The following is a 57,671-nucleotide window of genomic DNA, read 5'->3' as shown; positions in this document are numbered from 1 at the left end:
TCCATTGAGTTTAATATATTTCTTAATTCTATTAGTTCATCCCTATTAAAAGTAACCCCTTTACCCATCTTACTATGGTCTGAATCCCACTCTCTAATATCATATTTAGCCTCTTTATAATTCCAGCTAATTAGGTTTAATTCCTTCTTCCATCCCTTAGCTGATTCTGAAATAATCCCTAGGTTTTCTTTTATTTCAAATTTTATATCTGCCATAGATTCTCCTCCTGAAATTTTATATGTTATAATCGTCCTCATCTTCAGCAACCCTATCTGCTAATATTTCAAATAAGTCAACAATTCCGCACATAAGCTCTGCTTGTCTCATAACTATTTCTAGTGCGTGCTTTGCATGTTCTGGTGGATAGTCATATTTCTTCAATAATCTCTTTATTATTTTTCTCATGCCTGCCTGAGCACTCTTTCTTACGCTCCAATCTATAGTTATATTATTTCTTATAGATAGTGTTAACTCATGAGCAATTTTCTTTAGAGTTTCATCGTCCATAAATTCTTTTATTATATTGTCAGCTGTTAATGCATCGTAGAAAGCAATTTCGTCTTCATTAAGACCTAAATCTTTTTCTTTGTCTCTCATGTTTTTTATTTCTTGAGCCATTCTGATGAGCTCTTCTATAACTTCTGCATTAGTTATGGCTTGATTCCTATACTTATTTAATGCTTTCTTTAACTTTTCAGAGAATTTTTCTGACTTTACAAGGTTTTTCTTTTCCATGGCCTTTAAATTACCTTCAAGAAGTTTCTTAAGCATTTCAACAGCTAAGTTCTTATGTTTAATGGTTCTTACTTCTTCTAAGAACTCTTCTGAAAGTATGGATATCTCTGGTTTGCTTATTCCCATTACATCAAATACATCTATAACATCTTCTGATATAATTGATCTTTCAAGAATTTGATTTACTCTGGCTTCAATCTCTTTCTTAGATTTCTTATACACATTTTTTGTATCTAATTTTACAAGACTTGCTTTTACAGCTTTAAAATAGCTGACTTCTAAAGCTGAATCTTTTCCCTCCTCAGTAGCTGCGCATAAGGAATGAGCTTTAGCAAGTTCTGTTGCAAATAGTTTAAAGTCTTTCTGTTCTTTTTCTTCCATACCTAGTATAAAGTTCATTCCACTGGTAATTGCTCTTATTCTAGCCGCTTGTGATGTTCCCATATAAGCTGAATAATCGAGACCATGAACCATATCTTGAAGTATTTCAAGTTTTTCAAGCATAACAGCTATTGCTGCTGATGTATCTATACCTGTGTTCTGTTTATCACTATCGGTATACTCGTTTAGAGCTTTTTTCAAACTTTCAAGAATTCCAAGATAGTCAACTACTACTCCTCCAGATTTATCTTTGAAGACTCTATTAACTCTTGCAATAGCCTGCATTAGGTTGTGTCCTTGCATCGGCTTGTCTATATACATAGTATGCATAGAAGGAACATCAAAACCTGTGAGCCACATATCTCTAACTATTACTATCTTTAAATCATCTTTATTGTCTTTCATCCTTTTTGCTAGAGTATCTCTTCTTTGTTTACCACCAATATGTTTTTGTAGTTTATCATTTTTTTCACCAGCTGACCCTGTAATTACTACCTTTATTTTTCCTTTCTCGACATCATCACTATGCCAATCTGGTCTAATTCTAACTATTTCATCATACAAATCAACTGCTATTCTTCTGCTCATACATACAATCATAGCTTTTCCATCAATAGTTTTTGCTTTTTCTTCATAGTGGTTGACTACATCCTGTGCTAGCTTTTTTAATCTATTAGGTGATCCTACCACTGCTTCTAGTCTTGACCACTTTGATTTGTATTTTTCTTTATCGAACTCTTCTTGTCCCTCTGTTATTTCATCAAACTCTTCATCTATATTTTTAAGTTCTTCATCATCTGTCTCTAACTTGATAATTCTATTTTCATAGTATATCTTTACTGTAGCTTCATCCTCAACTGCTCTAGTCATATCATAAATATCTATATATTCTCCAAAAACTGCAGGAGTAGACTTATCTTCTGATTCTATTGGTGTTCCTGTAAAACCTATGAAAGAAGCATTAGGTAGTGCATCCCTTAGGTACTTAGCATAACCATATTTAACTTCACCAGTTTTTATATCAGTTTTTGCTTCTAATCCGTACTGACTTCTATGTGCTTCATCCGCAATTATAATTACATTTCTTCTGTCAGTTAAAACTGGCATTTCGCCATTTTCAGGCTTAAATTTCTGTATAGTTGTAAATATTATTCCTCCAGACTGTCTTTCATTTAATAAATCAAACAATCCATTTATTTCTTTCGAATTATCTTTAGCTTTAATATTAGACTTTTTCTGCTCATCTGTTAGCTTTCTTACATTTGCTCTCTTTGGATTTTCTCTCAAAATGCCAATAGAGTTAGCAAAAGTTCCAAACAACTGATCGTCTAGATCGTTTCTGTCTGTTAGTATTACTAAAGTTGGGTTACTAAGATTTTTTACAATTTGTCCAGCATAAAAAAGCATTGAAAAACTCTTTCCTGAACCTTGAGTATGCCAAATAACCCCAGCTTTCCTATCACCATCTTCACTACTTGCAAGCTTAGTCTTTTCAACTGCTTTCTTCACTGCAAAGTACTGATGGTAGCCAGCTAGTATTTTTATTAGAGTCTCATGATCACCAATTTTATTTCCTTCTGAATCATAAATATCTTTTTTAGATTTATGAAATAACAAAAAATTCTCTAAAATATCCAAAAATCTTTCCTTTTGGAGCATTCCTCTCAGCATTACTTCATATTGTGGTACATCTAAGGAAGTAATGTTAATTCCGTCAATGCTTCTCCAATTCATGAATCTCTCTTGATTTGATGTAATAGTGCCAGCCTTGGCATTTATCCCATCTGATAGAATACAGAAAGCATTGTAATTAAAAAGACTAGGAATATCATGCTTATAGGTCTGTATTTGATAATATGCATTTTCAATACCTACATTTTCATCAGTAGCTGATTTTAGCTCAATTACTACTAAAGGAATACCATTAACAAATATAATTAAATCTGGTCTTCTTTCCTCATTTTCGATTATCGTAAACTGATTAACTACTAAAAAATCATTCTTCTTAGGGTTTTTAAAGTCTATAATATACGCCTTTTCAGTTTTAGGCTCTCCATCTTTTCTAAAAGATACATCTATCCCTTCAACTAAAACATTATGAAAATATCTATTATTTTCTTCAAGTATTGGACTATTAAAGCTAATTATCTTTCTATAAGCTTCATCCAGTGCTTCTTGTGGTAGATGTCTATTTATAGTAAATAAAGCATCTTTAATTCTTTGTTCTAATATACAATCTCTATAATTTTTTCTTTCTTGATAATCTCCACCATAGCTAATATCTGGTCCAAAAGCATAGGTATAATCCATCTCTTGCAGTATCTCTATAGCTGCTTGCTCTAATAAATCCTCTGTAAAGTTTTCTAGTAAACTCAATTCCCTTCCCCCTCTTCATCAATCAACACAATAACGGCCACTTCATTGCATTACTAAATATTTTAGCATCATATATAAATATCACTTAATATCTAATACTATTTAAATCATTATATTTATAAAGATTTTTAGTTGAATTTTTAGCTATTTTTTAGTTCCTTTAAATTAGCTAAAAAGTTATCCATTTTATTATCTGTTTCTCTCATAGACCTTTTTAGGTTATCTTCATCATTTTCAAATTCAGTCATTTGTTCAACCAGAACATTTACTTCTGAATATATTATATCTGAGCAATTTGCTTCACTGTTTTGGAAAATATCTCTATTTTCCTTAATTATAGTTAATGCTTCTTTGATTTGAGTTATATCTTTTTTAAAATTCCTCCCAGTTACATTGATTCTATTACTTCTGAGAAAGTAACTTTTCATAATTTCCTTTATTTTAGCAGCTGCTTCTCTGACAATCCCTATTTGCTCTATACTTTCCCTGTTTAGAATTTCTTTTTTAACTTTTTCTATATAGTCAACGTCTTTCTTAGTTTTCTTTGAATTTGTCCATGAAATAAATGCTCCAATAACTGAAGTAATTGCTAACCCAAATTCTAAAATCTTTGTAATCAATTCTATGTTATCTTTCATAGCAATTGCCTTCTTTATTTCACAATTGAAATAATTTGATCTTTTGTTAGCTCGAAGCTTTTGCCTAACTTTTGCCACTTATCAAGCATTCTTCTATATTTAGGCATCATTTCACTATGACTATTGCACTCTGCATATGACTTTCCATACTTAAGTTCCTCAAATCTATCTAAGTCGTTAATAAAATATCTAGCATATATGACTCTTTTTCCTTCATACTCATCATTTAAATCAAACCCTCTGAACATTACAGCGTATTCATCTAGATCACTTTTATCTTCTAGCTCTTCATACGAAAATGTCAAAGCTCTGTACAGATTAAGTATTTCTATTACTTCTCTACACTCTTCAGAGTTTAATTCATTCTCAGATAATGATCCAAATAACTCCGAATAATGAAGTTCAAAACCTTCTTCAAGTGCTTTCCTATTATTTGCATAACTTTCTGCATCTTCTGGATAAAGTGCTTCCAGAATCCTATACTGATTTGCTAATATAATCCTCTCTACTCTTGTTAATTCCATCTCAATTCCCCCAATAAATAATTCATCTTCACTATTTATTTAAATAATATAAAATATATCTAATTTAATAACTATACTAATATACTATTCTAATGTTACTCTTATATCTCCTGACATTAATTTAGGAAGCAATTCACCCCTTAACTCACTTAGCTTTCTTGATTCTACTCTACCATCTATTATTTTATCTAAAATCGGTTTTAATATTATGTTAGCGTTTCTATATATTCCTTTTGAAGGCAACACTATTAGTGAGTTAGCCAAATCTTGTCTTTTAATATGGCCCATGGTTGTAGCCTTACTTTCAGCAATTCTAATAAACTTATCCAAATATAACTTAGTCCAAAAGTAATAAAACCATTTATCATATTCATTCGATGTGACCTTAAATAAATGTTGATTTAACCCACAGGTCCCACCACACCATATATCTACCAACAAACTACCAGACCATGAAAATATAACATCTCCATCCTCAATAATATATTGATTTGGAATTTCGTATGAACATAAGTCACTACTTGAATCAGTATTTCCTTGTCTTAACTCCTTTATCTTAAGAACAGGATATCCATCTTCATCCTCACTAGGTCTATATTTTTGCATAGCCAATCCATTTAAATAATTTGCTATCTTATCTAAAGATTCAACTTCCCATCCCCTAGGAATCATCCCCATCTCACTCTCAACCATTTCTCCACCACTAGATTTATAAGGCTCCCCATCTTCATTAGGAAAGTCAAAATCCACAAACCATTGTTTAAAAATAGTTTGAGCCATTTCTTCTAGCCTTTTATTGATTTGGTTGTTGGTTTCTATTTTTTCGTCTAAATCCGAAAAAATCTTTGCTATTGCTTTTTGTTCTTCTAGTGCTGGTAATTCTATTTCTAATCCGCCTATGTCACTTGGTTTTATAGACGGATATGTAGATGTGCTTGTTTCACCAACTGCTTGCAAATATTCTGTTACTGCTTCCTGTGTTAAAAATCTATATAAATACTCTGCATCTACTACATCTTCTTTTGCTGATAATACTACAAAACCAGTGGAAGCAATTAAATTTTCTTCAATTTTCTTAATTATCCCATAATGTTTTTGATTTGGTCTAACTGTAGATATTAGAATATCATCTTTTTCTACTTTCCTTTTTGCTCTACTTGGTATTGTATCTTCTCCAATAATTAATTTTTGTAAATTATCTATTACTCCTTCATTCAAATTGGAAGTATCCAAATAATTAATAAAACTTAGATTATCCTTAGCAGATAAATTATTTTTATTTATATTACATATATCAGAAACCTTAAAACTCATCCCCAGCTCCTCCTGTAATTTTATTCGTCACGTTTTCAGTTCTCAATTCCTCATTTTCAATTTCTAAAATCTCTCTATCCCTATTTATCTCCCTCTTCAATTCCTCTTCTGTAGGCATATAGAGCATATACTTTGAAGCAAATATCTGCTTGCTTTCTTCTAAAATTGAGTATTTTACTATCGTTTCATTCTTCTCAGAGCATAATATAATCCCTATGGTTGGATTATCATCTTCTCCTTTTATTTCTTTCTCGTAATACCTTACGTAGAAATCCATCTGTCCTATATCTTGATGAGTTAGTTTTCCTAGCTTTAGATCTATAAGAACAAAGCATTTAAGCAAATAATTATAAAAAACTAAGTCAACATAGAAGTGTTCTCCATCTGCTGTTATTCTTCTCTGTCTTCCTACAAAGGAGAAGCCTTTTCCAAGTTCTAATAGAAAATCTTGCAAGTTATCTATTAAGCCCTGCTCAAGATCTCTTTCTAAGAACTTCTTATTTTCTTTTAGATTTAAGAATTCCAATATATAAGGGTCTTTTACCATATCATTTATACTTTTGGAAGGTTCTAATCCTTTTATTTCATTTCTAACTTCATCTTTACTGTTTTCTTGAGTAGATAACAGTCTTTCATAATAGAATGAATTGATTTGTCTTTCTAGCTGTCTTGTGCTCCAGTTACTTTTTATACATTCATCTATATAAAAATTTCTTTTAGTTTCATTTCCTATTCTCATTAATAGTCTATAGTGAGTCCAGCTCAATTCGCTACGCAGTGCGTAGCTATTGTTAAACACCAAATAAAATTGTCTTATATTTTTAAGATTAGATACTGTAAATCCCTTACCAAAATCGTCAGTAAGCTTTTTTGAAAGTCTTTTTAAAATAAATTCACCATATTCAGCTCTGTCTTCACCCTTTTGCTCCTCAACTATTAGCCTTCCTATATTCCAATAAGCTTCTACCATATAAAAATTAATAGATGCATATGCTTTTTTACGTGCTTCATCTAAGGTTGCTTTTATATTTTCATAAAAACCATTATTAAGTTCTATTTCCTTATTAGAACTCATACCCAATGCCTCCTAGATTCTTTCTTATCTCATCCTCTAGTCTTCTTGATTTTGCAAATAACTCACCAAGCTCACTTGTTAGAGCTTCCATCTTTTCTTCAAAAGGAACTCCATCATCTTCAGCTTCCTCTATGCCTACATATCTACCAGGTGTTAGTACATATTCATGTTCTCTTACTTCTTCTAGCTTAGCTGCTTTACAGAATCCTTGTATATCTTCATATTTTCCATCTATATTTCTATAATTATGATAAGTTTCAGCTATTTTCTTAATGTCATCTGGACTTAATTCCCTATGCCTTCTATCAATCATTGTTCCTAGATTTCTAGCATCTATAAACAATATTTCATCTTCTCTGCTTCTAAACTTAGGATTATCTTTTTTATTTCTATTTAATATCCATAAGGATACCGGAATACCTGTTGAATAGAATAGCTTATCTGGTAATGCTACTATTGCATCTACAAGCTTTGCTTCTATTAAGTTCCTTCTTATTACTCCTTCATTGGAAGTATTTGAACTTAATGCTCCATTTGCCAGTACTATTCCTGCACAACCGTTTGGTGCAAGGTGATATACCATATGCTCTAGCCATGCATAGTTAGCATTTCCTTCTGGTGGAGTACCGTATTTCCATCTGACATCTTCTGTTAACTTATTTCCGCCCCAGTCACTTATATTAAAAGGAGGATTAGCCAATATGTAATCTGCCTTTAAAGTTTTATGAAGATCATCATGGAAAGTATCTGCATGATGTGGTCCTATATTACCATCTAGTCCTCTTATTGCAAGGTTCATTCTACATAGTTTCCAGGTTGTTGAGTTAAGTTCTTGGCCGTAAATAGATAAGTTCTCTATCTTTCCTTGATGTTCTTCTACGAACTTTTCACTTTGTATAAACATACCACCGGATCCGCAAGCAGGATCGTAAATTCTACCTTCATAGGGCTCAATCATTTCTACTAAAGTTTTAACTACAGAAGTTGGTGTATAGAATTCTCCACCACCTTTTCCTTCAGAACTAGCAAATTGTCCAAGGAAGTACTCATACACTCTACCTAATAAATCCTTTTCTCCATTTTTATGAAGTTTTATTGTTGAAATAAGATCTATAAGTTCACCAAGTCTTCTTTTATCAAGTTCAGGTCTTGCATATCTTTTATCAAGAACACCTTTTAAAGTTGGATTTTCCTTTTCAATTAATATCATTGCATCATCTATGAATTGACCAATCTTTGGATCCTTGGCATTATCTTTTATGAAATCCCATCTTGCCTCTTTAGGAACCCAGAAGATATTTTCTGATTCATATTCATCTCTATCTTCTTCAAATCCGTCCCCTTCTTCAACAAGTTCATTGTATTTAGTTTCAAATCTATCCGATATATATTTTACAAATATAAGCCCTAATACCACGTACTTATATTCTGCTGAGTCCATACTACCTCTTAGTTTGTCTGCTGCTTTCCATAACGTTTCCTCAAATCCTATGTTTGCTGTTGACATAAATAACTCCTCCTAAATATCTTTATTCTGCGATATTAAATAATTTATAGTAATAATCTAAATCATCATATAATTCCCTTTTCATAGCTCTAAACTCTAAATGGGTTTCTTTATCATAAACACAATATGCATGTTTTATGGTAAGCTTATTTTTATTATTAACCTTATATGCAGTTATCACTTCCTTGGTACTCTTCTTAAAACTACCTATAACAACTCTATAAGTATAGTCTAGATATTCCTTTTCATAATAGTAGATTTTAGTATTTGTCGATGACTTATACACAAAATCAGGCTCTTTTAAGATCTCGTCTATTTTGGAGATATCTATTTCTGGATGCCTAATTTTAATATGCTTTTTGTAATTGACATTATATAAAATTATCTTATCGTGTACTCTTCCTCTCATCTTGAATACTTTGGCTTTGCCATCATAATAGTATCTCATTTTCACATCACCCTTGTTTTACTTTAGTTAAAAATTATTATCATCAAACACTTCAAAAATTTCACTTTCAAACTCATCCTGCTCTTCTCCAGTGGATACTCTATCTGGCAATAACTCTAGATAATGAGCCAAAGCTTCAATAGTTTTATGAACAATAACCTCATGTTGAGCCTTTTCCATTAGTTCAACAATAAGCTTATAAGTGTCTATATAAGGATTATCATCTAGAATCTCCATAGCATTTTTAAATCTTGAAACTAGCCTTGCTTTTTCAATGGTCCTCTCCATTGTATTAAGTTCTTCTTTATCATAAATAGGAACCTTTCCAAAGTCATTTATTTCACCTATTAAGTACTTTTCTTCATGCTCTCTGATAACAGGATTTAGATCCTTTTTAAGCTTTTCTTTTTGTATTTCTAACTTTTCAATTTCACTTAGTTCTTTAACAAAATACTGCTGATCTATTCCAAATATATCTTCTAATATAGGAAGATATTTTTTAGAAATATTCTGCCTTCCTTTAATCCAAAGATTGATATTTTGCTTTTTTATCCCTAGCTTGTCTGCCAAATCTATATGCTGCATATTATATAAACCAAGTATATATTCTAGTCCAATCAAATGGTCACCTCCAACAAAAATATTGTCCAGGTAAATATATTATTATTATAATAGAAAATATTGTCTTAGTCAATATACATATTATAACATTTTTGTGCAATAAAAAGATTTATTCTAGCAGCTCAGTTTTATGTTAATAATAGGTAATTGAATTTTGTATTGCAGGATTGCAGGATTGCAGAAATATTCTATCTGCAACCCTATATAACCTAATCAAGATAATTATTTATTTCTTTTTGTATTTTTGATAAGTTTTGCTCCAAATACTTTACCTTGGCATTGATTACATTAAGATCAAGCTCTTCCCTCTCAAAGTTCTCTACATACCTTGATACACTTAAGTTAAAGCTGTTTTCTTCAATCTTTTCCATCATGACAACTTTAGAAAATCCTTCAACTGTGTCATACTGCTTATAATCATCACTAATTTTCTCTATATCCTCATTGATACTATTTCATTAAATTATAATACTTTTCATCTTTCTTTACGCATCTTTAAATACACTTTTATTTATATTTCAACTTAAAGCTTATACATTTGGGCGTAGCCGCTAAACATTGTTTTGTGCAGTGTGCAAGCTGGACCCAAAAAGAATGCTAGAGAGCAGCTTGTAAATAGGACTGGCATTTACCTAATAATCTGCTTAAAAGTGCCTGTCCTATGTCATTGCTACAAAACACCATCTTTAGCGAAATGATCAAAGCTTAAAACCTAGCTATAGTTTCTGGAGAAATACATTTATAAACTTACTAAGTCGTTTGTAATAAATAATTTTCAGATTTTTTCTAACTTTTGAGTTTATATTAATTAAAAATCGTCTATAATATAATTATATTTCAGAAATTTTCTCATTTAATTTAAATATTTAGTTTGATATAATGTAATTAGAACTTATAACAGGAGGTAACTATAATGCTTATAATGTTTAAAGCAAAAAACTACACATCATTTAAAGATGAAGTAATACTTGATCTTAGAGCAAGTTCATATAAACAACATCCATCTCATATTTTAGATGTTTCAAAGGATTTAAAACTGTTAAAAACAACAGCTATTTATGGTGCTAACGCATCAGGAAAATCCAATTTAATATCTGCAATGTTCTTTTTTGAGCAATATATCTTTAGTCAATTTCTTAATAAAAGAGAAAATGAAAATATAGATTTAGCACGTAACATTGACTCATCTTCACAAAAAATAGCAAATAAACTGGAACCATTCCTTTTATCTAATAAAATAAGTGATCTATCTGAATTTGATATTATTTTTTCTTATAATAATAAACTGTTTCAATATGGTTTTGAATGTACTTCAAAGCAAGTAATAAATGAATGGTATTATATTAATGATAAAAAGGTATTTGAACGTGACAATGATGCTGTTACTTTTGGTAAAGAATATGAAAAGTTCTTACAGTCATATACCAAAATTCCTAGTGATCGTTTATATATATCAGTTTTAGAATACTTCTTAGATGATATTAGCAAGGAGAAAATTCTTGAAGATTTCATTGATTTCTTTGTTAAAGAATTTAACGTTTATTCAGAAATATTATTTGAATTTAGTATAAAGAAAATTGCTGGATCTATTAGCTACCATAAAAAATTAATAGAAGATGTAAATTTCAGAAATAGAATAGAGAAATATTTAAAACAAATTGATGTTGGAATAGTTGGACTTAAAATTGATAAGAAAATAGTCATAGATGAATCTACTGGAAAGGAAAAAGAAAAAACTATTGTGAAAACCATTCATAATAGTTATGATGCTGAAGGAAATCCTTGTGGTGAACGATATTTTGATATATTTCAAGAATCCACTGGAACTTTGCGCTTCTTATCCTATATTCAAAGTATTCTAGACATGACTGAACAAGGTGGAATTTTTATTGTTGATGAGATGTCAGCTAGACTTCACCCTTTACTTACTAAATTAATTATAGATATTTTTCAATCCAGCTCTAATACAAAGGCCCAGCTTATTTTTACAACCCATGATATTTCTTTATTAAATAAAGATCAATTTAGAAGAGATGAAATACTATTTGTAGACAAAAACAATATGGGAGAATCTAAATTATATTCCTTATCAGATTTAAAGATAAGAGAAGATGCAACATTTAGTAAAGATTACCTTCAAGGTAAATATGGTGCAATTCCAATTTTTAATTATGATGATATTCTAGGCGGTGATTAAATGGGTAGAACTATACTTTCACCTAAAAATAAAATTGAAATCCAAAGAGAATATATAGGTAAAATACTTCTATTTTGCGAGGGTATGAGTGAAAAACACTATTTAGATTATTTTAAAGATATCATATCTAAAAATAAATTTACTGAAATAAAGATAGAAACTGAATCTGCTGATGGAAATGCTAGGACTGTTTTTAATTTTGCTGAGAAATTTTTATCAGAAGACGAGAATATTAGCAGATATATTCACCATAAAAAATATTTAGTTTTTGATTGCGATGATCCTTCCAATATACAAGATGTAATAATAGATATGAATAATTCTAGCCATAACTATTCCTTATTAGTTTCAAATTTCAGGTTTGAAACTTGGCTTTTAATGCATTTCGAGTATGTTTATGATCATATTTCAAAGCGTGATCTTTCAATGCATTTAACCGCTCACCTTAAAGATGAGTATAAAAAAGCAGATGCAGGAATTATCCGTGAAATAATCAATAATGGAAATATTGAAGAAGCTATAAAAAATGGGCATGAATTAGAAAACAAGTATATTTCAGAAAGAAAAACTATACTCTCCAACATTAAAGAAATGAATCCTTATACCAACATCCATACCCTTATTGAACAATTTATGCTCGAAATTTCCTCCAATTAACTCATTATATTCTATATATCAACACAATAGTATGAACGTTGAAATCTTAAAAATTTACAGACATTAGTAAGGAAGGATCTAATGTACATCCTTCCTTTAACTTAACTATTATAATCTTTATTGCATATTCTATTGCACATAAGGCGACTTAGGATAGCCTTCCCTATACTTCCCTCTAGTCTGAAGCCCTCCTATCCCCTTTATCCCTGTTATTGTGTTCTCAATAACATCAGTTATGGACACTACCTGATCTATTCTTGTGTAAGCTATCTTCTCACATACAAATACAGGATCCAGGCAGTGGATTAAAACGCGATTAGGACTTGAGGCGAAGTTTGCACCAGCATCCAATATATTCTCATAGCAAGATTGGCATGCTCCTGCAAATATCACTAACTCATCATAGCTTGAATTGTAATTTCTAAGGTTTTGAACTGATTCTATAAAGTACTTTGAGTTTCTATAATTTTTTAAATCAAGATAATCTGTTGCATTCTTTATTAGACCGTCATGACCAGTAAGCACTACTATGTCTGGCTTCAACTCTTTCACTATATCAACTATTTGGTTTGGTTGGTCTTTTTCAACTATCGCTTTTCCAGTAGCATTTAAATTAAGTTGCTTGTACACCTTCATACACGCATCTAAGTATTGTGGATCTCCATCTACATGTAGTATTCTCCCTGGTCTGCCAAAGGTCAATTCTTTTTCAGGTATTATCTTGGGAGACTTGGTTACTCTAGTTATATTCTGATGCCCAGCCACATCTCTAGAAACCATTACCCTCTTTATAGTTTCATTTACCCTTGCATTAAATATTTTATCCTTCTCCGCCATAAACTGCTCATCTACTTCTTCTAAGTCTTCTATCTTGGCATCAGCTATTATTCTTATATTAATACCTTTTAAAACATAATAAACAGCATCTTTATCTTCTCTTATATCTATGATCTTAAAGGTTATATCTTTACCATAGGACTTTCTAACTACTAAGTCGCCGACCTTCATAAACTTCTCCTTGAAAGTATGTTTCACATTATATACTATGTAACATTGATTTTTTTGCTATACCTCCCATACAATTTTAGCCCCTTTATCAAAGAAAATTATATTAACTCTATGCGTAGTTCATCTAACCATCAGAAGAGTTTCCCCCCATGTCTCTCTAACTATATATGCTTATTTTTACTATTGAAATTTAGGTGTGCCTTCAGGAGATGATCTATGAACAAGCAACTAGAGTTAAATAATTTTTGTAGATAAAGCAGCGTTAAGAAATTGTATTGTCCGAACGCAGTGAGTTATACAATTTTAGCTGCTTTATCGGAGAAAATTATATTAACTCTATGCGTAGTTCATCCAATCATCGGAAGAAAGCACACCTATGTCTTTCTAACTACATACGCTTATTTTTACTATTGAAATTTAGGTGTATCTCCAGGAAATGCTCTATTAGCGAGCTACTAGAATTAAATGATTTTTTCAGATGGAATGGCTTTAAAAATCACTAATACGTTCTTCATTAGGGATTTTTTGCGCATCTGCCTTTTCTGAACGTATGTGAAGAAATTCTGGCAGGCGACATAACTTTTTAGTCTTTACTCTTTGAAGACAATGTATTTTTATATATAAATTAAATAAAAAAAATTGTGAAGATTATAGCCAATAGTAACTAAAGAGTAAAGCTGTATTGTCCGAACGTAGTGAGTTATACAGCTTTAGCCATGTAATCTGGGAAAATCATATTAATTCTTTGCGAAGCTAATTTAATAATCGTAAGAAGGCACACCTACATCTCTCTAACTACATACGCTTTATTTTTACTATTGAAATTTATGTGTGCTTTCAGGAGATGATATATGAACAAGCAACTAGAGTTAAATAATTTTTGTAGATAAAGCAGCGTTAAGAAATTGTATTGTCCGAACGTAGTGAGTTATACAATTTTAGCTGCTTTATCGGAGAAAATTATATTAACTCTATGCGTAGTTCATTCAATCATCGGAAGAAAGCACACATAAATTTCAACGCACATAAAAATAAGCTACCTCTATGGCAGCTTAAATTTATTATTACTCTTTTTGGTCATAAAATTCCTTAAAATCATCAATGAACTTCAGATAAAGATCCTTCTCATTAATGATGCCCTCTAACTTATTGTTAAATGTGTTTTGTCCCCAATTGACTTCGTTATAGTAATATCTGTTAGCAAGTCTCCAATATCTTTGCGGAAATAGTAAAAAGGCGAATATAACCCTATATTCTTCTTCTTTTAAGTTACCAACTGAGCTATATGATTCTAATATAGCTTTAGCATATTCTATGTTCCAATCTACTCTTTTTAGCACTTTAATCATAAAATTAGCTATGTCGTATGCTCTAATCTCACGCTTGCAGTAATCAAAATCTATTACATAGACTTCCTTGTCATCTCCTAATATTATATTGTGATAGGTAAAGTCATGATGGCAGAAGGATTTATCATTTTCTACAATCTCACATAAATCGATATAGGAAGAGCTTTGTATTACATTAAAGGCTCTTTTTGATAGTCCCTTGTAAAAATCCATTGATTTTATATAGTTCAAGTCGAAGTCACTTTTTTGAGATCTTTTTCTTGTCATGTCTCTCATCTTATCTAAAGATTTCATTCGTTTTTCCATAAGGTGTGGCCATCTTCCGAGATCACTTTTAAGTTTGGAGTTTTCTGGAGGGTCATATCCTTTTGTTGCTTCGTGGAGCAATGCAAGGGTCTTTGCAGCTGTCTTAACTTCCTCTATTTCATGGAAGTCACACTCTCTTCCTGGTATCCACTGAGAGAGAGTATATAGGTCTTCATTAACTAAGGCAAAAGGCTCCCCTTCAATATTCAATTCATACCTATCAACCTTGTCAAAGCCATTTTTTATAAGATGCTCCTTAGCACCATATACAAACAATAGCTTTTGTGCGCCATAGTTTATTCTCTTTAAGCATTTATCCCCCTTATTTGATTTCAAATAGTATATTCCTTTATTCGGCCTTAGTGTCTCAATTTTTATATCAAACTGTCTTTCAATTTCAAATTCCCTCATCATAGTGCTCACCTCCTATATATTTATATGTGCGGCTATATCCTTTTATTAACACTTTTTATAATTGCTTAATATAATAAAATATAGAAATTTGAAAGGACTTATATATGAATATAGCTATAGACGGAAGAGCAGCTAATTGGTATAGGGGTACCGGCATTGGAACTTATACCTATCAACTTATAAATAATTTGAATCAGATAGATTTTTTAAATAATTATTTAGTCTTCTTGCCTGAAGAATTTCATTTTGAAAAAGAGTTCAGAAATAATTTTAAAACTAATATAGCTAAGCAAAGCAGCTTAAATAATTTTTGGGAAGAGATACGAGTACCAAATGTATTAAGTGAAAATGACATGGACCTATATCATATTCCTCAAAATGGTGTTGGACTTTCTGGAAATATTAGTTGCAAAAAAGTTATAACTCTTCATGATATCATTCCCTTAAGGATGCCAGAAACCTGTAGTGATCGATATCTAAAAATATTTAACGAGGATATGCCAGGTATCATAGAAAAGTGTGATGGTATAATAACCGTCTCTAATTTTTCTAAAGAAGATATATGTAAAGAATTTAATTTTCCTAGAGAGAAAATCTTCGTAACTTATCTTGCTGCAGAAGATATTTATAAGCCCCTAAATAAAGAGGAATGTAGATATTACCTTCAAGAAAGATATGGTATCGAAGGTGATTTTCTTTTATATGTGGGAGGTTTTAGTCCTAGAAAAAATATATTAGGGCTCATAGAGGCTTTTGAATTGCTTCACCATAAATACAATAAGAAGTTATCCTTAGTTGTAACAGGCAAAAAAGGGATATCTTACGAAACCTATAAAGAAAAGGCCATTAACCTTGGTGTTGAAGATAAGGTACTATTTACAGATTTTATTCCCTTAGAGGATATGCCCATATTTTATAATGCTGCAAAGGTATTTGTTTACCCATCATACTATGAAGGCTTTGGTCTTCCTCCTTTGGAAGCAATGGCTTGTGGCACTCCTGTTGTAGCCTCTACTGAAACTTCTATTCCAGAAGTCTGTGGTGATTCAGCCTTGTTAAGCAATCCAACAAGCACTGAAGACATTTGCTTAAAGATCCTTTCACTTCTAGAAAACCAAGACTTGTATAAGTCACTAATAAGAAAAGGGCTAGTTCATACCGCCAGTTTTAACTGGAAAAAAACCGCTTATGACACCTTGGACGCCTATAAATCAATATAATATATATATAAATTTATTCTTTACTGAAAAACTTTATAACTCTAAAGTGAAAATTTTACAAAAAGAGTGAAAAAGGACACTAATATTTAAGAAGTATTAGTGTCCTTTTTCGTATTTCTATATTTTAATTTTATCACCTAAGATTTTTAGAAATTCTTCTCTGTCCTCTTTAAATTCCAACTTATTGATGAATCTAGTTAAAAATACATCTTCGTCCCAATCTTTATTTTTATAATAATAATCTGTAGCTGCAGTGTAAAAATCTGAAGGGAATTTTAGTAATATATATAGTAACTTATATTCTTCTTCTTTTATAGAAAATACCTGGCTATAGGCTTTTATGATAGCCTCATATTTCTCTATATCGTAAGCAAAGTTCTTTATAGCTTTAGTTATAAGCTGTTCTATATCCTTTACTTTTAGATCTATACTACAGTAATCAAAATCTATAAAATAAGCTTCCTCATCCTTTATCAATATATTGTGATGAGCTAAGTCTCCGTGACATAAAACTATATTATCCTCTTCCTTACACAATTGATCATAGCTTATTTTTCCTATAAGCTCTATACACTGCTTTATCTCTGCTATATAGTAATCTATATCCTTCAAAAAATATTGATCAAACTCACTTTTATACTTGTAGCCTTCTACCTGAATTTTAAGTTTTTCCATATCTTTAAGTGCATAATTGAAATATCCAGGAAGATGTCCAAGAGTAACATCCTTTTCATCAGCAAAATAATGAGCAGGCTTATTTAAATTGATTTTGTCTTTAAACTCTTCTGCTATACCTATAGAACTTTTGTGTAGATAAGCCAAGTCTCTTGCCCCGATTGAAAGGTCCACCACATTAGAAAATGCACATTCTCTTCCTTCAATAAGGTCTAGCAGCGTATATATTCCATCCTGCCACTGTACATACTTGTTTCCATCCTTACAAGGCTCTATGGTCAAGGCTCTTTCAAAGCTTCTCTTTATATAGTCTAAACTCTTTGTTATAAAATCAAGTCTATCAACAGAGTAATCAATCTTCTTCAATATCTTTTTACCTTTGGAAGTCTCTAGTATATATACACTTCTTACTGGAACCAAGTCCTCTACTTGTATTGAGAACTTTTCAAAAAGCTCAATGTTAAGATCATACTGACAAAGATATTTTTTATCGCCATACTTTAACTTTAACATCCTTTTCACCCTTTATAAATTACTATCCAAGTTACACTAAGCTATAGCCGTCCTTTAACCTAGCTTCTAGTAACTTTTTTCTATATTCCTCTGAACTCCATTTCTTCTTACCTTCTCTTCTTCTTTCACATATCTTCATATAACCGTAAGGATAAGAAATCATAGCTTTTATATAGTTTTCACTATTATTGTCCAATCCTGATTGCTTCACAAAATAATCTATAGCCTCTCCATAATCTATGTTTATTCCTCTTCTTTTGATTTTATTAAGATATGTTATCAGATCCCATTCAACCATGTTAAAGCAAAGCTTAGATGTATCAAAAATATAGATATAATCTTCTTTCCACAAATTCATACTTTCACAGTTTGTAAGACAAAGCTCATTGTTTTTCATACTTCTCTTGATAAGCTTTATATAAGAAGCTTCCTCAACGAACTTAATACATCTTTCTGCTCTTTCAATCTCTTTAGGTCCACTATAGATGAGCTCCTTATCAAACTCATCTTTAATACCATCACCCTGTACAGAATAGATCATTTTCTTTAATCTTTTTACCTGTACCTTACATTCTTCCATCTCTTTGCCTATATTGCTTTGAAGTCTTAATAAATATATGCCTTCTCCATCTTTTATTTTCCTATGAAGCTCACAAATAATATCTATTTGTTCTAGAATATTGTATTCACTATATTGCTCCAGTAGACTTCCTTCTCTCTGTTTTGTTGAAATTAATACACCTCTTTTTTCTAGGTAATCCTTCAAGGAATCCATGTTTTTTCCTCCTGAATCTAGTACTTATCCCTAACTAAAGCGAAGCTCTAAACTGATTAACAAATTCCTGTCTTTCTGCTCTGTCTTCACTGTATTTCATTAACTTCTTTATAAAAAAATCTTCCTCCCAAGGCTGCTGCTCCCAATAGTACTGGAGCCCAATCTGCCAAAATTGTTGTGGAAACTCTATAAATGCAGCCATAATAGGTATCTCTTCCTCTAATATCTTCTTATTAGCTTCATAGGCCTCAATGATAAAAGCCGCTTTATCTAACTCCCACTTTCCATCCTTCATAGCTCTTATCATAAGGGAACTTAAGTCGTGAAGATGTGTGTCTAGTATGCAGTAATCAAAATCTATTATAGAAATTTCATTATTGGAATCTACAAGCACATTATGATGGGCATAATCATGATGGCAGAAACCTCTCCTTAGCACCTCTTTCTCCATTACAGTTACATAATTGCTTTCCTTAAGATGCTCTATTGAAGCCAAAGCTCTTTTTACTTCCTCCTTTATTAGAGAAAGATATAGCTTATCAAACTCAGAGTTATAAGCCTTCTGCCCTATCCTCTTCTTAAAGTCCATTATCTCATTTATTCTAGTCTCAAATACATTTATCCAGGTGAACCATCCTATTCTAGGCTTCATATCCTTATTTAAGGTAAAGCCTTCACTACACACATGGAGCTCAGAAAGCTTTTCAGCTGCTCTCATTAAATCAATAGGATTGTCATAGTTACTTTCCCTAGAAATGACCCAAGGAGTGAGATAGGCATATAAGCCCTCTAGCTTTATATATTTCTCTCCAGTTACAGTGTCTATTATCTCAGGAACCTTGCTAAAACCCTGTTTCTGCAGATATAGTATGACTGATAAGATAAAATAAAAATGAGGATATTGATACTTTATTATCTTCAAACAATACTCCCCATGCTTTGCTTTTATTCTGTATATATTCTTTATCTTTTTACACTCTATCACATCTAAGCCATAGTTCTCCTTGATACTAGCTTTTATTTCATCTATATTCACAATGAAACCTCCAGCAAATATTTCATTTTATTATATGTACTAAAGCAACACCTTGTTCCAATATATAGCTATCCAAAATATTATCTATCACTGGATTTTTACAAAGGAGCCGTCATCATTAGTAGCATAATACTGCTAAAGCTCTTTTTATATATAAAGACCTTTTAACTATCACCAAAAAAAACATAAGGAATATCTATATAATATAGGAATTTTAGGAGAGATCTACATGAGAATTGCTGTTGATGCAAGAGGCATCAATTGGTATAAGGGAACTGGTATCGGTACTTATACCTACAATGTGTTAAAGAATTTGCTGAGTATAGACCTAGAAAATGATTATAGTATTTTCTGGTCAGGACCTATATCCAAAGAATTTACCAATGATAAAACTGAAGTTATAATGGCCTCTAGAAGACATCAGCGATTTTTTGAAAATATATACTTCCCTAATTACTTGTATGATAAGAAAGTAGATTTATATCATATCCCTCAAAACGGAATAGGCCTAAATGATCAAATAAACTGCAAAAAGATTGTTACCATACATGATTTGATTCCTTACATCATGCCTGAAACCGTGGGTAAAGGGTATCTAAAGAAGTTTTTAAGTGACATGCCTAAGATAATGGAAAGCTGTGATGGCATACTAACAGTTTCTGAGTACTCAAAAAAGGATATACTTAAGTTTTTCCCATCGGTAGATGAAAGTAAAATCTTTGTAACTCCTTTGGCAGCAGACACTTCCTTTATGCCACTAGACAAGGCTCAATGCAGAAAAATTACTAATGATAGATTTAACTTCAACACCGAGTTTCTTTTATATATCGGTGGCTTTAGTACTCGTAAAAATGCACTAGGAATAATACAAGCCTTTAATAAGCTTAGAAAAGATACAGACCTAAGCTTGGTCATAGTTGGCTCTCTAAGAGATGAGGGCATGAAACTAGTAGATATATGTAAGGAACTAAACTTAGAGGATAGGGTTATATTTACCGGCTTTGTAGAGGATAGCTTTTTACCTATACTTTATAACGGCTGCCAAGTATTTATATATCCATCTTTATACGAAGGTTTTGGGCTTCCTCCACTGGAGGCAATGAGCTGTAAGACCCCAGTTATTACCTCAAGTGTTACCTCTATTCCAGAAGTAGTTTTAGATACAGCTCTACTTATAAATCCTTTAAGCTCACAGGAACTTTATGAGGCCATGGGAAAACTTATATCCTCAAAAGAAGCTAGAGAAAGCTTAGCCTTGAAGGGCTATGAGAGAAGTAAGTTATTTAACTGGCAGAAGACCTCTGAAGCTACCTTAAAAGCTTATAATGCAGTGTTATCACAGGTATAAGGCTCTTCAATATAATTATAATTTAATATATACTATTTTTTCACATCTGCCCTTTCCAATATATATCAGCAGGATATGGCAGACAAATAAGATTTCTTTTTTACTGTTTCTCCTAACTACTTTTCTACCCCCTCTATATCATTAGATTTATTTATAAAAATTTATTCTCCCTAGACAGAAAAATACGGGTTTTCAGATAATAAAATTACCGAAAACCCGTATTTATTTAATGAAAACTTCCATTCACTTCTACTTCAAGCTTATTGCTCTGCTCTATATATGAATCAATCATCTTACTCATGTCATAGAAATACTTTTTTCTCTTAGAATTTACTTCTATAAGACTCATCCTTGCCCAAAGCCTATCATAATCCAAGAATTGAATCTTCTTATCTACGGATACATCAGAGTAGGCATCCACATAACTTGGAAAAACTCCATCTGTTGTCATATAGCTAGCTAATGCTTTCTTATCGGTTAGTGCTTCTATAATAAACTCCTTTAAAGGCGCAATAGCTTTTTTATTGTTCATTAGTACTGCATTAGTTCCTTCCATGATTACAGAGTTATTTCCCCCGGGCTCAAAAGAAGGTAGTTCTTTTACAAAGAATTGGCCATCACCATAAGTTTTTTCTAGGTTCATATAGGTATCACTTGAACCAAATATCAATGGTGACTTATATATATCAAAATTATTATCAATTCGTAATACATTATTCTTTTTTAACTCAGAGATCATATCAATGACCTTTGACAAATCCTTATTTCCAGAGGTCATATCTAAGCTATCTGCTGGTATTCCTAACTCATAAAGTAATACCTTAACGAAAACTTTTTCATTGTCTTCATTCATTACAATTAGGTTTTCTTTTTTTCCACTAGCTTCATAATACTTCTTACCTTCTTCGATAAGAGTATCCCAAGTGGTGATATCCTCTAAGTTAGTATTATATTTTGCAAGAAGTGCCTTATTACAAAACATTATAATAGGTCTAGAGTCCCATGGTACTCCATAAAGCTTTTCATCCAATGATACTTCATCTATCCTACCTTGAGCATAACTCTTTGTTCTTGGCCCCATATCACTTGTAAAGTCTAGAAATATATTTTTGTTTGCTTTGTATAGATCATTTATTTCTTGCCCATTTAATAAAACCAAATCTGGCCTTTTTTCTATATCATTTAGACTAGCTTCAATAGTGCTAATATATGAGCCTTGATTTATATCATTTATATTAATCTTCACATTTGGATACTTTCTATTAAAAGCTATTACCCTATCTTTTAAATAATTAGTATACGGAGCATAACTGGATATATTATACTCATATACCTTTTCACCAACTTTGTTTTTATTAACATCTTGCCTGCACCCTATGAGTAAAACGCTTGTATATAAAATAACCATTAATGCTGTGATGCATCTTTTCATAATACCACCTCTAATAGAACCGCTATATCCTCTGTGATATAGTACTTTTACTTATAAAACCATAATTCTTAAATTACACATATACGTGATCTTAGCATTTTACCTAAGCTAAGAATAGAATCTTTTTACTGCAATTCATTTAATTATAGCATATTACCATTACATTACGGAACTAAAAGTATACTGGTGATTTGCAACAAATACTGGAAAAGGGTCATTTTCCTCTAAATACTTATGTAAGCATTATATTTTTAGCTATTTTCAGGTATATATACCGCTAAGCTTGCTAATATCATAATTTACCAAAAGTCCCTACCTCGAAACTGAACTTATACTGTTGAAAAATCTCTGATTCGGTGAAGTTATTGCAGGTGGTACAAACGCGAAAACATTAGTGAAGTTTTTTTAGACAGCAAAAAACATGCATATTAGTGTTTATCTCTCCACTGATATGCATGTCTTCTTTATAAATTTATATTATATATAAATTGGGGCCATATTTAGTAATATTGTTTAAATTAAGTGGTTAAGAAGGAGATGCTATATGAGCGAGCAATTAGCGCAAGCTCATCTAAGCATCGGATGACTGACCACTTAATTTAAGATATTTTATCAGAATCTAAACTTATAATTATCAAAGCTTCTTTAGGTTGCGGCTTTAGCCTTTAGCAAACTTTATGTTACCTTCTCTGTTAAAGTCTTTTTCCCATGCTTCCTCAGCCACTGGTGCAAAAGCTTCTGCATACTCTTCTAACTGCTTTTGGAAGTTTTCATCATATAACATTGCTTTTGCGCTCTCATCTGTTGGGTGAGCTCCTGACACCTTTGCCACCTCTCTTATTACATGAGGATTGTCTATCATCATACAAGGTCTTAGCATATTTTCATTATAAGGCTGTCTTGCTCTTAGTTCTCTAAACATGCTTCCTCTAAAAATATCTATAAGATCTTTATTTTTAGCATTATCCACTGCTATATGTGCAAATATACAGGGTTCCACATCTCCCTGAGAGTTGATATGACAATAGTATTTACCTGCGATACATCCTCCAACATAAGGAGCATCATTAAAGAAATCGATTGTAAAGTAGGGTTTAGTTACCCTAATATTTCTAGTCCTTCTTCCAAGCTCTATCCGCTGCTCTGGTGTGAGCATTGAATTTACATCCGGCTTATCACCAACTGGCATATACATAAAGTACCAGCTCATTCTAGAACCTTTTTTAATAAGCATGTCTATGAATTCCTCAGAGGTTACAGTATCCATATTATTTCTTGCTGTAGCTGATGATACACCAAAAGGTATGCCTCTAGCCTTAAGTAAATCCATTCCCTCCATTACCTTATTAAAAACTCCAGGTCCTCTTCTAGCATCTGTTTCCTTTTCGAAACCTTCTAGCGAGAACATAGGCATTACATTGCCAAGCTTTTCTAGCCTTTCACCAAACTCTTCAGTAAATAAGGTTCCATTAGTGAATGGTACAAACTGTATGTCACTATATTTTTCATAGATATCCCACATGTAATCTACAAAAAATGGCTCTCCCCCTAGTACTATCATGAAGTGTATTCCTAAATCATGAGCCTGACCTACTATCCTATCTACATCTTCAAACTGTAGCCCTTGAGATTTATCGTATTTTGCAGCATAACAGCCAGTGCATCTTAAATTACATCTCATAGAAGGGCTTATCAAAAGCACAAAAGGAATCTTAGTATCTTCCTTCTCCATCCACTTTTCTCTCTTACCTACTCCATACCATATTGCATTTGAAAAAAAGTTTTGAAATAACTTCTTACTACAATTCTTATTGGTATTTATAAGTATGTCCTGTATATATTCCTTAACTGAAGGTATCTCATTGTACATCTCTTCAACGCTATCTATACCGTTTTTTGAATCCTCATCTCTCGCTAATAACTTTGCTAATGAAAATAACTTATCTACATTTTTCTCTGGATTTTGTTCAATAATATCACAAACTGTTCCTACTACTGCTTCTTTAGCAGTTTTCTGAATACTATCAACAAACTTCATAAAAGGAACTCCTTCCATTGCGAATAATATTATCAATACTGACCAGTCACTATATTTTATTATCCGACTTTTAAAATATGCCTTTTAATTAAAAGAAAATATATTTATATCAAGAATTTGGCAAACCTCGCATATAATCTTATGAAGTAATTTTTTTGAGGAATAATATGATAAAAAATGGAGTCAATATAACTGGCTTGAGTGATACCGATGAGCTAAGCAAAATTGCTTGTGAACATATAATTACTTTTTCCCACTCTGACTATATCTATATAAATAGAAGAAAGCATCCATTAAATCAACTCATATCAGTAAACATATCAGTAGATATTTCTAATAACGAGAAAATATCTGTGAAAAATAAAGCTATACTACTTATTCAAGGAATAAAGCAATTTACCCTAGAGTACAGAGATGATAGGAAGAAACGTACTGTTACCACAAGAAACATGCCCTTCACTGAGACACTTGTTTTAAACTCAGTAAATGCAAAATGCAATAATCTAAGACTATATACAATTGATGCAACCTTGCAAATACTGAATCATGAAGTAGTTCTATCGCAAGTAACCTACTTACTAGCCTTTGATGGAGATATTTTAGAAGCAAAGCCTAATGTGGTTATCAATGCTTTTAACAATTCTACTAATGTGGAGGCAGATAATATTGAAATGCCTGACACTGCCCCAAGTATACCTAATCCAGATAAAATAGCAAAAAAGATAAGCCTTCCAGAGGAAAACCTAGTAATTGATAGCAGTAAATTTGATATAGATGAAGAATTTTTATAGGAGGTATTTATGAATTATTGTATTGATGGATTAGCAGCAGCTAAAATGCAGGGAACAGATTTATTCTCATATTCTAGAGAAATAATAAGCTTACTTAACTCTTCCACAAAATTTGATGAAATGAATGTAATTTGGGATAGTTTTCCCTTAAGCTTTTATTGGGAAAGACTTAAAAACATGAACTTTGTGCCTCTTAGCATAGATAGAACCAAAAATGATTATTCAAAACTAGTTGATTTTATTAAGGAAAATGATGTAGCCATATATCACTCTCCAAACAACGGCTTTAGTCTTCCTTCTGAAAAGGTATGTAAATATGTCACAACTATCCATACCCTTTACCCTATGGCCGACAAGAGAAACATTGATGATAAGTACTTAAATAAATTCCTTAAGATGGTTCCCTTTGCTCTAGACATATCTGATAGAATACTAGTAAACTCCGAATTTACAAGGGATGAACTTATAAATTACTTTAAGGTAGATGAAACTAAAGTTAAAGTGGTACATCCAAAATGCAGTGAAATATTTAAGCCTATGGAAAAAATTCTTTGCAAAAACTTCTTGAAGAGAAATTATAAGATTGACTACCCTTATATGCTTTACGTTGGAAGTATAACAGAAAGAAAGAACTTAGAGCTTATAATAGAGATATTTAAGCAAGTTAAAGCTAAAGAAAATAAAATAAAGCTTATTATAGCTGGAGATGGTTCTGGCAAGAGAGCAGACTATCTTAACAGGATAAAAAGCTTGATAAATAAGTACAATCTAGACAAGGATGTAATATTCCTTGGAGTAGTTAAGTACACTCACCTTCCAATATTATATAGTGGTGCATTATGCGTACTTGACTTTTCAAACTACAATAGTTATCCACTTTCCATAGTCGAAGCATCAAAATGTAAGGCTGTAGTTATTTGCAATAAAACCCCTGTTAATCTTAAGGTGCTTAACAAAGCAGTAGTATATGCAAATAATGATGAAATACCTGCTATAGCTGACTTTATACAGGGAATGAATAACAACTCCTCCTATAAGTCTCAGATTACCTCTAAGTTTATTGCTCCTATTCACTCTAATGATGAGCAGCTTCTTGATATGTATTCATTTTAATCCAGTCCTTCGATTGATACATCTGAGGTAAATATATAGAAAAACACAGGCTAATCTAATGAAATTTAGCCTGTGTTTTATATTTGTCATTTAGTTTTTTATCATATATAGGATTTTATTACGAAACCTTAAGCTGGCCTCATATATACACCTACTATTTTATACCCTCAAGATTTACCTTCATAATCCAGAGGCGATTTGGAAACAGCTCTCCCATTGAAGTGTTCTATCTTTAATCAAGTCGGGCTTATTTATAAAGCTTCCGTAAATATTATATTACTAAAGTATCTCTATATTTATATCCTCTACCTCTGCTTCAGTGTTATCATATATAAAGTTAACCACTTCGTCTAAGGATTTATTTACATGACTGCTGCTATTACTTACTGTAGCAAGTCCTAACACTAAAAGCTTATGATTATCTTGATGCTCTACTTCACTTATGGACACATTAAATTTATTTTTAATCTTTTGAATTAAGCTCCTAGACACCATTCTTTTTTCTTTTAAGGATTGGGACCAAGGTATTCTAATGGTTACTTCTGCAGTTCCTACTATCATAAATATCACCTTTTATAATTAATTATCACTTAATTATTTTATACTAATACTATGTTTAATAGTATTTCTTAAATTAAGTGGTTATTTATATTATTATCTCTTTTGTTTAATAAAAATATAAGATTAACTTAAAGGAATTTATTAATAAACAATTTTACTGATTAGCAACCTATTTCTTTTCAATTAATGAATCTTGAAGCTTATTTATTATTCTCTTAACTACTTACTTAAGTCAATATAAGCAGTTTTAATCTCACCTTTAGCTACATATGTTACCACAGTGCCGTCACTATTAAATAGAATATAATTCATTCCAGTTATAGGTCCATCTATATAATCCATGATGTTATAAAACTCATTGTTCTTTAAGTCATAAATATAAATTTTCTTATTATTTTCAAATTCCATATACTGATCTGATAAGAAGAAGCCTCCAGTGCTATAAATATAAAATTCCTTATCAATAATATCTTTAAAAGCTGGCAATTCCTTACTTACTATGTCTGTGTCTGTTCTTGTTTTTAGGTCATAAAGTTTAAGCTTATTATCTTCAGCAAAAAACAGTTTATCTTTTTTTACATCAAAAGCTGAAGCGTCCGCCTTTTGTGTTATAAGCTTTATTTCTTCTGAGTTTAAATTATAACTACATATATTGTATAGTCTAGCGTTAAGTTGATTTTCACTTGTTTCACTCCAAAAAACCGTATCTTCGTCACAGTGTAAACCCAATATATGTTGATTTTTTAAGCTTTTAATTTCTTTAGAGCTGTTTTCCTTTAGATTATATACTATTAACTTGGTATTATTATTATTATCTTCTATTCTAGCCACTACTTTACCTTTGCTAATACTTATAAGTGGTAGCTTTGATATAGCTGCACTTCCTTTATTTTCAAACATTCCCTCTGCTAAAACATTATTTTTATCATCAGAAGTATCTTTATAAGCCAGCCTCCATTTAATGTCCTTACCTAATTGCATTTCTTCAACCCAAACAATCATATTATCTTCTGCTTTTACATATTGTATGACTCCCTTTTCCAGACCAGCCTTTACAAGTAGTTTTGTAGTACCGGTTTTTATATTATAAATTGATACATCAGAAAAACTATTATTTTTATTTGTAACTATAAGATTTTCCTTATCATAAAAGCCTTTATAGCTGTAATTTAAAGGTAGCTCTTTAAGTTCGTGTTTTGGCATGCTATCTACCGAAATTAATCTAGCGGAATTAGGAGCCATATCTATACCAATCTTAATGTTCTTTTCTTTTTTTGCTATAGGAGTTAGGCTTACATTGCTATCCTTCAATATATAGTGAGCTGCCATGGTTACTGAAAAAATAATTAATAAAAACGAGGTAGCTATAAGTCCATATTTTTTCAAGTAAATATTAGAAAATCTAAGCTTATTTGCATTTTTATTTTTATATCTATTCTCATCTATATTAAGCATAATATCAGATAGCTTATTGCTAGTGGAGATATTTGGTGATTGTATACTAGATTTAAGATCATCTATTGCACTTTTTTGAAATAAGTATTCAGCCTTACAGCTTGGACACGTATCTACATGTTCAAAAAAGTCTTTTTCTTCATTGATATCAATATTTTCAGTTATTACTTTAGGCATTAATGAAATACAATGTTTACACTTCACTATTATCGCCCCCTAATGATTTATTGTTTTTGATATAAGCTATATACTTTTTATAAATTGAATAATACCTACGTTTTACAGCTCCTTCACTAGTATTTAAGATTTCAGCCAACTGACTAAAGGTCATATCCTGGTTATAATACTTTAAATACAATACCTCTCTATTTTTAAAGCTTAGGATTTTAATGAAACTTTCAATTACAGCTTTAGTTTCTTTAAATTCTGCTATGTCCTCTGGATGATATTCTTGTTCAGTAATTTTTATATTTCTGTCATCAATATCAACAAATATAGTTTTTTTGCTTTTTCTAAGGTAGTCAATTGTTTTATTTCTTGCAATGGCATATAGCCAAGGTCTGAATTTCTTTCCCGATTTAAATGTATAAAGTTTATTGTAGACAGAAATGAATACTTCTTGAACAATATCTTCTGTTTCAGCTATATTCTTAACATTTGTATATACATACTTACTTATTTCTTTTTCATATCTACAGAACAATATTTCAAATGATTTTTTATCACCATCTAATATTGCATCAATTAAGTCTAAATCCTCCATAAAAACCTCCCATAATAAAGCTTACAAATTAAATACGTTTATACTTGAAAAAAGTAACATTTATTGAAATATTATTTTGTTAAAATGTTATTCTTTTGTATAAATTCAAGCTAAAAATCTAGCACTTCCACCCAAAGTCTACTTTCAAAGCTCCTCTAGTTCCTAAGATTAGAATTTTAAAATATGACTATTTTAAAGTGCGTTGCTGAAATTTAGTAGTCGGCCATTCGATGTTTTAATTAGCTTTAGCAAATTATTAATACTTTCGTAAACTAGTTTACATAACAATACCTTATAATTAATAGGTCACTAAATCTTATAATGAACTTCAATTCCCATAAATCTATAGAGTTTTGCTTTACCAAAAAGCTTGTACACCAACTTAAATTTTAAAAATATATGATGAACTTGTTGAGGTATTAAATATGATTTTTCTTAAAACCCTGAAAATTGATAAAAAATTATTAAAAGAATTAGACGTTGCTCTAATAATGACAATAATACTTATAGTTATTTTAGGAATAGTAAATATCTATAGTATTACATATAAAAATGGAGGATTAAGATATGCAAAATTACAATTTCTTTGGCTACTTATTGGACTTGCTATCATGTATGTTATTATATCCTTTGATTATAAAATACTTAGTAAATACATAGGTTTATTTTATTGGGCTTGTGTAATCATTCTTTTACTTAATGATGTTCTCGGTAGATCGGTTAAAGGTGCAAAAGCCATGATAACTCTTGGGCAAAACACTTTTGCTCCATCAGAATTTGCGAAGCTTGCATTAATTTTTATGCTTGCAAAGAAAATAGAAGAAATGGATTATGATATTAATAAGTTCAAGCATCTAGCCTTATTAGCACTATATTCAGTTATACCAACAGTATTGATACTAATGCAGCCTGCCCTTGGAATGGCAATAGTATGTTTTTCCATGGTTCTAGGCATTTTATATTTAGCACAGATTAATGTAAAAATTTTATTTTCCGGTTTTTTAGTAATTATAGTTTCATTTGTACTTGTATGGAACACAAATTTGATTCCATCTTATCAAAAGTCCAGAGTTTCAGCTCTTTTAAACCCTGACCAAGATATTACAGGAATGAACCTACAAGTGAACAACTCCGAAGTTGCTATTGGTTCAGGTGGTATGGTAGGAAAAGGTTTGGAGAACAGTGATATAAGTTCTACTGTACCTGAAAACTCCACTGATTTTATCTTCTCTGCATTAGGTGAACATTACGGGTTTACTGGTGAGATCATTCTTTTGGTACTATATGGTGTAGTCATTTGGAGAATAGTACTTATTGCTAGAAATTCTAAAGACAGGTTTGGTTCGCTGATTTGTATAGGTATTGTATCTGCTTTTCTATTCTCAATACTACAGAATATTGGCATGACCATCGGAATTATGCCAGTTTCAGGAATAGCACTTCCTTTTGTAAGCCGTGGTGGTAGTTCTATGGTTTCCTACTTTATTGGAATTGGACTTGTTTTAAATATAGGAATGAGAAAAAAATCAATTAACTTTTAAATATAGCAATATAAAAAAATCCAAGGTTATAAGTTAACTTAAACCTTGGATTTAATCTATCTTCAGCTTTGTTAAAGCCTAATATGACAACAATATTCTCCTTTATACCAGCCTAACATTTAGAATCTCTCTCTAATATTTATCTTTTACAATTTTCTATTTAGGATAAAACACTTAATTAATAACCTCTTAACATATCCAATTTTTTATTCTGTCTTAGAAGGCTATTATACTATTCTATATACTATAGGGAATAGTAATTATATAGAGTTATCACTGTGTTTAGCTTTATAATCACATATAACCTTCCTATATATAACATCCAACAAAACACTGTAAAGTAATAGAAATAAGCTATAAACCAAAATTACTCCAAGGTTAAATAGACTTATCTTATCTACTATGGATAAAATAACAGAAAGAGGTATGAATATAGTTATTACTAGAAGTATAAGCTTACTCTTAAAGGCCTTATAGTTCATAAATGTATCAATTAGAATTGCATACAAAATCAGCTTTTTTATTTCAAATCCTACATCAAAAAATCTATCAAGTAAGAATAATACTCCAACAGATAAAACTAGGAATGCAATATACTTAACTGATATCCTAAGATTACCTTTGATTCTAAACCGAGCTATGATAAGAACCACAATCATCATCAAAGCTATAGTATTATTTTTTAAAAATTGCTCACTTACAGCATTAATACTATCATATATATATCTACCTGCTTTATCTACTAATAAATTTAAAGGTACTTTAGTAGATAAGTTTACTTCTCCACTTTTTATATTCTTTATACGTAATAGCTTAATGTTCTTATCTATATTACTAAAATCCTCTAATAAAATATTATATTTCTTTTCTAAACTTGTTATTTCTGCGGATCTATTTTTTTCATTACAGTAAATTGGAACAATCAAATCATCATTACTCTTGAAGGGAAGATCAAGTGTTTTGTCACCTTTTATAATGTTATCAAAAAGTTTAAAGGATGGATCACCCAATAAAACTGCTCTTGGAACATTATCGTTTCCATCCATAATCGAATCATTATTTAATGTTATCAGGTTTCCTAGAGTAAAAGAACTACTAGATAGCAAATAAGTATCTCCACTAACTCCTGAAGTTCCTCCTATTTTTAGAGAACCAATATAGGCTACGCTACCCTTTGATATGAAATCTATAGCAACAGAATCATTAGGCAGACTCTCCATAGTACTACAAGCTTCAGTAACCACAACTGGAGCTCTTAATACAGGAATATCTTTTATTCCTAAAAGTACCCTAGGTGCTCCATGAGTGAAAATATTTATATATTTTGAATTACTTAACTTTTCATTTAACTTATCGTCTTGATAATTTTCCAATACTATATTATTCACATTCCATCCACTATCTGAATAACTTGTACTATTCTTCGTTCCAAGCCCATCAATATAGCTTATATCTTTAGACGTATTTAATTTGTTGTAAAATAATATCCTATTTATAAATAAGCTTATATCTCCAGTAGTATTGCCTGTAATTACACCAATTCCTTGGTTAGAAGTTGGCTTCAACTTGTTATATATTTCTATATATCTATCTTTAGAATACTTATCTCTATCTATAAACCAAAGAAAATATTGTCCTTCAAACTTTTCAGGTAGCTGAAATGTAAGCTTAGCATTCTTATAACTAGCCATATAAGCTGCTAGTGCTGATAGGTCTTCACTCTCTACATATATGGTATAATCACTACTACCCATTACCTTATTGTAATAATCATATATACTATCAAAATCTCTATATACTGGATCAGCCTTTATATTAGAATCTTTCTTAGTATCAAAATTTATAACTTGTGAATATTGACTTAATAACTTGCTATCAAATACCAAGTCATACTTTAGCTTAGTGGCAATTTGTGCCGCTAAAGCCTTTACTCTTATATCATCAGTATTTAAGAATATAGCTTGATCACTTTTTTTTATTTCAGCCCCATTATCACTACTCTTCAAATCATATCCTTCTCCATTATATAAAGAAGTGAAATGTTTAGCATGATCATCAGCCGAATCATAGTTAAATACTAATGGAACTTTATTGTCATATGAATATCTTATGTTCTGTAAAAATACATTTTCATCCTTTGAAAATACTACCTTATTAATTTCTTCAGCTTTCACTGTAATTCCCAAAATCAATATAAAAAACGTTAGTGCTAGTAATATTTTCTTCATATTTTCTCACCAATACATCCTTATTGATATAAATTTATTTATTATTTATATTATAATACTCTTTTATAATACAAATAGCATTATATCCATCACTTCTTTTATTATAATAATGGAAAAATAATTTAGGATATTTCATTGGAAGTATAGTAACAGCGAATTGTATAAGCATATAATCTGCATAATAATTTAATATTTCTATATTAGTAATATTGGTTACTATAAGTATCATAATACCACTTAACAAACTAACAAATGGTCCTGATAAATATATAATTACTTTTGATATATTGCTAATTCCTTCAAGAGAACAATTAATCCCTCCAAATAAAGGAACAAATCCGTATATCATTATATTTATTCTTTTCATTTCAAAGCTTTTAATTAATTTCCCCTGAAAACTACCTAACATTATATCTACTTTATTCTTTGTTAATAAGAGGACACTTAAGGCATGAGCACCTTCATGAATTAAAGTTGCTAACAGAACAAAAATCACACTAAAAATCACAATTCCCAATAATTTTATAATAATCATTATAATACCTCCAATTGTAATATTAGTATATAACAAAGACTTTTGACTCACAAGTTTTTATTGTTATGCAAAGAGTTTGATATAATTAAAATGATATTTGCCCTTAGAATATTAGGATGATTATGTATAAATACCTGAATTTATATAATAGACTATATATCTCTTAAGTTTTTAAGGAAGTGATTTTTCTTCATCACTGCTCTATCTCATCCTGTATTCCTATCCAGCGAGAAAAGATGGCCGAAAATCAATATGAAAAGACCTGATGCATAGAAATACTCAGGTCTTCAATATTATTATCACAAATACTTATATATAAAACTTTTTATTAATATCATCTATTATTTAAGAATTCTATATACTTTACAAGTTGATCTACATTAGTATACGGATTACTTGTGATTACATCATTAACGTTTAAATTAATTTGATTCTGTTCATTCTCTAAAAGTTTTTTGCCTAGGTTTACATGATAATTTCTTAATTTTTCACAATTTGCTATAGCCTCAGGAGTTTTATGATGAATAAATTGATATACATTTTTATTTTTTTCATAATTACTAAGTAAAGTATCTTTTTCTAGCCTCATTTTTAATGAGTCATAATTCTTAAAATTTGCAGTTGTGTAAATAAAGTGTAAAAGATACCAAATCTCAAAACACGGATTTGATATGCCTAATCTAATTGTTTTCTTCTTCTTTTTTTCATAATCTACAGTTTTGTTATAAGCCTTTTGCATCTCTAAAGTTCTAGCTTCAATAGGGTTAGGATTATTGTAGTTTAGATCAACATCTATCAAACACCAAACCTTGTCACCATCTTCTTCATTTATATCATATTTATTTTCGATATATTCAATAGCTTTATCTACCAAATTTGAAGGGTCAGTTTTTCTTGCTTTATTTTTACCTGCAGAATTTCTATCTGCTATTTTAATATCAACATTAACATATTTTTGATTAAATTCTCTAAAATAATTTACTTCAGTATCTTTACCTTCAGATATTATCAAAATTGTAGGTTTAATTTTTCTTTTATGCCTTTTCTCTCTAGATAATCCTCCTACATTTCTTCTTACTGCCATAAGAAATCTCCTTTAATATATGGTATTGCTCCATATTTACCTTGAAGGTACCCTTTTTCTATTGCAGCATCTTTTCTTACCGGGAAATCATCTAATGAGTACAAATCAGTACTCTTATCTTCTTTCTTTTCTGTAAACCAAATTTGATCTCTTCTAAATAAATCTTGATCTAACAAATTAGTATCGTGAGTTGAAAAAATCAATTGTGCATTATTTTTATTTACATTTGGATCATGGAATAGTTCAACTAAAAACTTTGTTAAATGAGAGTGAAGTCTTGCATCTAACTCATCTACTATTAGTGTTAATCCCTCATCTAGGGCTTTTACCCAGAAGCCTAGTAAGCCAAATAGTTTTTGTGTACCATCAGACTCATCTATCATATCAAATTCAATAAACTCTTCAGAATCATTCATTTTGTGCAAAGTATTTACATTTACCAATTTATTGCCTTTGTTATTAAATAATTTTGCTTTAGCTTCATCATTGAGATACTTTAGTAATGGATTCTCTTTAATATCTATATCTATCTCTGTAATTGTTATATCTTCAATATCTTTAACAGCACTTTTTAATAATCCTTTTACTCTTTTATTTATAGCTTCATCTGATTTCATTAAACTCACTGTATATTCTTCAAGTTTCTCTCTAGAAATTAAAATCTTCAGATTATTATCTAGCCATTTAAATGGTATTTGAGCCTTTTCGTACTCCCACAAGCTTAAGGTTGATATAAAAAGTTTATTATTTGAATGAAATTTGTCCTTTATTTGTGTTTGTCTTTCTATATCATTGGTAAATTTGTAGTTATCAGTATCTTCTCTTTCAAATATTATGCTTTGCCTTCCTTTTGGATAGAAGTATAAATACTCTTCTACAACTTTATCATCAGTAGCAGAAAATCCATAGGCATACTTTATTCCTTCAGCTATAAAAACCATATCAAAACTACTTGGTTTATCTATATAAGCTCTTTCTAGTTTAAATGGTTCAACTCCAATTTTTTTCCCTTGTTGCATCTCATGCGATGTATTTAAAAAATATGATACGAAATTAAAGGCTTGTAAGACATTTGTTTTTCCAGATGCATTTGCTCCGTATATAGCTGCAGCCTTTAAGACATTTGGGCTTTTGTCTTTGCCAATAATTAAATTATTTTCATGTGTTGTATCCTTTGAAGCTATCATACTAAGAGTTACTCTCTCTTTAATTGATAAAAAATTTTCAACACTAAACTCCATTAACATAATTTACCCTCCAATGGTCTTACATCTCTCATACAATATATTATGTCCGTTTTAATATATTATATATGTTTTTTTGAGATTTTTCCACAAAATCAATAAATTAATTTCTTATTTTATTGATTTTACATATTAACATCTCCATTAACTGATTATATGTTTTAAAATTTATTAGTAGCTTATACCCATCTTTTTTTATATGCTTTTATATTAATTCACGTCTTATGTGGGAAAAACAAAAAATCCAAGGTTTAAATAACTCTTAAACCTTGGATTTATCTACTTTGGTAGCCCGTAGGGGGATCGAACCCCTGATTCCACCGTGAGAGGGTGGCGTCTTAGCCACTTGACCAACGGGCCAGGTACAAATAATATTGTACCACTAATTTTATTTTTTGCAACATTTTTTTTAAAATTTATTAAAATAATGTTTATTATTCTATTCTTTCCAATATAATCTCCCAATTATCGTTGATTAATCCATAAGTATAGTTATCGTTATACTCTCCAGTCTTTCTATCAAAAACTTGCTTTTTTCTATAGCCTTCTTTTTCAAAACCTATTTTCTCACAAATCTTTATAGATGGAGCATTTTGAGCATTTATGTTAGCTTCTAACTTGTGTATACCAAGAACATTAAATGAAAAATCTACTATCCATTTTAAAATGTACTGCATTATACCTTTATTGGTATAAGCTTTGTTTAGTACATAGCCAACTTCTGCTCTGGAATCAAGTATACTAATATTAAACAGTGCTATAAGTCCTATAACCTTTTCTAGTTTCTTATCTTCTATAGCCCAGTCTATACGTTCTCTCTCTTCATACATATCATTAAGTTCTTCGATAAACTTCCTTGCTTTACTTTCACTTTTAATAAATAAAGCTCTATCATATGTCATTATGTCCTTGTTTTCGTATATATCCACTATGTCCCTTGCATCATTTTTATTTAGTTTTCTAAGCTTATAATCTTCAGTTTCCAGTTCTACATAATCATTAAATACATTTTCAACATTGTTAAGCTTAAAACGTGCAAGTAAAGGCATGACAACCTCCATTAGAATCTTTTTTTATCTATATGAAGGCAATTAGTAATTTAGAACCTTTATTTAAAATAATGATTAAGAGGTACATATTTAGATGTACCTCTGCAAAGCTTATATTTTTCAGAGCGCCTCTTACAAACCCATAGGAACTTTGAAAATAAATTTAGGATTAAATAGTAATTTCTTATTTCCTCACTTTGAACCCAAAGGTTTTCCATGGTTCTAAGTAATCTAATAAGAATAACTCTTCCTTAACTACATGTCCAACTACATTGGTCTTGCCATAGTTTTTCATAGGCTTTAATGCCACCTGAAGTTCTCCTGCATATCTTGTATAAAGATCCGAGTCTATTAATATATCTCCTCTTTTTATATCTATAGTATTGTGTGGAGGGAATGGTTGTCCTTTATACTTAACTCTACTCATAGTACTTCTAACCATGTACTCTGACACATCTCCCCTATTAAAATGGTGCTCTTCTAAGATTATTTTCTTTTCAATATCTGATATCTCTTCTTCAAGCTCCACTTCTAGTTCTATCATATCCTTATTTAATTCACTTAAATCTTTTAGTTCTTCTTCTGAAGCAAAGGCATTTGCTATTATAACGTCGTCAATAAGTCCTGTAGCAAATAGATGTTTAGCTTGTACGCTTATAGGAAGAGCTCTATGTTCCTCTAAGGTGCAAAGACCTTCTGATACTGGCCATGGTCCATGATCTGCAGCGTTAGAGTTCACGAAAGCAGCTGTTCTAATACCAAATTCTCTGAACTGTTTTGAACAGCTTATAAAATGATCATAGGATAAACCTGTGTATATATGTGGGTAGAAATTATGACATCCATATAGATTCTCTAAATTAGGTTTGTAAGACATTATATTATCAACATATTTGGTTCCATTACTCATATTAAGCTCAATTTTAAGTCCATATTTATTATAAGTCATTAGGGTTTCTTCCATTCCACTGAATCCCATATCAAGCCTTATGCCATCAAGGCCCATTTGTTTAAATATTCCTAGATCATGTATTGTAGCATTTAGCCTATTGAACACCGTAGGATCTAGGTCTGCTATTACTTCCATATTGTTTGCTTTAGCTACTGCTACTACCTCTTTAAATTCATTTACTGTTTCTTCTATAGCTTTATTTGTGGAAATAAGACAGGTAAACACCCTGGAAAAACCATACTTTCCCGCCAAGTTTATATAATTTATTATTTCAGCATTACTTTGATGTCCTGGATAAACCGATATACCTAATCTTCTCATTTTACCTATCCCCTTCATTTAAATGATTTTTATAAATATAATAAGCACCTTTTGCAGGTGACATATCCTCGTCAATAAAGTGCAATACTTTTATATTAGCTGATAAATATTCTTCAAAGGCTGCTCTAAGTATTTTCGATTTTTTTACCACGCCTCCCACTAGCCCTATATTACACTCTATAAAACCAAGTTTGTTATAGACACATTCAGTAGTTTTAGCAAGACTTATGCCCTCTTTTACTAGTATGTTCTTAGACGGTTCATCACCACTTTCTGCATATTCAGATACTAACTTTGCTAAGACTGCAATATCATCCTTTGTTGCGTTATACACAAAGTCTACGATTTTATCCACATCATCTATATTTAAATAATTTAAAATACTACTACTTAGATCACTTATAGGCAGATTGTAATCCTTATCATGAATCATAAGCTTAATTGCCTCAATAGCTATCTTATATCCGCTTCCTTCATCACCTAAAAGATTGCCCCAACCACCAGCTCTTTCTAACTGTCCATCTTTTACACCAAAACATATTGAACCAGTTCCTGCAATGGTTAGTATGCCATCTTCTCCCCTAAGTAAGGCTTTTAATGCTAACTCTCCATCATTCATAACCTTACAGTTGGTATTAAATTTACTTATAAGCTCCTCTTCTACCAACAATGCAATATCTCCAAATTCAGAACCAGCTAAGCCTAAATATATAGCTTCTAAGCAATCAATCCCTAAGGTATTAGTCAATTCTTCTATAGCATCCTTGATATTGCTTAAGGCTTTCTCTTTATCGTTCAAAAGATTACCAAAACCCTTTATGGTGGCTTTCAGTATATTACCATTCATATCAAAAGCTACTGCTTCAGTCTTTGTACCTCCGCCATCAACACCTATAACATATCTCATAATCCTAATCCCTTCATATTCAAATAAATATCTATGTATTTTTATTCCTAATTATATGATATATTTCCTTAAATCCTTTATCAATACTTTATATGTAATTGTTATCAATAGTTTTTTATTCTTTCTCCAGTATCCACATTTGATACGTCTACACATACTTATCCACAGCTTTATATAATATATAATTTCTTAATGAATAAAAAACCATCGCTACTACCAAATACTTTAGTAGTAACGATGGTTTTCATAAACCTTTTATTGAGCTTGTAAAGTTAATTGCAGATTAACTTCTTTTCCGTCTCTAGAAACAGTTATACTTACCTTATCTCCAGATTTATGGGTATCTCTTAGCTTGTTAAGCTCGTCAGTGGTCTTAACTTCTTTTCCATCGAACTTTGTTATAACATCACCATTCTGTATTCCTGCTTTTTGAGCTGGTGAGAAATCACTAACACTCTTAACATAAACTCCTATTGGGTATCCATAAGCCTTTGATAAGTCAGCTGTAACGTCTGTTACACTTACACCTATCACTAATCTTGGCTGAGATAAAGTTCCTAAGCTATCTTTAGCATGATTTATTGGAATTGCAAAGCCTATACCTTCAACACCTTCTTCAGAAGTCTTAGCTGTATTTATTCCTATTACCTGTCCTTTTGAGTTTATAAGTGGTCCACCACTGTTACCAGGATTAATAGCAGCATCTGTTTGAATATAAGTTGCCTTCTTTTGACTTATAGTTATAGTTCTTGCTGGAGAGCTTACTATTCCTTTTGTAACTGTTCCAACAAATTCTTTTCCTAATGGGTTACCTATAGCTATAACTTCTTCACCAGCTTGAATAGCATCTGAATCTCCAAGCTCTGCTACTGCTGGTACCTTAAAGCTATCAGTAACCTTAACTACTGCTAGGTCTTGAGTTGAATCATAGTTTAGAACTTTTGCATTCAATTCCTTTCCGTCACTAAGGGTTACCTTAACTTGAGTTGCACCGGATACAACATGATAGTTAGTTAGTATATAACCTTGCTCATTTATGAAGAATCCAGTACCTACACCTTCTTGTTGCTGATCTTGCTGTTGTCCAAAAAAGTTTTCTGAACTTACTATACTCTTAGTTGATACTGTTACAACTGCAGGTGCAACCTTCTTAACCACATCAGTTACGCTCATAGCAGTGGTAGAAGATGAAAACTTTGGTGGGTCATATGTTACTTTCTTTATAGTCGTACCTCCATTGCTAGAAGATGTTAGACCTGTATTACCGTCTTTTAGATAGTAAACTGCTCCAGCACCTACTCCGCCTCCAAGTACAGCACATACCAATGCTCCTGCAATTATAGCTGCTACCTTACCACCACTCTTCTTTTTCTTTGGAGTGTTATTATTCTGCTGTGGTGTATACTCTACAGTCTGCCAGTTTGTAACAGGTTTACTAACTTCTCTTTGAGTATCATTATTTACAAAGACAAAACTTTGATCACTTTGGTTTCCACTATTATTATCAAAATTATTGTTATAATTATTGCCGTAACTATTATTGTCTAGATTATCTGTAAATTTATTTTTGTAATCATCATTAAAATTATCCATTTATAATTACCTCCTGATGTATATTTATCTCATCTCTATGATCTTATAATACGGTGTTTCTGTGACAATTTAATGACAAATAATACTTTTTACTGCTTATTATTTTGCTGCTCAGCTTTTTTTATTTGCTTATACTTTTTGGCTACAGCTTTAATCTGATTCACTATAGTTTCACTATTAGACTGACTAAGTACCTTTCCATTAGAATTAACAGACTTCTCATCAACTAACGGTGATTTTGATAGCTTTGAAAGTTCTTTCTGCATATTTAAATCCTTACTTTCATCCAAAAGCAAAGCAAGTGGTCTATCATTGATAAGCCCCTCTTCCTGAGAAGTATCTTTTCCATTTATTAGATTCTTAAGCTCATTTAAATATGCCCCATTATAATTCTTGCATAGCCTATGGTAAGAGAACGCCTCTTTATCATAAGAATTAAGCTCGTCTATAAAATTTTTATTATCCTTTAATAAGCCAAATTTATTTAAAACATCTGTTATTCCAATATAAGAGCCACCATACAACAATCTTTCCTTTAATATAAGCTTGTTATATCCACTAATAACATTCTTGTCAGAAAGTGACTTTTCATTTATAGGATTTATAAGTACCATTCCTGCTACACTCTGAGAGTACTCTTTGGCAAAGTTAGTCATTACAAGACTTCCATAGCCTTCACCTACTAGTATATAAGGTCCACTAACTGCAGCTTTCTTTAATATCATCCTAAGATCTTTTGCCTGCTCTTCTATAGTCTTTTTAGAACTGCCATCATTAAACCCGTAGCCTTCTCTATCATATATAAATATGTTTCCGTCAAAACCATCATTTAACCCACTAACAACATTTCTCCACTGAGCCATGCTAAGTCCTGCATCACCATCGAATATGACAGTGTAATCCCCACTACCATATACATCATAGTTAAACTTTTTACCACCTATTCTTAAATACTTACCCTTTTCTTTTATCTTAGCATCAGTTATTTTAGTATCAACAACCTTATATATAAACCCAATTACTATAAGAGCTATGATCAGATAAAATATAATCTTTATTATTTTAAACGGATGTATAGGATCTTTCAATTTTATCTTACGAAAACTATTTGAATAAGGAATAAAACTCATGTAAATTCACCTATTTACCTTTCGCCAAGTTTAAGGTTTGGTTTTGCATTTAGATCCATTGAAGCGATATTTCCCTTTATATATTCAAAGTAAGCTGCACTTCCAATCATAGCAGCATTATCTGTACATAAAACTGGAGCTGGGAACAGCACTTTAATTTCTTTCTTAGCAGCGCTTTCAGTCAATTCCCTTCTAAGTGCACTGTTAGAAGCAACACCTCCTGCTATAGCAATCTTATCAACATTTTTTCTCTTACAAGTTTCTAATACATTCTCTGTTAATACATCTATTACAGCCTGTTGAAAGGATGCCGCTACATCTGCCTTATTAACTTCCTGTCCTGTCATATCCATCTTATTTAGGTAATTAAGTACTGCAGATTTCACTCCACTAAAAGAGAAATCCAATGTATTGTCATGGAAGTTTGCTCTTGGGAAGTTTATAGCCTTTGGGTTGCCTTCCTTCGCTAACTTATCTATCTTTGGTCCACCAGGATATCCAAGTCCAATAGCTCTAGCCACCTTATCATAAGCTTCTCCTGCTGCATCGTCCCTTGTTTCTCCTATAACTTCAAACTTACCAAAATCTTTAACATGAACAATAAAGGTATGCCCACCTGATACTACCAAGCACACAAATGGTGGTTTTAAATCTTTATGTTCTATGAAATTAGCACATATATGGCCCTCTATATGATTAACTCCTATAAGTGGCTTGTTAAGTGAGTAAGCTAGACCTTTTGCATACTGTAAGCCAACTAATAATGCTCCTACAAGACCAGGCCCATATGTAACCCCAATTGCATCTATTTCTTCTAATGTTACTCCAGCCTCTTTCAAAGCCTCTTCTACCACTGAGTTTATGGCCTCGATATGTTTTCTTGATGCAACTTCTGGCACTACTCCGCCAAACTTTGTATGTATATCAATTTGTGATGATATTATGTTTGAAAGGACTTCTCTTCCATCAGCAACCACTGCTGCTGCTGTTTCATCACAACTACTTTCTATAGCTAAAATTAAAGTTCTACTCATATTTATTCCCTCTTTTTTTAATAAATTCATTAGATATTATACTTTATTGACAATGTATTATCAATGAATTAGTGCTGGAAAACAGCAATCTTAATAATATTGTAATATATGCACACTACTGCATTTGTAATACACCTTCACTTAGCTTACAATATATTATTATAAGACAAGTAAAAAAGGGGACCAGATTTTAATGGATATGTCATATGCAAAAGTTGTAGTACAAGGATCACCTATATCCAAATCAAATTTCAAATTATTCAATACCAACGGAAGGGCTATATTGCCATATAACAGTGGTAAATATCATGATAGATATGCCTTATACGAAGAAGAGATAGCCCTACAAGCTAGAGCTCAAAATCCTAATACTATCCTTTCTGAAGGCTTAATAGCGATTTTAAAGGTATACTACAAAAGCTCTAAACGCCATCCAGATACCAATAATATAACAAAAAGTATCTTTGACGGAATTGAAAAAAGCGGTTTGATAGTAAATGATGCTCAGATCAAGCACATAATAATAGAAGAATTCTATGATAAGGAGAACCCTAGATTTGAACTAGAACTCTTTAGTGAAAGTGAATTCTCCGTGGAGTATAAGATAGAAAAAAGAATAGAACCTCTAGAAAAGATTCTGTATGGTCCACCTTCAAATAAAGCTAATGCTCTAATTAATAATACCACTAAAAAAACTAAGACTTCAGAAACAAGTCTTTCCTGCTCTATATGTGATAAAAAGATAAAAGGTAATGATTATATTACAGCAAATAAGGGTAAATCAGTAATATGCAAATCTTGTTTAGTGAAAGGATTTTAAGATGAAAGTAATTTGTATTGGCGATAGCTTAACCTATGGATATGGATTGCCTCCCTCTAAAGGATGGGTAAGCCTTCTTAGCGCCTTAACAACTCATGAAATAATTAATAAAGGAATTAATGGTGATACCACTGTTGGTATATTAAGCCGCTTCTATAGAGATTGTATAGAACTAAGACCCGATATAGCCATAATAATGGCAGGTACTAATGATCTGCTTACTGGAAGAAATATAAAAACTGTTACAGACAATATTGTCTGTATGATAAAGGACTGTGTCCAAAATGATATTGCTCCTATAGTTATGACTCCACCATGTTCACTTCCAGAACTAGCAGAAGAAAGATGGTACTCTTCAATAGATTATAACTACATAAATGACGAGATACTGTCAATGCCTGATTTAATTAAGGAAAACTTAAAAGCTCTTCATCTTATTAATGAAGAACTTTTATCTGCTTCAAAAGTAATATCTGAATACGAATTAATGCCCTTACATTCTATAAATAAAGCTACATCAGTTATGTTACCAGTGATAGATCTAAGTAAAGTTATCCCTTTAAGCAGTGATTTTTATATTGATGGCATTCATCTAACACCAAAGGCAAATGAAATTATCTACAATACTTTAATAGAATATGTTAACCTATAAAAGTAGAAAACTTCACTGAAGCCATATTCTTCAGTGAAATTTTTTTTGTTCTTCTTCCTTTTCTAACTTCTATTACTACATCCTACTAAAACTTATATTTTCAAATCAAAGTGGTACATCTTTATAGGGTCGTTAGATCAACTACTAATTTATACACTTTTATAATATGTACTTATGTAATCAGCGGCATATTTGCCAACATCATAACCTTCAAGTGTTGTATCATCTGCATATCCATAGGAATGTATTAGATTGCCACAGGCATATATACCACCAATTGACGTTTCAAATCTCTCACTAACTACAGGGTACTTCTGTTTTGATTCCAGTTTTATTCTAGCCTTTTCTGCAAGGTCGCTTTCTGGCATCCACCCAACTGATAGAAGTAAGCAATCACAAGTTATTTTTTCCTTCTCTTCATGGAGTATATTTCCTGCTTCATCAACCTTAGCTATTGTAACGGATTCTATTCTATCGTTTCCTTCCACATCTAGAACGGCTCTAGATAGTAGTAACGGTACCTTAAAATCTTCGACTATGTCTTTAACCTTATCCTGCCTTGCATTTAGATTAGTCTTCTTTTCAACTATAGCTTTTATTTTTGCACCTTCAATAAGTAATCTTCTAGCAATTATCAAAGTGATATCAGAGGATCCTAAGATAACAATTTCTTTGCCAGGTAAAAATCCACTTATATTTACAAACCTTTGAGCGGTTCCTACAGTATAGATACCAGCAAACTTGTGAGTAGGAATATTTATATTACCAGTAAACTTTTCTCTACTGCCCATAGCTAATATTATTGATTTTGCTTTAACATCAACTATTCCTTCTTCAGGATTAACATAGCTAATAACCTTATCTCTATTTAAATCGATTACCATAGTATCTAATTTGTATTCAATGCCTAATTGATGTACCTTATCAATCAAAAATTGAGCATATTCAGGGCCTGTAACTTCCTTGCTAAGAATCTTTTTACCAAATGAATTATGTATACATATATTTAAAGCACCACCAAGAGTATTTTCTCTCTCTAATATCAGTATGCTCTTTATCCCCTTTTCTTTAGCTGAAATAGCTGCTGCTATACCAGCAGTACCGCCACCAACTACAATCAAATCATATTGATACATGCAAACACCTCTTTAGGAAATCATATTTAAACATATTAATTTTATCATAATTCCTTTTTTATGGATATATTAATATGTATTAAATCTATATTTTCAAGTTATTATCTCATTATATATGAATTTTAAAATAGACTTTAGATTTCCTATAAGCTTAATTGTAAACAATAATCTATATACTAGCACATACAAAATAAAAAAATGAACAAAATATATAAAGAACTTAGCTAATAAAAAATGAAGGGAGTAAGAACTATATGACTAAAGCATCAAAGCAACAACAAAATAAAGAAACTAAGCACAAGAAGATACATATAGACCATAATCCTAGAGAAGAAAGTTCAAGATCAGTTTTTGGAGAGCCTAAAGCTAAGGAACATGATCCTAAAGACTTTAAAATTTAAGAGGGCTTTTCACAGCCCTCTTAAATTCTTATATATGAAATACCCCTCTTATTGCCTTATTATAATTTCTACTTACAGGTATTTCTTCATCTGTTCCATTTAACTTAAGTATAAAGGTACCATTAATCCAAGGAACTATATTAGTTATACACTCCAAGTTTACAATGTAGTTCCTATGACACTTAATAAAATTAAATTGTTTTAATCTTATTTCAACCTGAGCAAGGGTTTCTTCACTGGTATATACTTGGCTTTCAGTTACAATATATACACTACCTTCTTTAACATAACAAAACAGTATTTCCTCAATATTTATAAGCATCAATGAGTCTTTTTTCCATACCGGTAGCTTCTTTAAAATCTTGTGATTGTGGTCTTTATCCGTTTCTTTTTTCCCTCTCAATCTATTTATAGCCAGTAATATTCTCTCTTCAGAAAAAGGTTTAAGTATATAATCCGATGCATCTAATTCAAAAGCTTTAATAGCATATTTATCATGTGCAGTAACAAATACTACTTGTATATCATCAACAAGCTTCTTAAATTCTTCTGCAGCTATAAAGCCATTTATTCCAGGCATTGATATATCTAAAAATACTGCATCAGGCTTCAAGGTTCTTATACTCTCTATTCCAGCCTTTACATCAGTGTATTTACCAACTATCTCTACCTCTTGATCCTTAGACAATACAAATGCCAGTTCTTCAATAGCGATTTTTTCATCGTCTATTATTATTATTTTAAGCATTCTTCTATCCCCTTACATCCCTTAATGTATTTATTATGTTTATCAAATTTTCTTCATCATATGGTTTTGCGATATATGAATCTATATAGCTTGTATCACCCTTTAGGTCTTCGTACATCATTCCAGTTACCAATACGGTCTTAATATATATATAGTTTATATCCTCTTTCAAAATCCTACACAATTGCAAACCATCAATATCTGGCAACTTATAATCTAAAATCAGTAAATCTGGCTTATTACTATAAACTACTTCTAATGCCGCTTTTCCATTGGAGGCCTCAAAGAAACAAACATCATCTATATATTCTCCAATTATCTCCTTAATCAACTTTCTACCATTTACCTCATCGTCAACAACTAATATCTTATACATCAACTTCTCCTAAGAAAGATTTATTTATATAAGCAACGAATTTTGCATTATTTTCTTCTATTTGTATTGTCAAGGTACCCTTATACTCAAGCTCTATTTGCTGTCTAAAAAGGTTTGTAAAATCACTATCATACTCATCATAATTTACATACTGGCCATCAAAACTTTTACAGGTCAATGTATAACATACAAAGTCTTTATCTATAAAAACTTCTAACTCTGCAAACGCATTCTGTTGTTTAACTATATTAAATCTAGATGACAGCTTGACCATTCTTAATAGCAAAAACCTTGGTACATATTCAATATCATAAATATCAGCATTTATAGTAAAGTTTCCTTCAAACCTAATATTCTGAATATAAATATATGTGTCCAGCACCTTTAACTCATCCTGCATTGCTACTACCTTTTTGTCATCCTTCAAAATCTCTCTTAAATATGCACTTATCTCCACTATTAGTTTTCTAGCCATAACTTCATTAGTTCTTGAAAAATATGAAATTGTATTTAACGTATTAAATAAAGTATGAGTTTCATAATCAAGTAACTTTCTTTTTATATCGCTTAGTTTTTTATGCTTTTTTATGTAATCCAATGCAAATAAGCTATATAAATAATATGCTATATTAATAATAATTGGTAACAAAGCCCAAAGTAAGCTTTGTTTTATAAAAACATATAAAAATAAACTATTAATTGATAACAAACCAAAATCAATTAATTTCTTACTGTTTATAACTTTTTCTGTACAAGAACTATAATTAATATTTTTCTTCATAAGTTTCCTCAATAAAATTCTCTGCTCCATAAATTTCTTTTGCATCACCATATATATTTACTTCTTTAGTAAAGGCACTATCTTTTAACTTCTTTATTGAAGTTTCAGCAGAGTTTATAATATTATCTACACTTTCTCCTGAGTTTTTGGATAAAGTACAAAGCTTATCACTAGCAACATGTCCTAGCTTAATACTTTTCTCCCCAATTTTTTTAATATTACTATTTTCTACTTTTCCCCCTATTGTTAAGGCTGATTTTCCTACAGCGCCTAGTAATCTCTCCGTTGACAATCCGCCTAATTCCCCAAAGAATCTAACTAATTTACCTGCTGTTATCATTTTTATACCTCTCAAAACCAGAGTTAATAATATACCTTCAATATTTAATTTGTACCGATTTATCTATAATTAATTATCGTTCACTATTAGTTGCTTATTTATACAATAGAAATTAAATATTATCTTAAGATATATATTATTACATACCATTATGTTAATAATACCATATTTCCCAACTTATTTTTAAGTTGTACTATATTATCCACTCATCTAACTAATATAATATAATTATTATGAGATATCTTCAACAAATTTTTGTACTCACGATAAATATATATATTTTTTTGTGTAGAATTATGTAATTTTATATACATAACTTCAATATATCCCAAAATTTAATTATATAATTTCATTGATTTATAATTTTAGTTATAATATAATTTTTGAGTTAAGAAGACTATTTTAATGAGGTGTTTTGATGAAAATTGGTAAACTTAATCTTTCGTCTATAAAAAAACTTTCCACTAAATTAACTAAAGACAATATAATAAGGGCAATTTTTTACATACTTATTCTATACTCAATAGCCTTTAAAGGTGCTTTTTTCTTAGGATTTGCAGAAAATAAAGATCCTTACACCTTTAACTTTTTCATAGGTTATAATAAAGCTCGATACTTTTTCAAATATTATCTAGCCTTTACCGCAGTATTTCTCAGCTTTGGCTTTCTGTTTAAAGGTATCGGTAAATACATCTATATGCTTGTAATTAATTTATTTCTTACATTACTTATGATAGTTGACTTATGGTACTTTAGGGGGTTCCTAACTGTTCCTTCAGTTATGGTTGTTACTCAAACTGCAAACCTTGACAATATGTCTGGAACAATACTATCTCTAGTAAGCAAATATGATGCAGTATTCATACTAGATTTTATAATTTTATTTATCTATATATTCTTTACTTCAAGGTATTTTAAAAAGGTAAGACGTAGTATAAAATCTTTTGCTATAGTTTTTGCTATTTCAGTAATATATATAGGTTATATTCCTTTTAATGTTTATATTCTTCACAGAGAAGTCAGTGGCAGCTATATGTTTAGCGGATATGACCCTATGGATTCAGCTAGATACTTTTCCGCAGTTGGATACCACGTTTTAGATATATATAATGTATACAAAGATTCAAAGCCATACAAACTTACAGCTGAAGAGAATAAAGAAATAGGGAATTTCTTTACAGACAAGAAAGAAAGTCTTCCTGATAATAAGTACAAAGGTGTTTTTGCTAATAAGAACCTATTAGTAATTCAAGTTGAATCTCTAGAAAACTTTGTTATAAATCAGAAGATTGATGGCCAGGAAATTACTCCAAGCTTAAATAAACTTATAAATAACTCCATATACTTTCCTAATACCTTTGAGCAGGTTAACGAAGGTACAAGCTCTGACTCAGATTTAATGGTTAATACATCAATGCTTCCTTTAAGAAGCGGAAGCACATTTTTTAAATATCCTAACACTACCTATCATTCTCTTCCTAAGTTATTAGAGGAGATGGGGTATGATACCGCTGCAATTCACGCAGATAAAGGTTCCTTCTGGAACTATGCAGCTGGATTAAAAGGAATAGGTTTTAAAAAGTTTTTTGACTATTATTCTTATCAGGATGATGAGCAAATAGGTTTAGGCCTTAGTGACGGAACTTATTTAAGACAGGTTGTTCCTAAAATCCAAAGTCTAAAGCAGCCCTTTTACTCCTTTGTTGTAACGCTTACTAGTCATGGTCCTTTTGACCTTCCTGACAAGTATAAGGAGTTAAAGCTAACAGGTGAGTTAAAAGATAATATAATGGGAAGCTACTTCCAGAGTGTCCACTATACAGACAAGCATATAGGTATCTTCTTAGACAATCTAGATAAAGCTGGTTTACTTGATAATACTGTTGTTGTAGTTGTTGGAGATCATACAGGGGTTCATAAATACTATGATGATAAAGTTAACACTCTGAAGAACCCAGAGCCATGGTATTTAGATAATGGCAACCATACTGTGCCATTTATAATATACCAAAAGAACTTTAAAGAACCAGTAAAATCTGATACTTACGGTGGTCAAATAGATATAATGCCTACTATTGCCTATGTACTTGGTATAGATGAAAATAAATACGCAAACTCTGCTTTAGGAAGAAATCTTCTAAAAACAAACAAAAGCTTTGCTGTACTTACAGATAAGACCTTTAAGAGCACCGGCAGTATTTCTTCAGAGGATAAAGATAGAGCTGTCAAATCTCTTCAACTATCAGACAAGATGATAAAGAGTAATTATTTTAAGAAATAGATGTAACATAAAAAAACTTATTACTGTTTGATTGTAGCTTAACAAGAGCTATATAGCACAATAAAAAAACCATAATGGAAAAATCCATTATGGTTTTTTTGCATAGTTACCGGTCACTGAGTTTACAACCTTAGACCATCTATCTACATTTTGAGAACCTACGGCCCACTCGCACATAACTATACTTTCATCAGCCTTAAGATCAATACTTCCTACTGGCTGAGCTACTATCTTACCTTTACTTATTTCATATATGCTTACTTTATCTTTTGTTACTATAAATACTAGTCTTCCATTATAAGCTGTATATGCATCATATGCTGAAGGTACAACTTCCTTTATTGAATTCCATGGTACAAACAACTTATCACGATTTATAAGCTTTTTAGTAGGTGGATAATTAATATTGAAAGAAACTCCACTAGAACTATTTTTATCTTTGTCACTTATCTTTCCCTGTAATATCCAGTGACCATTTCTTCTTGCCATAGTGTAGTTTTCATAGTCAGGCTTTGAAACGTACAATTTTTCTTTATCTGCGCTTGGTAAACTACGGACCTGTTCATCCCACGCCGTATAAAAAGCTTTCTGTGCTTCCTCACCTAGTAAAGTTCCTATATCTATTCCTTTAGAAAATCTAGTATTATCTATAGGCATCATCTGGTCAGCATAATAATTATTGTTAAAATTGCTACCTATATAGTACTGAGTAGCTATGTAGTCATTGCTGATAAACTGTATATCTCTATACAAATCATAACTAGGGAGTTTAGTAATAACCTTTCTACTTACTTGCCTTTTGGCCTCGTTTAATTGTGCTACTTCTAACTCTTCATTTACAGTTCCTCGTTCTTCCAGATGATCAAGCTTTATTGTCCAAAAGCCTTTCGCTCTAGGTACAAGCAAATCACTTATACTCTTTATTTCCCCTAATTTATTATCACTAAAAGAAACCCATATAGTTCTATAACTTGCAGCTCCATATTTTCCTCCAGAAAGGTTTTCTCTAGCAGATTTTATGCCTAACAATACACCTACTGGATCATTATAATTTTCATTTGAATTGTTTATGGAATCACTAGACTTTATATTTACTCCAACTTCACTCTGATGTAAAGTTGTATCACCAAGCTTCACTAAAGTATAAAGCACCCCTCTATATATAAGTAATCCATTAACAGAATCTAACTTAATAAAATCACTAAAAACGTTATTATCATCTGATACTGAGGTGACATCAACATCTTTATTAATTGCATCACTACTATTAGTCCAATTATATTCATTTATTAAAAAATACCTTAAATTAACAACCTTCAATTTATATTTAGGATTGGCCAAATAATTCTTACCAACAGCTGCTAATTCTTGGTTAAAGGATACTGAGCTATTTAATAGCCCATCAGCTTCCGCTTTATCACTTATAGTATTATCCATAACTTCATACTTAGTGATCTTCCAACTACCTTCTATATCTAGTTTATTTACCTTTGGTGCTTCTATAACTTCACCTTGATCTTTTAGTGTAGCTGATATACTTGTACATCCTGTCAAATATAATACTAATAGCAATATTTCAAATATCTTAATCACATTTTTCATATTCTTCACCCTTAGGCTTCAAAAGGAATGGTAACAAGTACCTTGGTTCCTTTATTTAATTCACTATTAATTTGGAAAGTACCCCCATGCATCTCTATTATCTCATCGCATATAGAAAGTCCTATACCATTTTGAGATTTTGAGTTTTTACCTTTAAAGAATTTCTCCTTTACTCTTGGAATTTCTTCCTTACTTATTCCACAGCCAGTATCATTTACTTCGATTTTTAAGTTATTTTCCGCTTTATACACTTTTAATAAAACCGATCCCTGGGAATCAGTGAACTTGAAGGCATTGTCTAATAGATTGATAAGCACTTGCTTTAATCTACTAGAATCAGCACTTATTAAAGGTAAATCTGGCTCACAATAAACAGTAAATTCAATGTTCTCCCTCTCAGCTCTTGGTCTTAGATAAACATTAACATAATCTATCAACTGACTTATATCTACATCCTCTATATTTAGTTTAACCTTGCCAGATACAAATCTAGAAAAATCTAAAAGCTCTTCTACCATAGCAGACAATCTATCAGACTCTTTTTCTATTATCTTAAAGCCAGTATCAAGCATGGCTCTGTCAGTTTCTTCATTGTTGAGAACTACTGCCCAGCCCTTAATTGCAGTAAGCGGTGTTCTTAACTCATGAGATACAGAGGATATAAAATCATTTTTTAACTCATCTCTCTTTTTTAGCTCTTCAGCCATATAATCTAAAGTATTGGCCAGACTACCGATTTCATCAACTCTTTTACTATTACTTCTAACTAAAAGATCTCCTACTGCCATTCTTTCCGCAACTTTCGTAACTTCCTTTATTGGATTAACAATACTATTGGCTAGTATATAGCTTAAGAATACGCCTATCATAAATACCATTACCCCTATGGATATAAACAGTATAGATATAGCCCGAATGGATTTGTTCACTTCTTTAAGGGAAGTAATAAACCGTAATACCCCATCCATCTTATTTCCTGACATTAAGGGGTACGACACTGCCATTACTTCATTTGAATCATAATAAACCCTTCCAATCCATCTTCCTTTTTCGCCCTTTAAAGCTTTTCTTACATCATCATCATGAATTACAACGCCTTCTTTTACACCTATAGAATCAGCTATAAGCTTTCCATTTAAGTCAAGAACCTGAACCTGAGCATTAGTCTGCTTCCAAAAAACATCCACATTGTCATATATATTATCAACAAGAGAAGATGAATAACAATACTTTCTATAAAAGTCTGCTGAAGTTTTAAGCTGATTAACTAATAAGGCCTCTGTATTATCATAATAATGCCTTCTTAAAAAGAATATAAATAATACTTCTAACAGTGTAACTGTGAAAAAAACTGCCACCAGAAAATATATAGTAATTTTATATTTTATACTTCTCATATATTGTCACCTATTTCTTCCATCTATAACCTGTTCCCCATACTGTTTCTATATATCTAGGGGTAGAAGCTGTATCCTCAATCTTTGATCTCAATCTTCTTATGTTTACATCAACAATTTTAGGGTCTCCAAAGAAGTTTACTCCCCATACAAGATTTAATAGTTCATCTCTGCTAAAGGCTTTACCTGGGTTCTCAAGAAATATCTTCATAAGTAAGAACTCCTTAGGAGTAACATCTATTTCCTGATCCAATTTAAATAACTTCTGAGAATATAAATTCATTTCAAAAGGTTCCAATACTAATTTATCACTATCCTTCTTGTCCACCTTTTCATCCATTCTTCTTAATAGTGCTTTCACTCTCAATGTAACTTCCATAGGATTGAAAGGCTTAACAACATAATCATCAGCTCCAAATTCTAACCCCATAATCCTGTCCATGTCTTGTCCCTTTGCTGTCAGCATAACTATTCCCATGTTGGGATATTCCTTTCTAAGTCTTTCACAGACCTTAAAACCGTCTATACCGGGAAGCATAACATCCAAAATCGCAATATCAGGTTTCTCTAAAAGTGCCAGTCTTATTCCTTCTTCTCCATTTGGAGCTTCGATTACATTATAATCATTTCTCTCAAAGTTTATTTTTAGAAATCCTCTTATACTATCTTCATCTTCTACCAACAATATTTTTGCCATTTGCTAATCCTCCTACATAAATATCTATAATAATCTAATCCTTTATTTCTAAACTTAGCCTTATAATAAACTATTTTAATCCCTAATAAATTAAAAAATCATTAATTTTTATTTTACAACAGGTCGATTCTTATCTTTAGGTTCTGCTTAATAGTAATGTTGAATTTAAGTGGTCAGTCATCAGATTCTTAAATGAGCTTGCGCATATATCATATCCTTTATGACCACCTAATTTAAATACTATACATTAGAAGCGCCTTTTGTATTAACTTACAATATTTCATATAATTATATTATATATCCTAAAACTATAAAAGTAGAGATACCATACTTGGTTCCCTACTTATAGCTTGTACATTATTTCAAGGTTTTAAACTCATATCCTTTATTTTTTAAATCTGTTATTATATCTTGTAGAACTTCAGCAGAAGTTTCTTTTCCATAAGTATCATGCATTAGAATAACTACCTTTTTTTGTCCTTTAAAGGTTTCTTTATATTTATTAAAAAGCTGTTCTTTAGTTCTATGCTTTGCCTCAGCATCTCCTGTTAAAGCATTCCAGTCTATATACTTATATCCTCTTTCATCAAATATCTTATCTGTGGCTCCAACACCTTTCCAGGACATATGTCCTCCTGGAAATCTTACCAGTCTAGTGACAAAGTCTTTACCTAACACACCTTTTAGTGCATCATTATTTTTATCTACCTCACCCATAAAACTATTAATATCTACGGTTCCATTAGGATATAAAGTTTTATAAACATGTGTATATGTATGATTGCCTATGGCATTACCTTGCTTATATGTATCCAATAATATATCTTTTGCCTTTTGACTTTTTTCTAATTCCTTACCTACTATAAAGAAAGTAGCTTTTATATTATTATTTTTTAATATATCCAAAACTCTAGGTGTTACTGTTGTAGAAGGACCATCATCAAAAGTTAAGAAAGCTATCTTTTTATCATCATTAATCTTAATACCCTTTGATATAAAATCCTGTATAGGTCCAGCATCATAACTATTTTTGTCTTCACTAAGCTCTTTATTTATTTCTTTCAATGTATTACTCTTAACTTCACTACTACTATCAGTTTTATTACTGCTGCTACTTTGATCATTACTATTGTTTTTACTAGTATTATCGATATTAACATTATTGTTCTTTGCATCACTAATCACAGATGCTTGTACAACTTCTTTTTTCACTAAGACACCCTGTCTATAATGGAATACAGTACATCCTGCTGCTATTATTAATGTACCTGTAAATACTGCTACACTAACCCTTCTGCGTCTTTTTCTTCTAGCCATCATCCTTGCTCTTTTGTTATTAAACAAAACTACCATCCCCTAATTTTCGATATATATGGATATTATGATTTATTATCTCTAAATAAATCTAACATATATACATAATAAACTATTTTTCATCTCTACAAATTACATTTTTATAAAAGAAAATTACAAATTTGTAACATCATGCATTTAGCAAGTAAATTAACTTCCTTTTTATTGGATATTTTTTTTAATTTATATATACGCTTCTAATTATATTGCATTTTTTTACATTAATTTAATGAATATACATTTATTATACCTCAAATTATGTGATAAAAAAATATAATAAAATCTTTTTATCAACATAATTTTTATAAGTGACAATTTTCGCCATACTATATAGTAATGAAAATTTTTTAAAAATCAAAAAACACCAGTTAATAAATAACTGATGTACAAATTCAAATGGCTCCGCGGAGAGGGTTCGAACCTCCAACCTATCGGTTAACAGCCGAGTGCTCCACCATTGAGCTACCGCGGAATATTATTAAATTATCTTGAAAGATTATTCTTTCAAAATTGCACTTAAGTTTACTTTGTAATATTTATTTTGGTTAAGCCCTCGATCTATTAGTATCGGTCAGCTGAACATGTTACCATGCTTACACCCCCGACCTATCAACCTCGTGTTCTTCGAGGGATCTTACTAGCTTACGCTATGGGAAATCTAATCTTGAGGTGGGCTTCACGCTTAGATGCCTTCAGCGTTTATCCCTTCCCGACGTAGCTACCCAGCTATGCTCCTGGCGGAACAACTGGTGCACCAGAGGTCAGTCCATCCCGGTCCTCTCGTACTAAGGACAGCTCCTCTCAAATTTCCTACGCCCGCGACGGATAGGGACCGAACTGTCTCACGACGTTCTGAACCCAGCTCGCGTGCCGCTTTAATGGGCGAACAGCCCAACCCTTGGGACCTACTTCAGCCCCAGGATGCGACGAGCCGACATCGAGGTGCCAAACCTCCCCGTCGATGTGGACTCTTGGGGAGATCAGCCTGTTATCCCCGAGGTAGCTTTTATCCGTTGAGCGATGGCCCTCCCACGAGGTACCACCGGATCACTAAGCCCGACTTTCGTCCCTGCTCCACTTGTAAGTGTCGCAGTCAGGCTCCCTTCTGCCTTTGCACTCTACGAACGATTTCCGACCGTTCTGAGGGGAACCTTTGGGCGCCTCCGTTACTTTTTGGAGGCGACCGCCCCAGTCAAACTGCCCACCTAACAATGTCCCGTCACCAGCTTCATGGTGCCCGGTTAGAATCCCAGTACTGTCAGGGTGGTATCCCAAGGTCGACTCCACATCCCCTAACGAGGATGTTTCCCAGTCTCCCACCTATCCTGTACAGACAATACCGAAACTCAATGCTAAGCTACAGTAAAGCTCTACGGGGTCTTTCCGTCCAATCGCGGGTAGCAAGCATCTTCACTTGCACTACAACTTCGCCGGATTTACAGTTGAGACAGTGCCCAAGTCATTACGCCATTCGTGCGGGTCAGAACTTACCTGACAAGGAATTTCGCTACCTTAGGACCGTTATAGTTACGGCCGCCGTTTACTGGGGCTTAAGTTCACCGCTTCGCGTTACCGCTAACGATTCCCCTTAACCTTCCAGCACCGGGCAGGCGTCAGCCCCTATACATCAGCTTTCGCTTTAGCAGAGACCTGTGTTTTTGCTAAACAGTTGCTTGGGCCTATTCTCTGCGACCTACTCTCGTAGGCACCCCTTCTCCCGAAGTTACGGGGTCAATTTGCCGAGTTCCTTAACTGTAATTCTTCCGCCGGCCTTAGGATTCTCTCCTCACCTACCTGTGTCGGTTTGCGGTACGGGCACTACATTTCTCCCTAGAAGCTTTTCTTGGCGGCCGTAGAATCAAGTACTTCAGCCTAAAAGGCCTTCCCCATCACACCTCAGCTAATACAGCCGGATTTGCCTAACTGTATACCTAAGTGCTTAGACTAGCATCCAATAGCTAGCACACTCTATCTTCCTGCGTCACTCCATCGGTAATAACGATTTGCAGTGGTATCGGAATATCAACCGATTGTCCATCACCTACGCCTTTCGGCCTCGGCTTAGGTCCCGACTAACCCTCAGCGGACGAGCCTTCCTGAGGAAACCTTAGGTTTTCGGCCACTAGGATTCTCACCTAGTTCTCGCTACTAATGCCAACATACTCACTCGTAATCAGTCCACCGCTCCTTACGGTACGA

Annotated in this window: 50 protein-coding genes, 2 tRNA genes and 1 rRNA gene (2 of these 53 only partly in view); 11 read left to right on the top strand and 42 right to left on the bottom strand. The window is 31.5% G+C overall.

What is annotated here, in order from left to right; all coding sequences use genetic code 11:
• The 10 genes from C1I91_RS06500 to C1I91_RS06455 all read right to left on the bottom strand — a co-directional run.
• Window positions 1–215: the 5' portion of a YdbC family protein gene (locus C1I91_RS06500; protein ID WP_128212135.1), read on the bottom strand. It extends 7 nt beyond the left edge of the window; 215 of the gene's 222 nt are visible here — the first part of the coding sequence; its start codon is at window positions 213–215; its stop codon lies beyond the left edge, outside the window.
• A 19-nt stretch (window positions 216–234) separates the two neighbouring features.
• Window positions 235–3,492 carry a type I restriction endonuclease subunit R gene (locus C1I91_RS06495; protein ID WP_128212134.1) on the bottom strand — a complete coding sequence of 1,086 codons (3,258 nt, stop codon included), beginning with the start codon at window positions 3,490–3,492 and terminating at the stop codon, window positions 235–237.
• A gap of 140 nt (window positions 3,493–3,632) precedes the next feature.
• Window positions 3,633–4,130: a hypothetical protein gene (locus C1I91_RS06490; protein WP_128212133.1), complete on the bottom strand. Its 498-nt coding sequence runs from the start codon at window positions 4,128–4,130 to the stop codon at window positions 3,633–3,635.
• Window positions 4,131–4,144: 14 nt separating this feature from the next.
• Window positions 4,145–4,654: a YfbU family protein gene (locus C1I91_RS06485; RefSeq protein WP_128212132.1), complete on the bottom strand. Its 510-nt coding sequence runs from the start codon at window positions 4,652–4,654 to the stop codon at window positions 4,145–4,147.
• A gap of 84 nt (window positions 4,655–4,738) precedes the next feature.
• Window positions 4,739–5,968 carry a restriction endonuclease subunit S gene (locus C1I91_RS06480; protein ID WP_128212131.1) on the bottom strand — a complete coding sequence of 410 codons (1,230 nt, stop codon included), beginning with the start codon at window positions 5,966–5,968 and terminating at the stop codon, window positions 4,739–4,741.
• Window positions 5,958–7,043: a PDDEXK nuclease domain-containing protein gene (locus C1I91_RS06475; protein ID WP_128212130.1), complete on the bottom strand. Its 1,086-nt coding sequence runs from the start codon at window positions 7,041–7,043 to the stop codon at window positions 5,958–5,960. Before C1I91_RS06475 ends, C1I91_RS06480 begins: the two co-directional genes overlap by 11 nt.
• Window positions 7,033–8,550, bottom strand: a complete 1,518-nt coding sequence (locus C1I91_RS06470) for a class I SAM-dependent DNA methyltransferase (protein ID WP_128212129.1) — start codon at window positions 8,548–8,550, stop codon at window positions 7,033–7,035. The genes C1I91_RS06475 and C1I91_RS06470 overlap by 11 nt, the downstream gene beginning before the upstream one ends.
• Before the next feature lie 22 nt (window positions 8,551–8,572).
• On the bottom strand, window positions 8,573–8,998 hold the full coding sequence (locus tag C1I91_RS06465) for a hypothetical protein (RefSeq protein WP_128212128.1): 426 nt from the start codon (window positions 8,996–8,998) through the stop codon (window positions 8,573–8,575).
• Window positions 8,999–9,025: 27 nt separating this feature from the next.
• The gene (locus tag C1I91_RS06460; RefSeq protein WP_128212127.1) at window positions 9,026–9,619 is read right to left on the bottom strand and encodes a helix-turn-helix domain-containing protein; all 594 of its coding nucleotides are present in this window, start codon (window positions 9,617–9,619) and stop codon (window positions 9,026–9,028) included.
• Between the two features lie 209 nt (window positions 9,620–9,828).
• Entirely contained in the window at window positions 9,829–10,047 is a 219-nt protein-coding gene (locus tag C1I91_RS06455; protein WP_238476025.1) for an N-6 DNA methylase, read from the bottom strand.
• Window positions 10,048–10,532: 485 nt separating this feature from the next.
• On the opposite strand from C1I91_RS06455, the gene C1I91_RS06450 reads away from it, so the two are divergent.
• Entirely contained in the window at window positions 10,533–11,816 is a 1,284-nt protein-coding gene (locus tag C1I91_RS06450) for an AAA family ATPase (RefSeq protein ID WP_128212125.1), read from the top strand.
• Entirely contained in the window at window positions 11,817–12,473 is a 657-nt protein-coding gene (locus C1I91_RS06445) for an RloB family protein (protein ID WP_128212123.1), read from the top strand.
• Between the two features lie 129 nt (window positions 12,474–12,602).
• On the opposite strand, the gene yabG is transcribed toward C1I91_RS06445, so the two are convergent.
• Together yabG and C1I91_RS06435 are read right to left on the bottom strand one after the other, a co-directional pair.
• Window positions 12,603–13,481 carry a sporulation peptidase YabG gene (gene yabG / locus C1I91_RS06440; RefSeq protein ID WP_128212121.1) on the bottom strand — a complete coding sequence of 293 codons (879 nt, stop codon included), beginning with the start codon at window positions 13,479–13,481 and terminating at the stop codon, window positions 12,603–12,605.
• 1,064 nt (window positions 13,482–14,545) lie between these two features.
• Entirely contained in the window at window positions 14,546–15,550 is a 1,005-nt protein-coding gene (locus C1I91_RS06435) for a CotS family spore coat protein (RefSeq protein ID WP_128212119.1), read from the bottom strand.
• A gap of 104 nt (window positions 15,551–15,654) precedes the next feature.
• On the opposite strand from C1I91_RS06435, the gene C1I91_RS06430 reads away from it, so the two are divergent.
• On the top strand, window positions 15,655–16,770 hold the full coding sequence (locus C1I91_RS06430; RefSeq protein ID WP_128212117.1) for a glycosyltransferase family 4 protein: 1,116 nt from the start codon (window positions 15,655–15,657) through the stop codon (window positions 16,768–16,770).
• Between the two features lie 117 nt (window positions 16,771–16,887).
• Here C1I91_RS06430 and C1I91_RS06425 read toward each other — a convergent pair whose 3' ends face one another.
• From C1I91_RS06425 to C1I91_RS06415, 3 genes are read right to left on the bottom strand one after another with little or no spacing between them, the layout of a single operon-like run.
• Entirely contained in the window at window positions 16,888–17,958 is a 1,071-nt protein-coding gene (locus tag C1I91_RS06425; RefSeq protein WP_128212115.1) for a CotS family spore coat protein, read from the bottom strand.
• Window positions 17,959–17,989: 31 nt separating this feature from the next.
• Window positions 17,990–18,733, bottom strand: coding sequence for a spore coat protein (locus C1I91_RS06420; protein ID WP_128212113.1), 744 nt, complete (start codon window positions 18,731–18,733; stop codon window positions 17,990–17,992).
• A gap of 34 nt (window positions 18,734–18,767) precedes the next feature.
• Entirely contained in the window at window positions 18,768–19,769 is a 1,002-nt protein-coding gene (locus C1I91_RS06415) for a CotS family spore coat protein (RefSeq protein WP_128212111.1), read from the bottom strand.
• A gap of 229 nt (window positions 19,770–19,998) precedes the next feature.
• Here C1I91_RS06415 and C1I91_RS06410 point away from each other — a divergent pair, with 229 nt between their 5' ends.
• Window positions 19,999–21,117: a glycosyltransferase family 4 protein gene (locus C1I91_RS06410; RefSeq protein WP_128212109.1), complete on the top strand. Its 1,119-nt coding sequence runs from the start codon at window positions 19,999–20,001 to the stop codon at window positions 21,115–21,117.
• Window positions 21,118–21,343: 226 nt separating this feature from the next.
• Here C1I91_RS06410 and C1I91_RS06405 read toward each other — a convergent pair whose 3' ends face one another.
• On the bottom strand, window positions 21,344–22,549 hold the full coding sequence (locus C1I91_RS06405) for an ABC transporter substrate-binding protein (protein ID WP_128212107.1): 1,206 nt from the start codon (window positions 22,547–22,549) through the stop codon (window positions 21,344–21,346).
• Between the two features lie 658 nt (window positions 22,550–23,207).
• Complete coding sequence (locus C1I91_RS06400; protein WP_128212105.1) at window positions 23,208–24,587, bottom strand: radical SAM/SPASM domain-containing protein; 1,380 nt, start codon at window positions 24,585–24,587, stop codon at window positions 23,208–23,210.
• A 167-nt stretch (window positions 24,588–24,754) separates the two neighbouring features.
• Between C1I91_RS06400 and C1I91_RS06395 the strand changes: the two genes are divergently transcribed.
• Together C1I91_RS06395 and C1I91_RS06390 are read left to right on the top strand one after the other, a co-directional pair.
• Complete coding sequence (locus C1I91_RS06395) at window positions 24,755–25,378, top strand: hypothetical protein (protein ID WP_128212103.1); 624 nt, start codon at window positions 24,755–24,757, stop codon at window positions 25,376–25,378.
• Between the two features lie 9 nt (window positions 25,379–25,387).
• Window positions 25,388–26,491 carry a glycosyltransferase family 4 protein gene (locus tag C1I91_RS06390; protein WP_128212101.1) on the top strand — a complete coding sequence of 368 codons (1,104 nt, stop codon included), beginning with the start codon at window positions 25,388–25,390 and terminating at the stop codon, window positions 26,489–26,491.
• A gap of 279 nt (window positions 26,492–26,770) precedes the next feature.
• Here the strand turns inward: C1I91_RS06390 and C1I91_RS06385 are convergent, their stop codons facing one another.
• The 3 genes from C1I91_RS06385 to C1I91_RS06375 form a co-directional block, all read right to left on the bottom strand.
• Window positions 26,771–27,052 carry a DUF503 domain-containing protein gene (locus C1I91_RS06385; RefSeq protein ID WP_128212099.1) on the bottom strand — a complete coding sequence of 94 codons (282 nt, stop codon included), beginning with the start codon at window positions 27,050–27,052 and terminating at the stop codon, window positions 26,771–26,773.
• 219 nt (window positions 27,053–27,271) lie between these two features.
• Window positions 27,272–28,711 carry a hypothetical protein gene (locus C1I91_RS06380; RefSeq protein ID WP_128212097.1) on the bottom strand — a complete coding sequence of 480 codons (1,440 nt, stop codon included), beginning with the start codon at window positions 28,709–28,711 and terminating at the stop codon, window positions 27,272–27,274.
• Window positions 28,701–29,270 carry an RNA polymerase sigma factor gene (locus tag C1I91_RS06375; RefSeq protein WP_128212096.1) on the bottom strand — a complete coding sequence of 190 codons (570 nt, stop codon included), beginning with the start codon at window positions 29,268–29,270 and terminating at the stop codon, window positions 28,701–28,703. The genes C1I91_RS06380 and C1I91_RS06375 overlap by 11 nt, the downstream gene beginning before the upstream one ends.
• A 425-nt stretch (window positions 29,271–29,695) precedes the next feature.
• Between C1I91_RS06375 and C1I91_RS06370 the strand changes: the two genes are divergently transcribed.
• Window positions 29,696–30,811: an FtsW/RodA/SpoVE family cell cycle protein gene (locus C1I91_RS06370; protein WP_128212094.1), complete on the top strand. Its 1,116-nt coding sequence runs from the start codon at window positions 29,696–29,698 to the stop codon at window positions 30,809–30,811.
• A 260-nt stretch (window positions 30,812–31,071) separates the two neighbouring features.
• On the opposite strand, the gene C1I91_RS06365 is transcribed toward C1I91_RS06370, so the two are convergent.
• The 11 genes from C1I91_RS06365 to tsaD form a co-directional block, all read right to left on the bottom strand.
• On the bottom strand, window positions 31,072–33,039 hold the full coding sequence (locus C1I91_RS06365; protein WP_128212092.1) for a hypothetical protein: 1,968 nt from the start codon (window positions 33,037–33,039) through the stop codon (window positions 31,072–31,074).
• A 34-nt stretch (window positions 33,040–33,073) separates the two neighbouring features.
• A complete protein-coding gene (locus tag C1I91_RS06360; protein ID WP_128212090.1) occupies window positions 33,074–33,574 on the bottom strand; it encodes a hypothetical protein in 501 nt (166 codons plus the stop codon).
• Window positions 33,575–33,908: 334 nt separating this feature from the next.
• Window positions 33,909–34,658 carry an RloB family protein gene (locus C1I91_RS06355; protein WP_128212088.1) on the bottom strand — a complete coding sequence of 250 codons (750 nt, stop codon included), beginning with the start codon at window positions 34,656–34,658 and terminating at the stop codon, window positions 33,909–33,911.
• Window positions 34,649–35,905, bottom strand: a complete 1,257-nt coding sequence (locus C1I91_RS06350) for an AAA family ATPase (RefSeq protein ID WP_128212086.1) — start codon at window positions 35,903–35,905, stop codon at window positions 34,649–34,651. Before C1I91_RS06350 ends, C1I91_RS06355 begins: the two co-directional genes overlap by 10 nt.
• Window positions 35,906–36,187: 282 nt before the next feature.
• Window positions 36,188–36,262, bottom strand: a tRNA-Glu gene (locus C1I91_RS06345).
• A gap of 74 nt (window positions 36,263–36,336) precedes the next feature.
• Entirely contained in the window at window positions 36,337–36,951 is a 615-nt protein-coding gene (locus C1I91_RS06340; RefSeq protein WP_164880471.1) for a GNAT family N-acetyltransferase, read from the bottom strand.
• A 184-nt stretch (window positions 36,952–37,135) separates the two neighbouring features.
• Window positions 37,136–38,224, bottom strand: a complete 1,089-nt coding sequence (locus tag C1I91_RS06335; RefSeq protein ID WP_128212082.1) for a DUF871 domain-containing protein — start codon at window positions 38,222–38,224, stop codon at window positions 37,136–37,138.
• 1 nt (window position 38,225) lies between these two features.
• A complete protein-coding gene (locus C1I91_RS06330) occupies window positions 38,226–39,131 on the bottom strand; it encodes an N-acetylglucosamine kinase (protein ID WP_128212080.1) in 906 nt (301 codons plus the stop codon).
• 255 nt (window positions 39,132–39,386) lie between these two features.
• Complete coding sequence (locus tag C1I91_RS06325; RefSeq protein ID WP_128212078.1) at window positions 39,387–40,724, bottom strand: S1C family serine protease; 1,338 nt, start codon at window positions 40,722–40,724, stop codon at window positions 39,387–39,389.
• A gap of 89 nt (window positions 40,725–40,813) precedes the next feature.
• Window positions 40,814–41,854, bottom strand: a complete 1,041-nt coding sequence (locus tag C1I91_RS06320) for an alpha/beta fold hydrolase (RefSeq protein WP_128212076.1) — start codon at window positions 41,852–41,854, stop codon at window positions 40,814–40,816.
• Between the two features lie 14 nt (window positions 41,855–41,868).
• Window positions 41,869–42,888, bottom strand: a complete 1,020-nt coding sequence (gene tsaD / locus C1I91_RS06315) for a tRNA (adenosine(37)-N6)-threonylcarbamoyltransferase complex transferase subunit TsaD (protein ID WP_128212074.1) — start codon at window positions 42,886–42,888, stop codon at window positions 41,869–41,871.
• Between the two features lie 193 nt (window positions 42,889–43,081).
• On the opposite strand from tsaD, the gene C1I91_RS06310 reads away from it, so the two are divergent.
• The gene (locus tag C1I91_RS06310; protein WP_128212072.1) at window positions 43,082–43,708 is read left to right on the top strand and encodes a RusA family crossover junction endodeoxyribonuclease; all 627 of its coding nucleotides are present in this window, start codon (window positions 43,082–43,084) and stop codon (window positions 43,706–43,708) included.
• A gap of 1 nt (window position 43,709) precedes the next feature.
• Window positions 43,710–44,360 (top strand): GDSL-type esterase/lipase family protein, encoded by a 651-nt coding sequence (locus C1I91_RS06305; RefSeq protein ID WP_128212070.1) that lies wholly within the window; start codon window positions 43,710–43,712, stop codon window positions 44,358–44,360.
• A 149-nt stretch (window positions 44,361–44,509) separates the two neighbouring features.
• On the opposite strand, the gene C1I91_RS06300 is transcribed toward C1I91_RS06305, so the two are convergent.
• On the bottom strand, window positions 44,510–45,496 hold the full coding sequence (locus C1I91_RS06300; protein ID WP_128212068.1) for an NAD(P)/FAD-dependent oxidoreductase: 987 nt from the start codon (window positions 45,494–45,496) through the stop codon (window positions 44,510–44,512).
• 254 nt (window positions 45,497–45,750) lie between these two features.
• On the opposite strand from C1I91_RS06300, the gene C1I91_RS28075 reads away from it, so the two are divergent.
• Window positions 45,751–45,897, top strand: coding sequence for a CPC_1213 family protein (locus C1I91_RS28075; RefSeq protein ID WP_164880470.1), 147 nt, complete (start codon window positions 45,751–45,753; stop codon window positions 45,895–45,897).
• Window positions 45,898–45,925: 28 nt separating this feature from the next.
• Here C1I91_RS28075 and C1I91_RS06295 read toward each other — a convergent pair whose 3' ends face one another.
• Genes C1I91_RS06295 through C1I91_RS06280 form a run of 4 tightly spaced genes read right to left on the bottom strand, consistent with a single transcriptional unit; the run spans window position 45,926 to window position 48,142 of the window.
• Window positions 45,926–46,645: a LytR/AlgR family response regulator transcription factor gene (locus tag C1I91_RS06295; protein WP_128212066.1), complete on the bottom strand. Its 720-nt coding sequence runs from the start codon at window positions 46,643–46,645 to the stop codon at window positions 45,926–45,928.
• A 4-nt stretch (window positions 46,646–46,649) separates the two neighbouring features.
• Entirely contained in the window at window positions 46,650–47,021 is a 372-nt protein-coding gene (locus C1I91_RS06290; RefSeq protein WP_128212064.1) for a response regulator, read from the bottom strand.
• Entirely contained in the window at window positions 47,014–47,802 is a 789-nt protein-coding gene (locus C1I91_RS06285) for a histidine kinase (protein ID WP_164880469.1), read from the bottom strand. Before C1I91_RS06285 ends, C1I91_RS06290 begins: the two co-directional genes overlap by 8 nt.
• Entirely contained in the window at window positions 47,786–48,142 is a 357-nt protein-coding gene (locus C1I91_RS06280; protein WP_128212060.1) for a hypothetical protein, read from the bottom strand. The genes C1I91_RS06285 and C1I91_RS06280 overlap by 17 nt, the downstream gene beginning before the upstream one ends.
• Window positions 48,143–48,560: 418 nt before the next feature.
• Between C1I91_RS06280 and C1I91_RS06275 the strand changes: the two genes are divergently transcribed.
• Window positions 48,561–50,423, top strand: coding sequence for an LTA synthase family protein (locus C1I91_RS06275; RefSeq protein ID WP_128212058.1), 1,863 nt, complete (start codon window positions 48,561–48,563; stop codon window positions 50,421–50,423).
• 87 nt (window positions 50,424–50,510) lie between these two features.
• Here the strand turns inward: C1I91_RS06275 and C1I91_RS06270 are convergent, their stop codons facing one another.
• From C1I91_RS06270 to C1I91_RS06245, 6 genes are all read right to left on the bottom strand, one after another.
• Entirely contained in the window at window positions 50,511–52,025 is a 1,515-nt protein-coding gene (locus C1I91_RS06270) for a hypothetical protein (protein WP_128212056.1), read from the bottom strand.
• 11 nt (window positions 52,026–52,036) lie between these two features.
• Entirely contained in the window at window positions 52,037–53,422 is a 1,386-nt protein-coding gene (locus C1I91_RS06265) for a sensor histidine kinase (protein WP_128212055.1), read from the bottom strand.
• 10 nt (window positions 53,423–53,432) lie between these two features.
• Complete coding sequence (locus C1I91_RS06260) at window positions 53,433–54,119, bottom strand: response regulator transcription factor (protein ID WP_128212054.1); 687 nt, start codon at window positions 54,117–54,119, stop codon at window positions 53,433–53,435.
• 357 nt (window positions 54,120–54,476) lie between these two features.
• Entirely contained in the window at window positions 54,477–55,463 is a 987-nt protein-coding gene (locus C1I91_RS06255; protein ID WP_164880468.1) for a polysaccharide deacetylase family protein, read from the bottom strand.
• 406 nt (window positions 55,464–55,869) lie between these two features.
• Window positions 55,870–55,944: transfer RNA gene (locus tag C1I91_RS06250), tRNA-Asn, on the bottom strand.
• A gap of 69 nt (window positions 55,945–56,013) precedes the next feature.
• Window positions 56,014–57,671: ribosomal RNA gene (locus C1I91_RS06245) — 23S ribosomal RNA — on the bottom strand; it runs 1,249 nt beyond the window's last position.

The organism is Clostridium manihotivorum (assembly GCF_004015185.1).
Lineage (GTDB): Bacteria > Bacillota > Clostridia > Clostridiales > Clostridiaceae > Clostridium_AR > Clostridium_AR manihotivorum.
Note: the sequence above shows the minus strand (reverse complement) of the source record. Positions and strands in the feature narration are given on the sequence as shown.

What these genes read in the sequence shown, in the direction of transcription:
- C1I91_RS06490 (WP_128212133.1), bottom strand. Translation starts at nt 4,130, where the DNA reads ATGAAAGATAACATAGAATTGATTACAAAGATTTTAGAATTTGGGTTA.
- C1I91_RS06485 (WP_128212132.1), bottom strand. Translation starts at nt 4,654, where the DNA reads ATGGAATTAACAAGAGTAGAGAGGATTATATTAGCAAATCAGTATAGG.
- C1I91_RS06480 (WP_128212131.1), bottom strand. Translation starts at nt 5,968, where the DNA reads ATGAGTTTTAAGGTTTCTGATATATGTAATATAAATAAAAATAATTTA.
- C1I91_RS06475 (WP_128212130.1), bottom strand. Translation starts at nt 7,043, where the DNA reads ATGAGTTCTAATAAGGAAATAGAACTTAATAATGGTTTTTATGAAAAT.
- C1I91_RS06470 (WP_128212129.1), bottom strand. Translation starts at nt 8,550, where the DNA reads ATGTCAACAGCAAACATAGGATTTGAGGAAACGTTATGGAAAGCAGCA.
- C1I91_RS06465 (WP_128212128.1), bottom strand. Translation starts at nt 8,998, where the DNA reads ATGAGATACTATTATGATGGCAAAGCCAAAGTATTCAAGATGAGAGGA.
- C1I91_RS06450 (WP_128212125.1), top strand. Translation starts at nt 10,533, where the DNA reads ATGCTTATAATGTTTAAAGCAAAAAACTACACATCATTTAAAGATGAA.
- C1I91_RS06445 (WP_128212123.1), top strand. Translation starts at nt 11,817, where the DNA reads ATGGGTAGAACTATACTTTCACCTAAAAATAAAATTGAAATCCAAAGA.
- yabG (WP_128212121.1), bottom strand. Translation starts at nt 13,481, where the DNA reads ATGAAGGTCGGCGACTTAGTAGTTAGAAAGTCCTATGGTAAAGATATA.
- C1I91_RS06435 (WP_128212119.1), bottom strand. Translation starts at nt 15,550, where the DNA reads ATGATGAGGGAATTTGAAATTGAAAGACAGTTTGATATAAAAATTGAG.
- C1I91_RS06430 (WP_128212117.1), top strand. Translation starts at nt 15,655, where the DNA reads ATGAATATAGCTATAGACGGAAGAGCAGCTAATTGGTATAGGGGTACC.
- C1I91_RS06425 (WP_128212115.1), bottom strand. Translation starts at nt 17,958, where the DNA reads ATGTTAAAGTTAAAGTATGGCGATAAAAAATATCTTTGTCAGTATGAT.
- C1I91_RS06420 (WP_128212113.1), bottom strand. Translation starts at nt 18,733, where the DNA reads ATGGATTCCTTGAAGGATTACCTAGAAAAAAGAGGTGTATTAATTTCA.
- C1I91_RS06410 (WP_128212109.1), top strand. Translation starts at nt 19,999, where the DNA reads ATGAGAATTGCTGTTGATGCAAGAGGCATCAATTGGTATAAGGGAACT.
- C1I91_RS06405 (WP_128212107.1), bottom strand. Translation starts at nt 22,549, where the DNA reads ATGAAAAGATGCATCACAGCATTAATGGTTATTTTATATACAAGCGTT.
- C1I91_RS06400 (WP_128212105.1), bottom strand. Translation starts at nt 24,587, where the DNA reads ATGAAGTTTGTTGATAGTATTCAGAAAACTGCTAAAGAAGCAGTAGTA.
- C1I91_RS06395 (WP_128212103.1), top strand. Translation starts at nt 24,755, where the DNA reads ATGATAAAAAATGGAGTCAATATAACTGGCTTGAGTGATACCGATGAG.
- C1I91_RS06390 (WP_128212101.1), top strand. Translation starts at nt 25,388, where the DNA reads ATGAATTATTGTATTGATGGATTAGCAGCAGCTAAAATGCAGGGAACA.
- C1I91_RS06385 (WP_128212099.1), bottom strand. Translation starts at nt 27,052, where the DNA reads ATGATAGTAGGAACTGCAGAAGTAACCATTAGAATACCTTGGTCCCAA.
- C1I91_RS06375 (WP_128212096.1), bottom strand. Translation starts at nt 29,270, where the DNA reads ATGGAGGATTTAGACTTAATTGATGCAATATTAGATGGTGATAAAAAA.
- C1I91_RS06370 (WP_128212094.1), top strand. Translation starts at nt 29,696, where the DNA reads ATGATTTTTCTTAAAACCCTGAAAATTGATAAAAAATTATTAAAAGAA.
- C1I91_RS06365 (WP_128212092.1), bottom strand. Translation starts at nt 33,039, where the DNA reads ATGAAGAAAATATTACTAGCACTAACGTTTTTTATATTGATTTTGGGA.
- C1I91_RS06360 (WP_128212090.1), bottom strand. Translation starts at nt 33,574, where the DNA reads ATGATTATTATAAAATTATTGGGAATTGTGATTTTTAGTGTGATTTTT.
- C1I91_RS06355 (WP_128212088.1), bottom strand. Translation starts at nt 34,658, where the DNA reads ATGGCAGTAAGAAGAAATGTAGGAGGATTATCTAGAGAGAAAAGGCAT.
- C1I91_RS06350 (WP_128212086.1), bottom strand. Translation starts at nt 35,905, where the DNA reads ATGTTAATGGAGTTTAGTGTTGAAAATTTTTTATCAATTAAAGAGAGA.
- C1I91_RS06340 (WP_164880471.1), bottom strand. Translation starts at nt 36,951, where the DNA reads ATGCCTTTACTTGCACGTTTTAAGCTTAACAATGTTGAAAATGTATTT.
- C1I91_RS06335 (WP_128212082.1), bottom strand. Translation starts at nt 38,224, where the DNA reads ATGAGAAGATTAGGTATATCGGTTTATCCAGGACATCAAAGTAATGCT.
- C1I91_RS06330 (WP_128212080.1), bottom strand. Translation starts at nt 39,131, where the DNA reads ATGAGATATGTTATAGGTGTTGATGGCGGAGGTACAAAGACTGAAGCA.
- C1I91_RS06325 (WP_128212078.1), bottom strand. Translation starts at nt 40,724, where the DNA reads ATGGATAATTTTAATGATGATTACAAAAATAAATTTACAGATAATCTA.
- C1I91_RS06320 (WP_128212076.1), bottom strand. Translation starts at nt 41,854, where the DNA reads ATGAGTTTTATTCCTTATTCAAATAGTTTTCGTAAGATAAAATTGAAA.
- tsaD (WP_128212074.1), bottom strand. Translation starts at nt 42,888, where the DNA reads ATGAGTAGAACTTTAATTTTAGCTATAGAAAGTAGTTGTGATGAAACA.
- C1I91_RS06310 (WP_128212072.1), top strand. Translation starts at nt 43,082, where the DNA reads ATGGATATGTCATATGCAAAAGTTGTAGTACAAGGATCACCTATATCC.
- C1I91_RS06305 (WP_128212070.1), top strand. Translation starts at nt 43,710, where the DNA reads ATGAAAGTAATTTGTATTGGCGATAGCTTAACCTATGGATATGGATTG.
- C1I91_RS06300 (WP_128212068.1), bottom strand. Translation starts at nt 45,496, where the DNA reads ATGTATCAATATGATTTGATTGTAGTTGGTGGCGGTACTGCTGGTATA.
- C1I91_RS28075 (WP_164880470.1), top strand. Translation starts at nt 45,751, where the DNA reads ATGACTAAAGCATCAAAGCAACAACAAAATAAAGAAACTAAGCACAAG.
- C1I91_RS06295 (WP_128212066.1), bottom strand. Translation starts at nt 46,645, where the DNA reads ATGCTTAAAATAATAATAATAGACGATGAAAAAATCGCTATTGAAGAA.
- C1I91_RS06290 (WP_128212064.1), bottom strand. Translation starts at nt 47,021, where the DNA reads ATGTATAAGATATTAGTTGTTGACGATGAGGTAAATGGTAGAAAGTTG.
- C1I91_RS06285 (WP_164880469.1), bottom strand. Translation starts at nt 47,802, where the DNA reads ATGAAGAAAAATATTAATTATAGTTCTTGTACAGAAAAAGTTATAAAC.
- C1I91_RS06280 (WP_128212060.1), bottom strand. Translation starts at nt 48,142, where the DNA reads ATGATAACAGCAGGTAAATTAGTTAGATTCTTTGGGGAATTAGGCGGA.
- C1I91_RS06275 (WP_128212058.1), top strand. Translation starts at nt 48,561, where the DNA reads ATGAAAATTGGTAAACTTAATCTTTCGTCTATAAAAAAACTTTCCACT.
- C1I91_RS06270 (WP_128212056.1), bottom strand. Translation starts at nt 52,025, where the DNA reads ATGAAAAATGTGATTAAGATATTTGAAATATTGCTATTAGTATTATAT.
- C1I91_RS06265 (WP_128212055.1), bottom strand. Translation starts at nt 53,422, where the DNA reads ATGAGAAGTATAAAATATAAAATTACTATATATTTTCTGGTGGCAGTT.
- C1I91_RS06260 (WP_128212054.1), bottom strand. Translation starts at nt 54,119, where the DNA reads ATGGCAAAAATATTGTTGGTAGAAGATGAAGATAGTATAAGAGGATTT.